The organism is Mesorhizobium qingshengii (genome assembly GCF_900103325.1).
Classification (GTDB): Bacteria; Pseudomonadota; Alphaproteobacteria; order Rhizobiales; family Rhizobiaceae; genus Mesorhizobium; species Mesorhizobium qingshengii.
Map to the genome: position 1 here is coordinate 1 of NZ_FMXM01000031.1, position 48,844 is coordinate 48,844.

Annotated in this window: 46 protein-coding genes and 1 pseudogene; 20 read left to right on the plus strand and 27 right to left on the minus strand. The window is 61.5% G+C overall.

The window, feature by feature from the left end:
- From BLS48_RS31125 to BLS48_RS31135, 3 genes and pseudogenes are all read right to left on the minus strand, one after another.
- Positions 1-307, minus strand: a pseudogene (locus BLS48_RS31125) (ISAzo13 family transposase); the annotation flags it as partial.
- A 59-nt stretch (positions 308-366) separates the two neighbouring features.
- Entirely contained in the window at positions 367-846 is a 480-nt protein-coding gene (locus tag BLS48_RS31130; RefSeq protein ID WP_051726964.1) for a thermonuclease family protein, read from the minus strand.
- Positions 843-1,445, minus strand: coding sequence for a hypothetical protein (locus BLS48_RS31135; protein WP_038654457.1), 603 nt, complete (start codon positions 1,443-1,445; stop codon positions 843-845). The genes BLS48_RS31130 and BLS48_RS31135 overlap by 4 nt, the downstream gene beginning before the upstream one ends.
- 193 nt (positions 1,446-1,638) lie before the next feature.
- Here BLS48_RS31135 and BLS48_RS31140 point away from each other — a divergent pair, with 193 nt between their 5' ends.
- The 5 genes from BLS48_RS31140 to BLS48_RS31165 are packed head-to-tail and all read left to right on the plus strand — an operon-like array spanning position 1,639 to position 7,096.
- The gene (locus BLS48_RS31140) at positions 1,639-2,187 is read left to right on the plus strand and encodes a lytic transglycosylase domain-containing protein (RefSeq protein WP_208604700.1); all 549 of its coding nucleotides are present in this window, start codon (positions 1,639-1,641) and stop codon (positions 2,185-2,187) included.
- Positions 2,188-2,221: 34 nt separating this feature from the next.
- Positions 2,222-2,515 (plus strand): TrbC/VirB2 family type IV secretion system protein, encoded by a 294-nt coding sequence (locus tag BLS48_RS31145; RefSeq protein WP_038654697.1) that lies wholly within the window; start codon positions 2,222-2,224, stop codon positions 2,513-2,515.
- Entirely contained in the window at positions 2,419-5,211 is a 2,793-nt protein-coding gene (locus BLS48_RS31155; RefSeq protein ID WP_244529981.1) for a VirB4 family type IV secretion/conjugal transfer ATPase, read from the plus strand. The genes BLS48_RS31145 and BLS48_RS31155 overlap by 97 nt, the downstream gene beginning before the upstream one ends.
- Positions 5,212-5,251: 40 nt before the next feature.
- The gene (locus BLS48_RS31160; RefSeq protein WP_051726961.1) at positions 5,252-6,352 is read left to right on the plus strand and encodes a transglycosylase SLT domain-containing protein; all 1,101 of its coding nucleotides are present in this window, start codon (positions 5,252-5,254) and stop codon (positions 6,350-6,352) included.
- Positions 6,353-6,388: 36 nt separating this feature from the next.
- Positions 6,389-7,096 carry a type IV secretion system protein gene (locus BLS48_RS31165; RefSeq protein ID WP_244529983.1) on the plus strand — a complete coding sequence of 236 codons (708 nt, stop codon included), beginning with the start codon at positions 6,389-6,391 and terminating at the stop codon, positions 7,094-7,096.
- On the opposite strand, the gene BLS48_RS35855 is transcribed toward BLS48_RS31165, so the two are convergent.
- The gene (locus BLS48_RS35855; protein WP_167365320.1) at positions 7,093-7,266 is read right to left on the minus strand and encodes a hypothetical protein; all 174 of its coding nucleotides are present in this window, start codon (positions 7,264-7,266) and stop codon (positions 7,093-7,095) included. The genes BLS48_RS31165 and BLS48_RS35855 overlap by 4 nt on opposite strands.
- A gap of 12 nt (positions 7,267-7,278) precedes the next feature.
- Here BLS48_RS35855 and BLS48_RS31170 point away from each other — a divergent pair, with 12 nt between their 5' ends.
- The 6 genes from BLS48_RS31170 to BLS48_RS31195 all read left to right on the plus strand — a co-directional run bounded on the left by BLS48_RS31170 (position 7,279) and on the right by BLS48_RS31195 (position 14,552).
- Positions 7,279-8,322 (plus strand): TrbL/VirB6 family protein, encoded by a 1,044-nt coding sequence (locus tag BLS48_RS31170; RefSeq protein ID WP_038654449.1) that lies wholly within the window; start codon positions 7,279-7,281, stop codon positions 8,320-8,322.
- A gap of 68 nt (positions 8,323-8,390) precedes the next feature.
- Complete coding sequence (locus tag BLS48_RS31175; RefSeq protein WP_038654446.1) at positions 8,391-9,110, plus strand: VirB8 family type IV secretion system protein; 720 nt, start codon at positions 8,391-8,393, stop codon at positions 9,108-9,110.
- The gene (locus tag BLS48_RS31180) at positions 9,107-9,904 is read left to right on the plus strand and encodes a TrbG/VirB9 family P-type conjugative transfer protein (RefSeq protein ID WP_051726959.1); all 798 of its coding nucleotides are present in this window, start codon (positions 9,107-9,109) and stop codon (positions 9,902-9,904) included. Before BLS48_RS31175 ends, BLS48_RS31180 begins: the two co-directional genes overlap by 4 nt.
- Positions 9,904-11,367: a type IV secretion system protein VirB10 gene (gene virB10 / locus BLS48_RS31185; RefSeq protein WP_051726958.1), complete on the plus strand. Its 1,464-nt coding sequence runs from the start codon at positions 9,904-9,906 to the stop codon at positions 11,365-11,367. Before BLS48_RS31180 ends, virB10 begins: the two co-directional genes overlap by 1 nt.
- On the plus strand, positions 11,364-12,389 hold the full coding sequence (virB11, locus tag BLS48_RS31190; RefSeq protein ID WP_038654443.1) for a P-type DNA transfer ATPase VirB11: 1,026 nt from the start codon (positions 11,364-11,366) through the stop codon (positions 12,387-12,389). The genes virB10 and virB11 overlap by 4 nt, the downstream gene beginning before the upstream one ends.
- Before the next feature lie 12 nt (positions 12,390-12,401).
- The gene (locus tag BLS48_RS31195; protein WP_038654440.1) at positions 12,402-14,552 is read left to right on the plus strand and encodes a type IV secretory system conjugative DNA transfer family protein; all 2,151 of its coding nucleotides are present in this window, start codon (positions 12,402-12,404) and stop codon (positions 14,550-14,552) included.
- 135 nt (positions 14,553-14,687) lie between these two features.
- Here BLS48_RS31195 and BLS48_RS31200 read toward each other — a convergent pair whose 3' ends face one another.
- The 4 genes from BLS48_RS31200 to BLS48_RS31215 all read right to left on the minus strand — a co-directional run bounded on the left by BLS48_RS31200 (position 14,688) and on the right by BLS48_RS31215 (position 20,985).
- Positions 14,688-17,024, minus strand: coding sequence for a S8 family peptidase (locus tag BLS48_RS31200; RefSeq protein ID WP_038654437.1), 2,337 nt, complete (start codon positions 17,022-17,024; stop codon positions 14,688-14,690).
- A gap of 12 nt (positions 17,025-17,036) precedes the next feature.
- On the minus strand, positions 17,037-18,032 hold the full coding sequence (locus BLS48_RS31205) for an AAA family ATPase (RefSeq protein ID WP_038654434.1): 996 nt from the start codon (positions 18,030-18,032) through the stop codon (positions 17,037-17,039).
- A 308-nt stretch (positions 18,033-18,340) separates the two neighbouring features.
- A complete protein-coding gene (locus tag BLS48_RS31210) occupies positions 18,341-20,581 on the minus strand; it encodes a relaxase/mobilization nuclease domain-containing protein (RefSeq protein WP_084791816.1) in 2,241 nt (746 codons plus the stop codon).
- Positions 20,578-20,985, minus strand: coding sequence for a MobC family plasmid mobilization relaxosome protein (locus BLS48_RS31215; RefSeq protein ID WP_143019561.1), 408 nt, complete (start codon positions 20,983-20,985; stop codon positions 20,578-20,580). Before BLS48_RS31215 ends, BLS48_RS31210 begins: the two co-directional genes overlap by 4 nt.
- Positions 20,986-21,551: 566 nt before the next feature.
- Between BLS48_RS31215 and BLS48_RS31220 the strand changes: the two genes are divergently transcribed.
- Together BLS48_RS31220 and BLS48_RS31225 are read left to right on the plus strand one after the other, a co-directional pair.
- Complete coding sequence (locus tag BLS48_RS31220) at positions 21,552-22,232, plus strand: ParA family protein (RefSeq protein ID WP_038654423.1); 681 nt, start codon at positions 21,552-21,554, stop codon at positions 22,230-22,232.
- Positions 22,229-22,636: a hypothetical protein gene (locus tag BLS48_RS31225; RefSeq protein WP_038654420.1), complete on the plus strand. Its 408-nt coding sequence runs from the start codon at positions 22,229-22,231 to the stop codon at positions 22,634-22,636. The genes BLS48_RS31220 and BLS48_RS31225 overlap by 4 nt, the downstream gene beginning before the upstream one ends.
- 116 nt (positions 22,637-22,752) lie before the next feature.
- Here the strand turns inward: BLS48_RS31225 and BLS48_RS31230 are convergent, their stop codons facing one another.
- The 9 genes from BLS48_RS31230 to BLS48_RS31270 all read right to left on the minus strand — a co-directional run bounded on the left by BLS48_RS31230 (position 22,753) and on the right by BLS48_RS31270 (position 32,585).
- Positions 22,753-23,094, minus strand: coding sequence for a hypothetical protein (locus BLS48_RS31230; RefSeq protein ID WP_038654417.1), 342 nt, complete (start codon positions 23,092-23,094; stop codon positions 22,753-22,755).
- Positions 23,095-23,152: 58 nt separating this feature from the next.
- The gene (locus tag BLS48_RS31235; protein WP_006205585.1) at positions 23,153-23,476 is read right to left on the minus strand and encodes a DUF736 domain-containing protein; all 324 of its coding nucleotides are present in this window, start codon (positions 23,474-23,476) and stop codon (positions 23,153-23,155) included.
- 347 nt (positions 23,477-23,823) lie between these two features.
- Complete coding sequence (locus BLS48_RS31240; protein WP_143019563.1) at positions 23,824-24,036, minus strand: hypothetical protein; 213 nt, start codon at positions 24,034-24,036, stop codon at positions 23,824-23,826.
- A gap of 146 nt (positions 24,037-24,182) precedes the next feature.
- Complete coding sequence (locus tag BLS48_RS31245) at positions 24,183-24,719, minus strand: hypothetical protein (protein WP_038654685.1); 537 nt, start codon at positions 24,717-24,719, stop codon at positions 24,183-24,185.
- A gap of 202 nt (positions 24,720-24,921) precedes the next feature.
- Positions 24,922-25,431 carry a GNAT family N-acetyltransferase gene (locus BLS48_RS31250; protein WP_091586053.1) on the minus strand — a complete coding sequence of 170 codons (510 nt, stop codon included), beginning with the start codon at positions 25,429-25,431 and terminating at the stop codon, positions 24,922-24,924.
- Complete coding sequence (locus BLS48_RS31255) at positions 25,432-25,716, minus strand: type II toxin-antitoxin system TacA family antitoxin (RefSeq protein ID WP_091586055.1); 285 nt, start codon at positions 25,714-25,716, stop codon at positions 25,432-25,434.
- Positions 25,717-25,880: 164 nt separating this feature from the next.
- Positions 25,881-26,822, minus strand: a complete 942-nt coding sequence (locus tag BLS48_RS31260) for a DUF2493 domain-containing protein (protein ID WP_091586057.1) — start codon at positions 26,820-26,822, stop codon at positions 25,881-25,883.
- Between the two features lie 246 nt (positions 26,823-27,068).
- Positions 27,069-28,118, minus strand: a complete 1,050-nt coding sequence (locus BLS48_RS31265; protein WP_038654409.1) for a DUF7146 domain-containing protein — start codon at positions 28,116-28,118, stop codon at positions 27,069-27,071.
- 12 nt (positions 28,119-28,130) lie between these two features.
- On the minus strand, positions 28,131-32,585 hold the full coding sequence (locus tag BLS48_RS31270; protein ID WP_038654406.1) for a strawberry notch family protein: 4,455 nt from the start codon (positions 32,583-32,585) through the stop codon (positions 28,131-28,133).
- A gap of 185 nt (positions 32,586-32,770) precedes the next feature.
- Between BLS48_RS31270 and BLS48_RS31275 the strand changes: the two genes are divergently transcribed.
- A complete protein-coding gene (locus tag BLS48_RS31275; RefSeq protein ID WP_038654404.1) occupies positions 32,771-33,964 on the plus strand; it encodes a DUF1173 domain-containing protein in 1,194 nt (397 codons plus the stop codon).
- Positions 33,965-33,999: 35 nt separating this feature from the next.
- Here the strand turns inward: BLS48_RS31275 and BLS48_RS31280 are convergent, their stop codons facing one another.
- A complete protein-coding gene (locus tag BLS48_RS31280; protein WP_322791224.1) occupies positions 34,000-34,683 on the minus strand; it encodes a transposase in 684 nt (227 codons plus the stop codon).
- Positions 34,684-34,974: 291 nt separating this feature from the next.
- Between BLS48_RS31280 and BLS48_RS31285 the strand changes: the two genes are divergently transcribed.
- Positions 34,975-35,370: a hypothetical protein gene (locus BLS48_RS31285; RefSeq protein WP_038654673.1), complete on the plus strand. Its 396-nt coding sequence runs from the start codon at positions 34,975-34,977 to the stop codon at positions 35,368-35,370.
- A gap of 288 nt (positions 35,371-35,658) precedes the next feature.
- Here the strand turns inward: BLS48_RS31285 and BLS48_RS36410 are convergent, their stop codons facing one another.
- The 4 genes from BLS48_RS36410 to BLS48_RS31305 form a co-directional block, all read right to left on the minus strand.
- On the minus strand, positions 35,659-35,817 hold the full coding sequence (locus BLS48_RS36410; RefSeq protein ID WP_240565203.1) for a DUF1419 domain-containing protein: 159 nt from the start codon (positions 35,815-35,817) through the stop codon (positions 35,659-35,661).
- A gap of 130 nt (positions 35,818-35,947) precedes the next feature.
- Positions 35,948-36,340, minus strand: coding sequence for a hypothetical protein (locus tag BLS48_RS31295; protein ID WP_167365321.1), 393 nt, complete (start codon positions 36,338-36,340; stop codon positions 35,948-35,950).
- 118 nt (positions 36,341-36,458) lie between these two features.
- Positions 36,459-38,603, minus strand: a complete 2,145-nt coding sequence (locus BLS48_RS31300; protein ID WP_091586065.1) for a ParB/RepB/Spo0J family partition protein — start codon at positions 38,601-38,603, stop codon at positions 36,459-36,461.
- Between the two features lie 278 nt (positions 38,604-38,881).
- Entirely contained in the window at positions 38,882-40,078 is a 1,197-nt protein-coding gene (locus BLS48_RS31305) for a DUF932 domain-containing protein (RefSeq protein ID WP_091586061.1), read from the minus strand.
- A gap of 336 nt (positions 40,079-40,414) precedes the next feature.
- On the opposite strand from BLS48_RS31305, the gene BLS48_RS31310 reads away from it, so the two are divergent.
- Both BLS48_RS31310 and BLS48_RS31315 read left to right on the plus strand, forming a co-directional pair.
- Entirely contained in the window at positions 40,415-40,657 is a 243-nt protein-coding gene (locus BLS48_RS31310) for a DUF982 domain-containing protein (protein WP_038654395.1), read from the plus strand.
- 198 nt (positions 40,658-40,855) lie between these two features.
- Positions 40,856-41,074 carry a hypothetical protein gene (locus tag BLS48_RS31315; protein ID WP_038654392.1) on the plus strand — a complete coding sequence of 73 codons (219 nt, stop codon included), beginning with the start codon at positions 40,856-40,858 and terminating at the stop codon, positions 41,072-41,074.
- Positions 41,075-41,331: 257 nt separating this feature from the next.
- Here the strand turns inward: BLS48_RS31315 and BLS48_RS31320 are convergent, their stop codons facing one another.
- The 5 genes from BLS48_RS31320 to BLS48_RS31340 form a co-directional block, all read right to left on the minus strand.
- A complete protein-coding gene (locus BLS48_RS31320; protein WP_057143290.1) occupies positions 41,332-41,544 on the minus strand; it encodes a cold-shock protein in 213 nt (70 codons plus the stop codon).
- Positions 41,545-41,891: 347 nt separating this feature from the next.
- On the minus strand, positions 41,892-43,097 hold the full coding sequence (repC, locus tag BLS48_RS31325; RefSeq protein WP_091586063.1) for a plasmid replication protein RepC: 1,206 nt from the start codon (positions 43,095-43,097) through the stop codon (positions 41,892-41,894).
- A gap of 153 nt (positions 43,098-43,250) precedes the next feature.
- Positions 43,251-44,237, minus strand: coding sequence for a plasmid partitioning protein RepB (gene repB, locus BLS48_RS31330; protein WP_038654384.1), 987 nt, complete (start codon positions 44,235-44,237; stop codon positions 43,251-43,253).
- 70 nt (positions 44,238-44,307) lie between these two features.
- A complete protein-coding gene (gene repA / locus BLS48_RS31335) occupies positions 44,308-45,516 on the minus strand; it encodes a plasmid partitioning protein RepA (RefSeq protein ID WP_038654379.1) in 1,209 nt (402 codons plus the stop codon).
- Between the two features lie 665 nt (positions 45,517-46,181).
- Positions 46,182-47,312: a site-specific integrase gene (locus BLS48_RS31340; RefSeq protein WP_051726982.1), complete on the minus strand. Its 1,131-nt coding sequence runs from the start codon at positions 47,310-47,312 to the stop codon at positions 46,182-46,184.
- A gap of 277 nt (positions 47,313-47,589) precedes the next feature.
- On the opposite strand from BLS48_RS31340, the gene BLS48_RS31345 reads away from it, so the two are divergent.
- The 3 genes from BLS48_RS31345 (at position 47,590) to BLS48_RS31360 (ending at position 48,809) form a co-directional block, all read left to right on the plus strand.
- Positions 47,590-47,886, plus strand: a complete 297-nt coding sequence (locus tag BLS48_RS31345; RefSeq protein ID WP_038654668.1) for a hypothetical protein — start codon at positions 47,590-47,592, stop codon at positions 47,884-47,886.
- Positions 47,887-48,136: 250 nt separating this feature from the next.
- Positions 48,137-48,496, plus strand: coding sequence for a type II toxin-antitoxin system RelE/ParE family toxin (locus tag BLS48_RS31355; RefSeq protein WP_038654666.1), 360 nt, complete (start codon positions 48,137-48,139; stop codon positions 48,494-48,496).
- Positions 48,486-48,809: a helix-turn-helix domain-containing protein gene (locus BLS48_RS31360; RefSeq protein ID WP_038654663.1), complete on the plus strand. Its 324-nt coding sequence runs from the start codon at positions 48,486-48,488 to the stop codon at positions 48,807-48,809. The genes BLS48_RS31355 and BLS48_RS31360 overlap by 11 nt, the downstream gene beginning before the upstream one ends.
- Positions 48,810-48,844 lie beyond the last annotated feature (35 nt).

Sequence of the window (48,844 nt, forward strand, 5' to 3'; positions counted from 1 at the left end):
CACGCGTGGCGGGGTCGACAAGCCTTTCCAGGTCGCTGAGAAGTGTCGGATCCGTCTGCGTCAAAGGTTTGCGTCCGGCACCCTTGCGCCGGATGCCGCCAAGAGCTGAATCCGGCGCCGCGCCGCGCAGTTCCCGCAATCCATATCCGATGGTGCTACGCGCGATCCCCGTTGCCGCGGACACCGCCGCGATCCCGCCCCAGCCCGCGGTGAGCGCTTCCGCCGCCGCAAAGCGGCGACGACCACGCTCGTCCAGCACGGGGCTAACCGCATCATAGCGGAGCTTTATAGCGGCGACATCGATCACCGCCCATGTCTACAAAGCAACGCAGGATTTCGGAATCCCCCAAAACGAGCTTTATCGATTCAGCAATTTATCGACGTGTCCTTAGCGTTGATTTCCGCGACGAGGTAGCTCTCATTGACGACTTTGCCCTTTGCTGTCGTTGCGGCAAACGCGTATCCGGTCGCTATGAGCGCGGTGCCAACGTCGATTGTTTCGCCATTCATCTGCGCGCCGCACACGACAAAGACCGCTTTATCGAGGGCGTAGCCGATTGGCTGGCATGTTACCGAGGCGCTATCGAATAGGGCAGCGAGGTGCGCCAGCGAGATGTTCCCGCAATCGAGTTTGTTCCCATTTGGCTGTTCAGCCCACGTGCCTCGAAGACATGACTGCATGCCATAGAGCCGGAAAATGTGATTTCCCTCGCGCCAGGTATCTCCGGTCAGCAGTTGAGCTGACTTCGATACCACGAAGGGAGCGGCGGAATCGGAAGCATCCTGCGCCTGTGCCGATACGCATACCGAGAATGCCGCCAGCGCTGCAAAGCTCGCCTGTTTCATTCCTGGAACTGTCCACCGAGCTCGGCGGAGTGCTCCAGATCGGGGCGCAGGGACTTGCCGTCCTTGTTGCGTCCGATGGCCGCCATTTGGAAGAAAACCATTTCGTCATCGTCGTAGGCGACGTTGTACGGGTCGTTTGTGTTGCCGGCACCCACGAGAGAGAAACACGACACGGCGTCGGGTTCGCCCCTCCTGCTCTGCAGCACAAGTGTTTTGCAAAGCACGACAGAAGCACGATCGTTGTAGATTCCTTCTTCATAGTCCTGCGCCGCCTTCGTGCAGTCCCACTCCTGCGTCTTGTAGGTAATCTTTGGTTTTGGGCAGGCCGCAAGGCCGCGCAGTCGATACGTCACACCGTTGATGACGCGCTCGGTCGCCGACGGCACCTTGACCGGCGCGATGAGGGTCGCCGCATCGCGCTGAAAGAGCGCGCCTTTGGCATCGTAGCGCTCATAGACGAACACCTTCTCGCCCGGCTTCGCAAACTGGAGCAGGTAGCGCTCCGACGGCTGCGCGAAGGCATTTGGGGCGTCGGCGCCGGCGGCATAAGCCACGGCACCCTGGAGCAGCAAAACCGTGCAAAGGGCAATCTGTTTCATTCGAAATTCGTCCCTGCGGTGCATATCGTGTTGACACTTTACTAGGGCTGCGTGTAGCCATAGTAAAGTGTTAAATTTTGGCGACAGTATGAACACTCGAACAGCTCTCCTGCTCACCCTGTGTGGCGCTGCAATGCCCTTCGTGGCGCACGGCCAAGACCGGGCATCAGACCGCGTAGCAGTCGCCTTTGCAATGCCGGCGCAAGTCCTTGCCGCCGTCGGGGCGCAAAGGCCGGGGGCGTGTAAGGCCGGAAATCGTGCAGAGGTCTCCCAACTTGTGCGTTCCATCGCGCAAGACGAAGGGTTCGACGCCGATCTGGCCGAGGCGATTGCATGGGCTGAAAGCGATCTCGGCGCCAGTCAGGGTCCGTCTAAGGCCGGAGCCCTGGGGATCATGCAGCTGATGCCGGCCACGGCGGCCGGTCTCGGCGTGCGGGACCGGTGCGATACGCAGGCAAATGTCCGGGCTGGCCTTCGCTATCTCAAGTCACTCTATGACGAGTTCCAGGATCCGCTGCTGATGCTTGCGGCTTACAACGCCGGGCCCAACAGCGTCTACAAGGCGCAAGGGATTCCGGTGAATCCGGAGACGGCTGAATACATCGTGAAAATCTTGAACCGCTGGAAGTTCGGCGGTGTCGTGAAGAAGTCCACCCTGCCCACCTCCGAAATGCTCGCGGCCACTCCGCCAGCAAACGGGGACGCTTGGCAGGATGGCCATGTCATGGATTTCGGCAACTGAAAGGAGCCAAAGGGTGGAATACAGGAAAGCGGGCATGTTTGCCCTGAAACTGGCCTTGGCCTCGGCGGTCGGAATAGCGCTCGCGCCAGCCACCGCGTACGCCCAGTCGGCGGCACCAGTCGAAAACGTGCTTGAGTGGTTCGTCGGAGTTCTGCAGGGCAACATAGCGCGCTCATTCGCCATCATCGCGGTCTGCTTTCTCGGCTTCCTCGCCATGACGGGCCGGCTGGCGTGGATGATGGCTTTTTCCATCATCATCGGCATCGCTCTGATCTTCGGCGCTGCCCAACTGGTGGATGCGGTTCGCGCGACCGCGGGAGGCAGCTGAGGCATGGACGACGAGGAAGTCTATGTCGAGCCGGTCAGCCTGCCCCTGACACGCCCCCCGATGAAATGGGGGGTGCGCTACGAGGTTTTCGCGCTGAACGGCATCCTGGCGGTGATCGCCTTTATCGCCACGAGCAGCTTCATCCTCGGTCTTGGCGTGTTCGGCGTGGTGCATCTGGTCAGCGCATATCTGTGCCAGCGCGACCCCTACATGTTTCATATTTTCGAGCGGCGCATCTCCAAACGCGGAGCGGTGGCGAACCTTACTTTTTGGGGCGCGAGGAGCTATTCGCCATGAGCCTCGACGCCGACCTGAAATTCGGCCGTGAGCGCCGCCGCGAAAAGCCCGCGGCGATGCACATCCCCTACCTTCGCCATGTCGATGACAATTTAATCGTGACGAAGAGCGGCTTTCTGGTCGGCGCCATCCAGCTCAGCGGCCTGCCGTTCCAAACGATGGACCAGGCCGAGTTGAACAGCCGAATGTTCAACCGCAACACCACGTTCCGCAATCTCTCGACCTCTCGCTTTGCGGTCTACACAACGATGATCCGCCGCCACGTGACGCCGGAGATCGAAGGCGACTTTGACAATCCTTTCGTGGCCGAGCTCGACGCCCGCTACATGGATGAGCTTGGGTCGAAAAACCTTTTCGTCAACGAGGCGTATCTGACGGTCATACGCCGTCCGATGGTCGGCCGGGTCGGCTGGGTGGACAAGGCGCTCAATGCATTCCGCGTCAGCACCGCCGGCGAAGAAACCCGCGAAGAGGCAATTGCCGAACTGCATGACACCCTTGACGGGATGGTCAAGGATTTCACCGCTTATGGGGGGCGTCTTCTCGGTGTCGTGAAGCGCCGCGACAGCTTCTTTTCCGAGCCTGCGGAATTTTTGGCGAAGATCCTCGCGGGCGGCATCGAGGTGGAAATGCCTTTGCCGCGCATGTCCCTCGGCGATGTTCTGGCGACGCGGCAGCTGTTTTTCGGCAAGTCGGCGCTGGAACTTCGGGGTCCGGACCAAGCCAAGCTCGGCGCCATCGTGTCAATCAAGGAATACCCACCGTTCACCGCACCGGGCTCTTTGGACGGTCTGTTGCGCTTGCCGCATGAGTTTATTCTGACGCAAAGTTTCGCGATCGAAGACCGTGTAACGGCGATGCGCAGGATCAACACCATCGCCAACCAGGTTGAGGGTTCCGACGAGGCGGGCACGACGGTCGAGGATTCCGTCCACGACGGCGCCGACAAGCTGGCCGGCGGCGAAGTCGTCTTCGGACAACATCACATGAGCGTCATGGCATTGGCGCAGGACATGACTGGGCTCAACCGTGCGCTATCCGACATCACGGCCGAGCTTTCGCGCATGTCGATCGTACCGGTCCGCGAGACTCTGAACACGGAATTGGCCTTCTGGGCGCAGCTGCCGGGAAATTTCAGCTACATCGCGCGACGTGCGTTGATCTCGTCGCTAAATTTCGCCGGTCTTTTTTCAGGACACAATTTCCCGTCCGGCCAACGCGAGCGGCTGCATTGGAAACGCCCTATCGCTTTGCTCGAGACGACCAGCCAGACGGCTTACTATTTCAATTTCCACGTTCACGATGTCGGGCACTTCACGGTGTTCGGCCCGACCGGCTCGGGCAAGACCGTGGTGCTGTCATTCCTGATGGCGCAGTCCATGCGCATCACGCCCCGGCCACGATGTGTCTATTTCGACTATATGCGCGGCGCTGAAATTTTCGTTCGGGCGCTCGGCGGTCGCTACGAGGTGATGGAACCTTCTCAGCCAACCGGGTTCGCGCCATTGCAGCTTGATGACACGGCAGAAAACCGTTCTTTCCTGGAAGATTTGCTCCTCTACATTCTGACGCCGGAAGGCGGCGCGCTGGACGTGGCGGAGATGCGCGTCATTAACGCCGCCGTCGACATGGTCTACAAGATTCCGCGCGAACAGCGGACCTTCGATTTGCTGCCGGAAGTGCTACGGGGCTCGCTCATGCCTGGCATGAACGATCTGGCCGCGCGGATAGAGCCCTGGCTCGACCCGAAGGACAAGGGCTGGCTTTTCAACAATCCCGTCGATCTAGTCGATTTCTCGAAGCCCGTTGTCGGGTTCGACATGACGAAGATCCTGGGCGATCGCAAGCTGCGCTCGGCGGCGTTGCTCTACATCTTCCATCGTCTGGAAGACGTCATCGACGGCTCGCCGATCATGCTCTTCCTCGATGAAGGTTGGAAGCTGCTGGACGACGAGGTTTTCGCCGCTTTCATCAACGAGACGCTGAAGACCATTCGTCGCCGCAACGGCGTGGTCGGCTTCGGCACGCAGACAGCCGAAGACGTCGTCAGTTCCTCCATCTCGTCGTCACTGATCGAGCAAACGAAGACCAACATTTTCTTCCCCAACCCGAAGGCGAGCAAGGAGTCCTACATGGAGCGCTTCTCGCTTACAGCGAAGGAATTCGAGTTCGTGCGCCGAACCGCGAAGGAAACACGCACCTTCCTCGTCAAGCACGACAGCGACTCGATCGTAGCTAGGCTCGATTTGTCGGCAATGCCCGATCTTATCAAGGTGTTGTCCTCGAACGAAGCCAACAGCAAGGAATGCGCACGGCTGCGGGAAACCTTCGGCGACGAGCCGGAGATGTGGTTGCCATACTTCTGCGGATGGGAGGACGAGCATGACGAAGCGGCTTAGCAGCGCCTGTCTGGCCGTGGCTCTCGGGACAGCGGGAAGCATGACCGCAGCTGTCGCTCAGATCGCGGTCATCGACGGACCGAACCTCGACAAGCGGCAAGAGGACGAGCAGCACAGTACGAAGTCGGATGAGGCCAAGAGGGACGAAACCGACAAGAAGAAAAGCGTCGTCTGCACCTACTCGAACAAATACCGCTCACAGATGTTTCGCAGGTCGCCTGCCGAAGCGTTGCAGCGCGACGCGGGCAACGTGAAGATGATCCGCTATTATGCGCAGAAATACGGCGTGCCCGAAGGCCTGGCGCTGTCCGTTGCCTATCAGGAATCGCGCTTCGACACGTGCGCCGGGAGCCACACCGGCGTCAAAGGCGTCATGCAGCTGACCAAGGGCACCGGTAAGTCCATGGGACTTGACCGTGACGTGAACGAGCAGAATGTCGAAGGCGGCGTCAAATATCTCGGAATGGGCGTGAAGCAATGCGGGGCGACGAACTATAGCTGTCTCGCCTCCTTCTACAACGGATCGAACGCAGGCGAGCAAAGCCAGTGGGCCGGCGGCGTCGGCCGTTGGAACAGCTACTTCAACGAATATGTATCGAGCGGCAAGGCTCCGGCCGCCGCGCCGCCACCATTCTCGATCGTAACGGCCGACGGCGCAGGCGGCACGGCCCAGGACGCGGCTATGGGCACGGTGAGGAAGGCGGCTGGCGGCCTCGATGCAAGCTCATCGCAGATGGGCGCCAACGACGCGGCAATCGACGCGCTGGCGGGCAATGTTGGCCAGGTGACCGAATACAAGGACGCTTGGGAGCTGAACTCGTCGGCTCGTGGGATCAACGCCGATGTCACCAACCAATACCTCGCCCAGGCCGGGGATTTTACGGCGTTGCTGGCCCAACTTCTATCGTTGCAGAATGTTCAGGCATCGCAGTCGTCCAAGCTGGTGCAACAGCCCAAGAGCGGCTCTCCAAACCCATTCTCTTGTGATCCCGCGGAACTGGAACGATTGAAGATCGATCGCGGCCGGTGGCTGCCATGCGCGGTTGAGAACGCGAGGGCAGGCTCGGCCGACAGCCGCTCGATGGTCATCACCAGTGATCCTGCCGGCGCTGCCAGCGTGATCGATTCTCTACAGCAATAGGAGGCTGACATGAAGAAATTCGCGATTGCTACCGGCATGGCGCTTTGGACGAGCGCGGGCTTTGCACAGATTGCCGTCATCGATGGCGCCAATCTCGATGTCGCCCGCAAGAATGCGGAGAACACCAACTCCATCATGGATTCGAACAAGGATATTCTGAGAAAGAGCCAAGAGATCCTGCAGGCTCTCAGCGGCAGTCGTGACGGTTCGCTCGGGATTGGACAAATGGGCCTCGGCGGCAATATGTCGATTGCCCAGGCTCCGTCATTCGGATCGATCCTGAACGGCGGCGCACTTTCGTTTGGTGGCCTGTCGCCCGAAATCCAGAAAATCGCTGGCGCCGTCATCAATGGGCTGCAGCTGGTAAAGCAGCTCCAGCAGATTGCCGGCAAGGAGACGAGCGCCGTCAACTCAGCCTACGGCGGCAGCGTCAACGTGGCCTCGCTGCTAAGCGCGCTGACGTCGCAGGCCTCGCAGGGCGTCACCCAGCGCCAACAGTCCCTGCAGTCCGCGAGCGGGCAGATTGGGCAGTCGCAGGACGTCAAGGGATCGGTGGACCAGAACACACGGATGCAGCTGGAAAACGCGCGCGCGGTCAACGAATTGATCGGCGTCCAGAATGGCGCGGTCGCGGCCCTGAATGAGAAGCTGAAGGGAGATCTTCTTCGCCAGAGCCAGGTGCAGAAGATGATGACGCCGCGCAACGTCAATCCGTTCGCGGAATTTGGCAAGAGCGGAGGCTAGCGCTTGTCGAGGCGGGCGTTGCGCATCTGCGCTGTGATTGGGCTCGGCGCAGTGCTTTTCGGATGCGCTAATCGCGAACTGAAAGCGCCGTGCGGGCCTTTGGCGTATGCCGACGTCGACGAATGCGGCCCGCTGAAGCCGGTCAATTCAACGCCGTTCGCCAGCATCATTGACGAGGATCCATGAACGGTCTTGCCGAAAGCATTCTCGGTGGCATTGACAACATCGGCGAGGACTTCGTCCGCACCGTCTATATGCAGTTGGGCAATGCGATGGGCAACGTCTTCACCCTCATGCTCACCCTCTATATCGTGTGGTGGGGCTATTCGATCCTGAGCGGGCGAGAGTCGATCTCGCCGCTCGAAGCGGCCTATCGCCTCGGCCGCGCCGTCATCATCTATATGCTGCTGACCGGATGGGGCACATTTTCCGCGACGATCTATCAGCTCGTGCAAAGCATTCCAGATGAGGTCGGCAAAGTGATCGTCGGCGCCGTGTCGCGAGCCACCGGCAATCAGCTCAGCGACCAGGCGGCAATTCCAGCGCTTATCGACAATCTCTACCAAGGGGCACAGGACGTCGCCAATCAGGTCTATAGCGGATCCTTCTACGACATTTTTGGCGCGCTGCTGTCGCTGCTCGTTCTGCTTTCAGCCATCATCTTCGCAGCGCTTGCCATTGCCGCAATCATCGCCGCCAAAGTGATGTTGTTCATCACACTGGCCTTGGCGCCGATATGGATCATTCTCTGGCTTTACCGCTGGTCCTCGCGCATGAGCGAAGGCTTCCTTTCGCTCACGACCTTCCTGATGATTCAGCAAGTCCTGATCTACGGCTTTCTCGGCTTCTACTTCTCGCTCGTAAACGCGGCGCTGAACACCGCCACGTCCGGTGGAGCGACCATGGACAGTAAGATGTCGCTGGTGCTGCCCTTGGTGCTGGTGACGATCATCGGGATCTACGTTCTCATGCAGATCCCATCGATTGCTTCGATCCTAAATGGCGGCGGGTATCTGAGCACCGTGGGCGCCCGCTACTCGTATGGGAGGTTCGGCAGAAACGCCGTGCGCTACTCCGGTGCTCGATGGGCCGCCGGCCGCGCCGCTCGGGGCGCCCGGCAGCTCGCGGCAAACAACTTCCGATCTCCGCGAGCAGCAAGGGCCGATGCCGCAACTCGGTCCGCCATCCAGCAAGGTGCGCGCGATAACGCCAGGCCTCTGGCCTAGAACACAAGAACGATCATCGATCGCGGCCCTAGATCAGGATTGCGTCGCGCAAACGAGGCAATAGTAAAGTGTCAACACCATCGGAAACGACTGCTAACAGCAGCAGCGAACTCGTCGACAAACGCTATTACAAGGCAGGCGCGACCTGGGAAGACGACACGCACAGGTCAATGCGGCGATCGCGTACATTGGCATGGATCGTCAGCGGCGTTTCCGGACTGGTGGCGGTGTTGTCGCTGCTGGCGCTCGTGCTGATCCTGCCGCTCCGGCAGTTCGAGCCGTATGTTGTGGAGGTCGACAAATCGACGGGCTACCTCGAGATCATGCGCGCGCTGAAGCCTGGAGATTTGTCCCAGAACGAAGCCGTCACGGCGGCCAATCTGGTGCGCTACATCAGGGCCCGCGAAACTTACGATTCCCGTGAACTGAAACAGAATTACGACCTGGCGCAGCTCTACTCCACCGATGCGGCGTCCAAGGATTTGACTTGGGCTTTCACGCCCGCAAATCCGCAATCGCTAGACAAGACCTATGGCAGCAATGTCACCATATCGGTCGAGATCAAGTCCGTTTCCCTGCTCAATCGCAACACAGCCTCGGTGCGCTTTGCCACGACGACGCGTCGGGACAATTCGTCCACGGCCGACAATTGGGTGGCGGTGATAAAATTCCGCTACACCTCGACGCCGCTCAAGAACGAATGGCGTTTCGACAACCCGCTGGGATTTCAGGTTACGGATTACCGCCGCGACCAGGAATCGGCGCCGGCCGCCGGGAGCCTGCAATGAGATGGCGCGCGGGCCTCACCCTGTCGGCCGCCCTTCTGCTCGGCACAATTCATGGCGCGGCCGCACGCGACGGCCGCATCCGATACGTCACCTTCAACAATGACGACGTGACGTCGGTGCGTGCAGCTCTCGGCATTTCGACGATGGTCGAGCTCAGCCCGACCGAAGTCATCGAAACCGTCTCCGCCGGCGACACGAAAGGCTGGTCGATCATCCCCAAACGCGGATCACGATTCCTCTTCATCAAGCCGCTGGAGCGCGATGCTTGGACCAATGTCAACGTTGTCACCAACCGGCGCGTCTATTCCCTGCTGCTGCAGGCTACTGACAATGACCGGGACCGGGCATCCTTCCAGGTCCGGTTCAAATACCCGGACGAGGATATCAACGCGCGGTTGCTCTCACAGGCCAAGGAGAGCGCTGCCGATCCGGATTTGAAGGATCTGAACTATGCCGATCTCAACTACGACTATGCCTACAAGGGCGACGACAGCTTGAAGCCGCGCACCGTATTCGACGACGGCACGAAGGTGTTTCTGGAGTTCAAGGGTGACATTCCGGCGATTTTTGTTGTCGACGACAAGCGCCATGAGTCGCTGGTCAACGTTCGCACGCAGGGCAAATACACCGTCATCGACAAGGTCGCACGGCAATTCACCTTGCGAGCCGATGGCAAGACGCTCTGCCTGTACAACCGCGCGCGACCCAACGCCATCGATCCCGTCGAGCAAGTCTACGGTCCAACGAAACTGACAAGCGGTTCCACCCTGTTCGGATCCAGCGGAGGGCGCTGATGACGCAGATCGATTATAACCAACTGGACGGCAGCCCAACGGTCGCGCGCCGTGGTGCGGGTGTGGCTACGAGAATCGCGCTGGTCAGCCTCGGCGTGGTGCTAGTAGGCGCGCTGATATGGCTGAACTGGCCTCGGGAGCCGGTATCGCGCGATCTTCGCAGCGAGGACGAGGAAAACTTCAACCCGCCGGAGTTTCGTCCACCGGCGTTGAACGAGCCGCCTCAACCTGCCGACGGCACGATCGACCAGATCGTGGTGCCGCCACCGGCCGCCGAGCAGAATGGCACGCAGCAGGCTGACAATGTCGATCAGACCGTGCAGGAGGGCGCCGACCTTGATGCGCAGCGGCGGGCACTGGAGGCGCAAATGGCGGCCGAGGAGGCTCGTCGCAAGGCCGAGGCGGAAGAAGCCCGCCGCAAGGCCGCGGCTGAGGACGAGGCTCGCCGCAAGGCCGAGGCCGCCGAGCACGAAAAGGCAGTGTGGGAACGCCTGCGGTCGAACCAGATGGTGACGAATGATGAAAACGGGTCGACGAATGCCGGCGCCCAGGCAGGACAGGTCGAAATCGCGCCCGACGGTCAGATCGTTCCGGTCCCCGGCGCCGACACTGACCCCAACAAGGCATTCCTAGCGCAGTCTGAGGCAAGTTCTTCCGGTATCGTCAAAGCCAGGGCCTTCCGACGCACCGATGCGTTGATCCCTGAAGGAACGATCCTTCGCGGCTATCTGGAAACCGCTGTTAACACCGACCTTCCCGGCGCCGTACGCGCTGTCGTGCGTGAAAATGTCTTCTCGCTCGACGGCAGGCGGATCCTCATTCCGAAAGGCTCGCGACTGACCGGGGAATATCGCTCGGGGCTTGCGCGCGGTCAGAAGCGGGTTTTCATCGTCTGGAACAGGGTCATCCGCTCGGACGGCATTTCCGTCGATATCAAGTCACCCGGTGCAGACGCGCTCGGCCGCGGCGGCATGGGCGGCCGTGTCGATACGCACTGGGTTGAACGGTACGGCAACGCCATCATGCTTTCCGTCGTTGGCGGCGTCTCTGAATATCTGTCCTCGCTTGGCGACAGCAGCCAGGATGGACAACAGCGCCAGGTGTCGACAATCGATCCCGTAACCGGTGAGACCACAACCGTAACTTATGGTGACAATGGCTCGCAGCGCGATGCCCGCAGCATCGCCTTTGACAAGTCATCGACCGCCCTGCAGCAACTTGCGCAAGAGGCGTTTCGCGACACGCAGAACATTGGCCCGACAGTCTACATCGACCAGGGCACATCAGTTGTCGTGCTGGTGCGGCGAGATCTCGATTTCTCGGATTTGTACGCCGATCCCGTTCAGGAAGAAGTTGCACGAATGAAGGCAGGTGGGCGGCCGAAGACCGCGATTGATCCGACGCCTCTTTACGCGACGCCAAAGGATCATTTTTATCCTGGCTATGGGAGCCCGGTGAAATGAACGCCGTGCATCCCCTCCCCGACCCTTGGGCAAGAGCCCCGGTCCTGCGTGCTCATCTGGAGCCAATATGGTCCTATTTGAACGAAGACTCAGTTTCCGAGATTGCGATCAACAGGCCGGGTGAATTGTTCATCGAACGCCTCGGCGCCAAGGAAATGGAGCACATCGTCAAGCGCGAGGTTACGCCCGGCTGGATTAGGCATATCTCGACGGGCGTCGCCTCGGCGACAAATCAGGTCATCAACGAAGAAAAGCCGGTCCTGTCTGCCGCGCTACCCTCGGGCGAGCGCATCCAATGCATCTTGCCGCCGGCGGCTCCCGAAGGCGGGGCGATCTCAATCCGCAAGCAGGTCATCATGGATATGAGCCTTGATGCCTACAAGGATCTTGGCGCATTCGAGAATACTGCGATCGGCAGCGGCCTGGCGCTTTCAACCGAAGAAAAGCGACTTGTCGAAATGGTGCACGACACGTCGCCGATGGACTTCCTGCAGTATGCGGTGCGCAACCGCGTCTCGATCGTCGTTTCAGGCGGTACATCGACCGGCAAGACGACGTTTTTGAATGCACTCTTGAAGGAGATCCCGGCTCATGAACGGATCATCACGATCGAAGACACTCGCGAACTGAGGCTGCCGGCTCCCAACAACGTCACCCTGATAGCCTCAAAGGGCGACCAGGGCCTCGCCAAAGTCTCTGCGCAACAGCTTCTCGAGGCCTCGCTTCGCATGCGACCTGACCGTCTGTTATTGGGCGAGTTGCGCGGCGCTGAAACCTTCGCGTTTCTCCAGGCGATCAACACCGGCCATCCTGGTTCGCTCACGACCGTTCATGCCAATTCCGCCCGGTCCGCCTACGAGCGGCTGGCGCTCATGGTCATGCAGGGCAGTACGGGGCTCTCACGCAGTGAAATCCTCGACTATTTGCGCGAGGTCATTCCGGTGGTCGTCCAGATGGTCCGCACCGAAGGCGGCCGGCGCGGCATCAGCGAGATCAAGTTCACCAAGGCGGAGACGATCTAGCGAGGCCCACCCATGCAGAAAATCGCAACAGCAATTTTCATGATGCTTATGGCGCTAGCCCTGGGCGCACTGCTCTTCACGGTCGCCTATGCCGCGACTGATTGGTATCGGACTGGCGCCCACGTCCTGTTCGACCAGCTGAACGCCAATCCCTGGCCGGTCGTTCGTCAGGCCTGGGCGGACACGATGGTGAGGAATTTTGACCGGGTACAATACGCCGTTGCAGCAGGCGCATTAGGGTTTCTGTTGCCACTGGTCAGCTTGTTTCTCATGCGCCCGAGAAAGCGCAATGACTCTCGCTTCATGACCATGAGCGACGTATCAAAAACCGGCCTGACGAAAGTGGGCGGCGTCTTCGTCGGTCGCGCCGGCGGCAAGCTCACCGAAATTCTGTCGCCCAGCCGCGATCACAGCTCCGGCAAAATCCGCTTGACGCAGCGCAAGCTGATTGGTGGCAAGAAATTGTGGATCGATGGCGATGATATCGGCGGCTTCGTCATCGGCCCGCCCCGCTCGGGCAAAGGCACGTCTCTCATCATCCCGAACGCCTTGACCTGGCCGCATTCGCTCGTGGTTCTCGACCTGCGCGGCGAGACCTATGCGGCGACTGCCGGTTACCGTTCGACCATGAGCCGCGTGGTGCGTTTCGCGCCAGCTGATCCGGACGGCAATACCGCATGCTACAATCCGATGGACTTCATCTCGCTGGACTCAGCACAGCGCGACATCGACCTTCGCAACATCGCTGCGGCGTTGTTTCCGCGCCCCCCGTCCAACGCGGATCCCTATTGGGTCAACGACGCCCGCCTGCTTTTTACCGGCATCGCGTCCTTCGTCATGGAATCGACTGCGATCCCGAACGAGAAGAAGACCTTTGCCACAATCCTCGAGATCATGAACGGCGCCGAGCAGCCGCTCCTGGAGTTCATCGGCTCGCTGCGCGAGGAACGCCGCCGCGAATGTTCGCATTTTACGCTGCAAACCCTGTTGCCGTATTTCGAAATGTCTGAGCGGCAGTTTTCCGGAATCTACGCGGGCGTCCGGACCGGCATGGCCCCCTTCCTCAACGAGCGCCTGATGCGAGCTACCTCGCGCAGCACGTTCGATATTCGCAAACTCAAGCGCGACCGGGTCTCTCTCTATCTCGACGTACGGCGCGAGCAGATCACGTCGCTTGGACCGTTGTTCAACGTCCTGATTACACAGATGATGAACTTCATGTCGGAAACCATGCCGCGTCCGGAAGAGCATCCGGTGCTTGTGCTGCTCGACGAGTTCCAGAACCTCGGCAAGCTCGAGAACGTGACCGAAATGGCGAGTGTGCTTGGCGGTAACGGCGTTTCGATGTGGTTTTTCGTGCAGTCGCTAAAGGCGGTAGACGAAATCTATCGCCAGGAAGGGCGCAAGACGCTCATCAACGCTGCTCGCGTGCAGATCTTTTTCGGTGCGCAGGACGCGGACGATCTGCGTTACGTTTCCGAGCAGCTCGGCGAAACGTCGGACGTGCAAAAGGACGTGACGCGCACCAAGGCGACGTTGTTCGACACCTATTACACGCGCTCGGAGCACCGTAAGGAAGTGCGGCGGCCCTTGATGAGGCCAGATGAAATCCGTACGCTCGACAAGAACAAGGTCATCATATTGCCGCGTGGGGAACTGCCGATCCTCGGCACCCGCAATTTCTATTTCGCCGACGGCCAGCTCGCCAAACGCGCGTTCATGCCCCTACCCGCCTCCACCGACGCTTCGCGCACGAAAAGCCCTGCATTGGACGCTTCCGCGGCGGTTCCATCTCCTGCGCTCCCGACGATTGTGCCGACAGCACCCACGTACCGCTCAGGCCTTGAGAAGACCCGGCTGCGGCGCGGCGCGACATTTGCAGCAAAGGCAGGCCGTATAGCTCCGCCTTCGGGCCGGCGCGCAATCGTGAAAGACCGGCTGAATGTAACAGTCGCCGCAGCCGTAGGAGGTCATGCCGTCATAGATTTTGCCGCTTTGGCAGCCAAAGCGGTGACAACACGCATAGCGCCCGACAAAGAAGCGGCGGTTTCGGCCATCCTGAACAAGGTGCGGTCTCTGCGCGCCAATGCATCCGACACCGAGACTTTCGATCGAAATCTGAGCATCGTCGAAGAAGCTTTGCCTGATCTAGTCGATGGGTAGGCTAGCATTCCGATGCGGCGGAGAAATCATTGTCTACCGTGACCTTGTTCGTCATGGCGGCGGAGGACATTGCCGCGCGTTTCGGGCGGTGCCGAGGTCTCAATCGAGCGCATATCGATGTCCGCCTTCACCGGCTCAACCGCGGAGCTGGATACGCTGGCGGATCTGCTGGTAGATTTGAATCTCGGCTTCGTGTGCGACCTGCACGACGATGGCAAACCGTTGGCGGTCGAGCTCCGTCGCCCACCCGGCTTCGCATCGAACGACGATGTAATAACGATCGCCGTAGTTCGAAATGTCGGTCTTGAATGTCGCAGTAGCCGACTGGAGCGTGCTCTTCTCCCTCGATTGCGGCCCGGGGACCATCTTGCACTGGAAACGATTTGCGATGTCGGGGACCGCCTCTTCGCGTGGCCGGCGGCGATAGTGTTCCGAAATCAGCGCCGGCTCGCATCCCCGCACAAGGCGGAAACTCATACCGACGCCGGCATAGTCGTTGCGACTGTGACGGACCGGCGGATCGTACGCGAGCGAAATACGAATCCTGCGCCGGCCATTGGTGCTCTGAAATAGTGCTGGGACCGGCAGCTCATAGATGGCGAAATGATCCATAGCCAGCTCGTCTTCCGCATAGAGCACGACGCGTGCGTCATCGGAGAATGCGGCGTGCTCAAGATTGATTTGCCCGTAACCACACACGTTCCGGATGGCGTCCTCTCCCAACGGCGACAAACGCTGGTGTGCAGCCTCAGGCACAGTCGCCGAGGTAGCAAGCAGTGCGCGCACGAGGTTGGCCGACGCCTCTGGAAACCGGGACAGCACCTGCGCTGCCTTGAAGGCGACGATCGGCGCTGCATAGGAGGTGCCCGAGCCGCTGGTGATCAATTGCTCAATCGGGCGATGATGAAGCGTCAGCAGACCGGCGCTCGCGACGTCGCGGCCGTCGCGCAGTCTCTGAACGAGAGGGTCGACAATCATCGTACCGCCGAGATCTATGAAATCCGGCTTGACCGACCCTTCCACTCCGGGCCCGACCCGGGTAAATGGGGACGGCTCGCCGTCCTGCGTGATGGGCCGCACCGCAACCTCTGCGCCGAGCCTCGCATCGAGCCCGTTGCCATGTGCGAGGGACCCGACCGTCACAACGTTGATGGCGCCGCCGGGCTCAAAAAGCCGATTGCCTTCTTCGGTTAGGTAGCGGGGATACTCCGTCACGGCCTGTTCGATCCTGTTGCCGGCACGCGGGGCACGGTTGCCGGCCGAGACGACGATCACAACATCGAGCTCGCGCGCGAGTTCATCCAGTGTCGCGGCCCAGGTTCCGACTTTCCCACCGTCATAGACGCGCTTGCGGTCGGCCAGCGCGATGACAAACAGCCGGCATCCAAATCGAGCGTGAAGCGCAATGACCGCTTCTCGCATCTGAGAGGGCACCAGTCGCCGCTCATCGAAATTGCCGCGTTCGTTGACGACCTTGGCGGAACAAAGACGCGCCGCGCGCGCGAGGGCACCGCCGGCAAGCTGAGCTCGAAGATCTCCGAATACAGCCACGCCGCCGACGCGCGTTCCATGCCCCCATTCGTCGGCAGTGCCCAGACGTTCGGGAACGCCGATCGCGCCCACGAGGATGTCCTCGATTAGGGGATGATCATTGACGCCGCTGTCGATCACGCCGATGAGCGGCGCGTCTTCACCGACCGGCCCACGCTCCGGCAGCTCGCCGAGTTCGAGGCGCATGGCTTCTGTAGTTGCCACGTCCGGGGACGGCGGAAGGTCGATGGACGCGACGTCCTCCAGCGACAGCAACGATCGAAAAACCTCTCCGCTGGCGCGGATCCGCGCCATGGTGATCGACGGCCCGATATACTCGTCGAGCCATTCGCCGCCGCGAGCGACCACATAGGCTTCGATGTCGCCAAGTTTACTCTGACGTAGGTCACGTCGGCCGAGATCCCAGAGCTCCAGATCGGCGACCAACTCACCGACGGCGTCGAAATCTTCGGGCCCGGTGTAGCCCTCTTCCCTCAGGCGCACCCCAATCCGGTCTCTCGGATCGACCGTCCCAACCGATGCAATCGAGGCGACGAAGTTCGCATATGGAGCGCCCGCCTGGCCAGCGGGAATAGGACCGCCATAGGCATCGATCCGCGCCCGGAAGTCACGCAACTCGTCGTTTGACGAAAAGAGGACAAGAGTTCGGTCGGCGTCGCTCGATAGCACCGTTAAGCCTAGAGCCTCCCAGTCGCTTTCGAGCAGCGAACCCGTCATTCGGACGCGAAGGATCAGGGATGGATTGACCGTCCCAGGAGGCCGCCGACGCTGCTGAACCGCGACCGCATCGTTGAGCTCCTCGGTGATCCGGCGGCTGTGATAAGGACGGTCGCGCTCCGGTGCTGCACCAAAGCCCGGGCGCTTGCGGCGTTCGAGTTGCTCCGGCAGCCTTGCGAGCTGCAAATGGTCGTACCGGGCCATTAATGCGGCCTCCTACGACTGGCTGGTGAGGCGCGACCGACCCGCTCTGCGACGCTGTTCGTCGAGGATGGCGGCGTTGAAATCCCGCTCCCTGACGTCCTTGCGCTTTTCGATGACCGCCGACTTTATCGCCTGGATGCAGACGCGCTCGATCTCCGCGTAGGATAACCCGATCAGTTCACCAGCCTTCGTTCCGACATCGAAGGCCGTCGACACATTTCGGAATTTTGTGCGTAGGTAGCGGCCGATCAGCTGCTCATCGGGCTTGTCGAACCAGATCACCTCGTCGAACCGCCGCCAGATCGCGCTGTCGAGAGCGTGGTCCAGGTTTGTCGCAGCGATCAGGAAGCCCTGGGGTCTGAGGCGGTCGATGAACAGGAGCAGGCTATTGACGACGCGCCGGAGCTCGTTGTGCTCGCTTGAATCATCGCGAGACCGCGCCAATGCGTCGAACTCGTCGAGAAAAAGAACACAAGGCTGCTTTCGAGCGAAGTCGAAGATCTTCCGAAGATTGCTCGCGGTTTCCCCAAGATAGGAGGAAATCAGCTGGTCGAGTTTGACGGCAAACATCGGCAGGCCGAGCTCAGCGGCGAAAACCTCCGCCGATACGGTCTTTCCGCAACCGGGCGGGCCGCAAAACAGGAGCTTTGACCGAACAGGCAGACCCTTGCGCCGGATTTCCTCAGCCCGTCGGAATTCCTTGAGGAGACCGATGAAGACACGGGTGTTGGAAGCGCTGAGCACGACGTCTTTGGTTGTATGCGTCGGCTCGACACGCTCGACAAAATCCTTGGCGGCATCCGGAAACGGGATGAGTGGCGCGAGCGATTTCATGGACCTGGGCCCGCTCGGCGAAGGACCGTTCTCGAGGGTCTTGCGAAGAGTGCGTGCGAGAACCTTGTTGTTCTTCTTCTCTTCCTCGACGATTATCTGCTCAGCAACCGCACGAAACTCATCGTCGCGGCCATAGCTCGCCAGCAATTTCTTCATCAATTCACCGCGAGCCATCAGAAATCCTATACTTTGCCCTTGTAAGGCACTTGATAATCGCTCCGTGCTGAGGAACTCCGTCAGAATCGGCCCCATAGTACCTTACTTGGGAATCACTCTGGTCGAAAGCGATTATAGGGCCGTTTCTAATGCGTTGACCGAGTTCGGCGAGCGGTCCTTCATGACCCGACGTCCGTTTTCGCCGTCGGATAAGAACTGCCGCAATGTCCGGAATGGGGGCGCATTACTGCCTTGCAGCCTGATTATTCTGTGACGAATTCGTCGATTTGCAGACCACCGCGCGAAGACGCTAGGTCGGCCCTTGCTCATCGCTCGTAATCGTTATCATTCGAGCGCTGGGTCTTGCGGTCCTGCTCTTCAGCCTGCCGAGTCTTCTGCTTGTTCGCGTCCTTCTGCTTGGCTTTCATCTCCTGCTCGGTGCCGTTGCGCGGCTGCTCCGGCTGGCGGGCATCGTCGCGGGTTGGAAGGTCTCGCCCTCGCGCCTCGCGCTCGGGGATCGGCTCGCCACTGCCACCACCACGGCGCTGCTGCTGCCGCTCGAATTGCAGCCGCGCGAGACGGTCGTGCATCTTGTCGTTGACCTCTTCACGATACTGTTCGAACTGTCCTTGATGCGCCGGCGGCAGCGTCTCGCGCATATTGTCGAGAGCTTGATTGACGCGGGCCATCTGACGCCGCATTTCCAAGGGGGTTTGCGCCATGTTCAAATCTCCTATCAGTGCATTCAATTCTCTCATATCGGGATGGGACAGGAAAGACTTCTGCCCCGTTTGATCAGCTCCGCGACCCGCGGCAGGACCTGGCTGCCCCTCCCCTGCTCGATCGCGTTGGAACTGCAGAAAATTGTTGCCAATCGACTCTGCTGCCGTGAGAGACTGACCGACTACGCCCGCGGTCCGCATCGTCGTCACAGTCTTTTGCCATGCGGCAGCAATTGCATCGCCGTTCACGACAAGGGATTGCCCATCGATACGGCGTTGCCGCTTGGCCTCCACTCGCTCGATCGTCTTGGCGCTGACCCGGTAGCGCGGATCGCTCTGGGCGCGGCTGTAGGCTCCGGCATGCTCCTTCGTGAATGGCCGCGTCATCGCATGATCCATCCGCCGCGTCGCCACCATCGCAATGCCGTTCTCGCGTGCTTTTTCCGCAAAGGTCTCGCGCCAGGCGGCGAGATCCGGCTTGTAGAATTTCAGGCGCTCACCGTCGGCTGACCGTGCTTGCACCATTGCATGGACATGGACGTGCTTGGTGTCCTTGTGATGCGCCAGGACGAACTTGTACCCTGGCGCGCGCTCCTCGAGCACCGCGCGAGCGGCAGCCATCACGGCGTTGGCATCGGTGCCGGCCCTTGCCGAGAAAAGCAGGTGATAGGCATTGCGGCGCTCACGCCCCGAAAACTGCGGGCGCCATTGTTCATAGACCGAAGCGGCCGCCTTGGTGGAATTCTTCACCCCAGGTACAGGCTCGCCATTTGCGTGGCGAACCTGGCTGTGGGTGCGGATGAACTTCTGCAGGAAATATTTCGCCTTGGGTTCACGGCTGACGGCAGCCGTCACCTCTGACTTGGCTGCCACCCCCGCCGCGCCCATAGCCTCAGACAAGCGCTCCTCGATCTTGTCGAGCGCCTTGCTGCGCGAATTCTCCCGACCACCGGCAAGCACCTTGGCGAGCGGTCCGGCCCGCTCATCGGTGTGCGCATATACCTCCACCGCCTGACCATCCTGTGCATAGATGAACGGCTTTGCGCCGAAGGCCTTGTTCAACGCCTCACTCAAGGCGTCGTCGGTGACCTCGCCGGCGAGCTGGAAACGAACCTCGATGAAATTGGTATTTTCCAGCGGCGGTTCGAACGTCTCGCAAAACGTTTCCAGGAACGCCTTTCGTGCACCGCCTGTCGCAAGGACCTGTCCATCCTCGTCAAAAATCTCGATGTCGTGCTTCTCGCCTTTTTCGTCGTCGCGCTTCCCGATGTAATTGAGCAGCCGAGCGGCGGCTTCCCTGGTCGATGGCGGATTGGGCATGACCTTGAACACCGCAGGCTGAGCACCCGCCGCATAGCCTGCCCGCGCCGCCACGGCCCGCGCCTGATAGGCGACCCGCGCCGCTCGCCCTATACCGCTCGCACGAGCCCCACGACGGCCGCCACCACCACCGCGCCGCTTCCAGTCTTCCTCCTCCTCTTCCGGCCGGAAACCGGCGAGCGTGGCGCCATAGACCATGATCGGCACGCTAGCCGCTTTGGGGGGGCTCGCAGCCGCAGTGGACGTCGGCGCCCTGCTAGGCATGGAGCTCCCCGCCACTCCTGTTACTGCCGGCGGCGAACGAGGAGGGTTCCTGCCGCCACTGACTATCGAGCCGGCGTGTCCTTGCACGAGCCGTCCGCCGCCACCGGTCCGCTCATAACTCTTTATCGCCTGAAATTCGCTGGCCTCGCGTCGGGCGCTCGTCGCGGACTTGTCATCGTCCAGCTCCTCACGCTTCCCGCCGGACCCGCCCCGCAGGTAGCGTTCGATTTCGGCCGCATAGCCAGCAAGACGACCGCTCATGGCCTGGCCTCCCTCGCCTTGCGGGACCCGCCAGTCATTGCCTTCAGTTCCTCGCGGAACTGCCGCACCAGGTTGCCCACCGCGATCAACGCCTGCGCAAGATCCTCGTCATGGGCAACCCGGCCGTCGTTCATGGCACGCACGGCCTGATTGAAATTGACGCCGACGCGCCGCAGCTGGTCGGTCATGTCCACGATCGCCGGCCGCAACCCCTCTGACGCGATTGGCAGATGCCCGGCCTCAGCCCGCACCAGACGCCGGACGACCTCGCTGACGGTGACGCCGTCCCGCTCCGCAATGGCTTTGAGGTTGGCCAGCTCGTCAGCCGAAAACCGGATGTGCGTCACCTCGCCGTAGCGTCGTGACGCGCTCTTCAACGCTGCTCTCTGGGCGTCTTCATCCATCTCTCAAGCCCGCTTGCGGGCGCTAAGGCCCGCCAGGGCCGCGCCGCCTATTTTGTGTGTATCACAAAATAGGCTATCCTGCCAAAGAGAAGGAAGAACACCTGCCAACACAAAGAGAAGGAAGAACACCTGCCAACACAAAGAGAAGGAAGAACACCCGCCAACACAAAGAGAAGGAAGAACACCCGTCCCTTTCCACCGAACCCAATTGTCACTGCAAGGGCCCGCAGTTGCCACTGCAGGGGCACGATGTGTCCATCGTGACTTGATGCAATGTGTCTATGGCGCGATGAGGACTTGTTTCCATGTTAACATGGAAACACCGGAGCAGTTCGCCGTCACGAACAACCCACCGGGTTCGATCCTCATTAAAGATAGCAGCCTCGTCATGATGGCACCCCTAGGCGAGCCTTTTTGATGAGCGCCTGGGTTGCCAAACCGGTCTGCCCCGTTGACTATGTCACCAAGTTGCGACCGTGACATTGTGTCCATGATGACTTGTGTCCATGATGACTTGTTTCCAAGTTGACATGGAAACAAGGAGCCAACGCCGGAAGGAGGCCCCCATGATCATCTCCGCTGCGATCCCAAAAGGCGGCACCGGCAAATCGACGATGCTGCGCACCCTCGCATCCGTCGCGCTGCATCGGGGCTATTCGGTCACACTTATTGACGGCGATCGGCGACAGAACATGAACCGCTGGTTCCAGATGCTGGGTGATGCTGGCAATCGCCCCGACAGGCTGCATCTGGTGAGCGCAATGACCCCGCAGGAAATCCTCGACGCGGCAGCCACTCACAACGGCGAGCGCTCCGTCGTCTTGATCGATACGGAAGGCACAACGAACGACAACCTCATGGCCGGGCTCTTCGCGGCCGATATTGTCGTCGTGCCGGTGTACTTTGCCCTCGACGACGTGACCGCCGCCATCCAGATCACCGACCACTACATTCCGCTTGCGGTCGAGAGCCGGGGTAGACCGCTGCCTGCGATATTCGTGCTGACCAAGCAGACCATCATCGATGGCAGGGCCCGAGCCCTGACCGAACTGCGCGCCATCATCCAGGCCAACGGCACGCCGATTGCAGAACACGTCCTGCATAATCGTGTTGCCTACCGCGACCTGCAAACCGGGCAGACCCTTTACAGCCCCGCGGTGCCCGATGCGAAGGCGGTTTCCGAGAGCGAAGGAGTCTTCGACGACCTTCTGCAAACCTTCATCGAGGCCACAAGGAATGCGGCATGAGTGAAGAAACCGTACCGAAGCCCGGTGACGACAAGAAAGCCCGCATGATGAAGGCGATCTCCACGCAGCCCCCGGCGCTGCCGAGCATGTTCATCCCACCGAAGGTCGAAACGTCGGGGACCAAGGAGCAAGCTACGCCACAGATGCTGGAACCGGCAAAGCCGTCCCCGGCAGTTGGGCCCGATTTCCGCAAGCTGCTGCGGCAGGGCCAAAAAAAGGATCCCGTCGCCGGCAAGAAGATTCGCGAGGAGGAGATGATCCGCTGCGGGTACTATCTGACGGCCGTTGAGCAGCGCCAGTTCAAGTTGTTGGCAATCAGCAACGGACACAGCATGACCGAGCTGCTGCGAAAGGCTGTGCAGGATTATATCCGCATTCATAAGCACAAACTGCCGAAGGAATAATCGGCGGTCGGCGTCGCTGTCGTATGCTGTGAAGGCTGATGGTCCTGGCTCTTGGCGACGCGCAAAAAAAGGGCCCGCGACGGAGCACTCCGTCGCGGGCCCTTTGACGTGTTTGCCTAGTTGGTTTGGTTGAGGTGTTTCAGCAGGTCCCCGAGGATGCCGTCCTGGTCCGGACGACCGCTGGCGGCCGCTTTGTCGTCGACCAGCCTTGCGGCCAATTCGGGCGATAGCGGCATGAGATGGTAGCCGTGTGAGATGGCTGCGTGGCGAAGATCCTCGAGCGTTTCGAACGCTCGATCGCGGGTGCCAAGCCAGAGCGCGGGCTCGTCGGTTTCTTCGTGCGGGAACGCTTGCAGGAAGTAGGTCCGAAGCGGTGGATCGTAGCCGATGACCGCGTCTGGATCCGAGCGGACTTTTCCGGTGACGGTGCCAGTAACGGTGATGGTATAGCGGCTCATTGCAACCTCCTTTTGCCGGTGGGGAAGCCGGCCCCTCGAGGGGCCGGCCACCGATGCCTCACTGGGGGTTGTTCCAGAGGATGACCTTCTTGTTTTCCTCGCCGCCGGGGGCGGGAGCGAGATTGCCGAAGATCACGCCGATCTCGGGGGCTTCCAGCTTGACCGAGAGGTATTCCTCGCCCGAACGCTGGGAGATGCGGTGCCAGCCGGCTCCGATTTCGAAGCCCGTGCGCTTGTTAACGATCCGGTAGTCGGGGGCGTCCTCGCGCGACTTGTTGGTGTTCGGGATGAGGGTGATCGGGGCGTTGACCCGGAGCGTGGCAAAGACGCCTTCCATCGAGCCGTCGGCCTTGGTGGTGAGGTTTGCGATCGTGGTGGCCATGGTAGTTCTCCTTCGGTTGCATCGGGACCATTCCCGATGGCGCCAAAGGAGAGGGCCGTCCTGCTGCGGTCATCTCGGCGAAAATTCTGGAAAATTCTATTTGCCGAAAAAGTGCGGGCAGGCCCTTCGCCTGTCCGCAGGCAAAAAACAGAAATCGAATTTTCCTGAATATTCGCCGAGTGTACCCCCAACGGGGGTTGACCGCACAAAGCAGGCGGTCGTCTACAAAGGCGACATGAAACGGGAATGGCCCCGGATGCGGCAGATGGACAAGAACCCAGGCCGCCATCGCTTGACCGCCAAGGCAACGCTGCCGGATCGCCGGATGCTTGCCGTCACCTCCGGGGTCATGTCGCCTGCGTCGTCAACACCTCGAACAGCATCATGGCGCGTGAACCGCCTTGCGTGTTCTGGATGGCGGCACAGCGTTTTCGAGATCGGAGCCGGCTGGCAGCGAACTTCACGCCCCTCGGTAGCAATGCCTCGAAGCCACGATGGATGACCGCGCAAGCCAGGATGTTCGGCACGCTCGCGCCCGCTTCAGATGCGAGACGGGTCAAGATGATCGTCCTGCACAACGCCCCGCGGCTCTGCACGTGGGCCGGTTCGAAAGGGGCTGGCCTCGGCGTTCACATAAGTGGAGTTGGGGGGCGGATCAAGCCTATCGGATCGGACCCGCCGGGCTGTCGGCGGGTCGGCGCGCACATCATCCTGGCAGCGCCAGACGCTCGTCCGGCGTCAGGCGGGCCTCGGCTTGCCGGCGAATGTCCGAACCGGCATGGCGCAGCATCGCACACCAGTCCTCCACGTTGTACGTGGTCGCCACGCTGCCCCTGGCCAGATCGTAAATGACGCACGGCTTGTTCGCGATGGCGAGCCGAAGCATGTTGACGGCTGTGCCGGGTGATGCGCCGTCCCAGACCATCATGCCAAAGTCGGCGCGCCGCGCCATCTCCCGGTCTTTGGCGGCGTGGACAAAGTCCCCTGTGGCGCCCTCGTCAGGAGAAGGGACATGGTAGGCGGCCCAGTCGCCCAGATTGTTGCGGGGTTCCTTGCCGGCATGGAAGACACCGACGTGCTCGTAACCGTAGCCCGCGAGCAGGCCCTGCACCTCGGCATCGGCTCCCGACGCGTCGCTAATCAGCACGCCGTGCTCGGCAGCCACGATTGCGCCTATGCGCGTGATGGCAGGTTCCGGCAGCTCGTATATCTCGCGTGATCCACCTATGAATATCATCGACATCGTGACTTTCCCTTCTCTCCAGCGTCCCCCGCCCCCGCGCCGGCCGCCCTCTCGCTGTGGCCCCGCGCGAGGGATCGTCACCCGAAGGCCGAGACGGCGAAGCCGGCGCGGGGAGCGGCGGGACGCCGCGACTAGAGCCCGGCCGGCCGCGGGCCGGCGCGCCCAGACCCTGCCGCTGCTGGAGGCGCTAGCGCGCGTGGAGCTAGTGGCCGTTGTCGGCCAGCCAGAGGCTCACGTCCTGGATCGAGCGCATCAGGATAGACGGGTTGTCCCGCGACGGGACAAAACCCCAGCTCTGCCAGTAGCGCTCGGCCTCGGCGTCGATCGCCCGCACCACCACCGCGCGGCCGCCGACGATGTCGGCGCCGGCGACGCAGCGATGCAGCGCGTCCTTGACCAGGCCGCTGCCGATGCCTTGTCCGGCATAGCGGTGGTCGACGGCGAGTTGTCCAATCAGCAGGCAGGGGATCGGATCGGGGGGCCGTCCGGTGCGGATGGCGCGCGGTGCGCTGTTTGGCTGGATCACGCCCGGCGCGAGGCCGTAATAGCCGACGACTGTTCCCTCGTCGTGAACGACCAGGACGCGGGTAAACCCGCGGGCCTGGTTCGTTCGCGCGAAGCCGGCCAGCCAAGCGTTGAGCGCCGGCTTGCCGCAATCGAAGCTGTCGAGGCGGTGCGCGTCGTCGAGAAGTTCGATGCCTGAAAGCGCCACCTAGCGGTTCCAGGGCGGGGACCGACGCAGCCGCTCGGCCGCCTTCGGCGGGGGCGCAGCGGCGGGGGCTGAGATCGCCTGCATGAAGGCGTCATAGGCTTCCGGGGACACGCGGATGACGGTTTCGTTGAGGATGGCCGCCTGCGCCTCGTGGATTGCCGCGCGCCGCACGAACTCGGTGCGCGACAGGCCAAGCAGCTCCGCGCCGCGGTCGATGATGGTGAGATCATCGTCGCGAAACCGCATCGAGACGGGTGTTTCCTTCCTGGTGGCTGTGGTGGCCATGGCGCGCTCCTGTGATGCGGACGTATATACGTCTATGTAACGCGGAACGCAATACAGGTTGCGGAGGGTGCAGTGCTTCGCGCGCGGATTTGGTGAGCTTCGCGCGGGCCGAACCCGACTGCGCCCGGTCGGGTTCGATGGACGGTTGCGAGGAAAGCGGCGCTTCACGCGCCGCCCTCCGCGAACCGCCAGACGGGGATGCCGAGCCGACGGGCCTTGTCGGCTAGGTTGTCGGTGATGCCGGAACCGGGAAAGACGATCAGGCCGTAGGGCACCACCGAGAGAAGCTGGTCGTTGCGGCGGAAAGGAGCGGCCTTGGCGTGACGGTTCCAGTCCGGCTTGAAGGCGATCTGGGTGACCTTGCGGTTCTCGGCCCAGCAGGCGGCGATACGTTCGGCGCCGCGCGGGCTGCCGCCGTGGAGCAGGACCATGTCGGGATGCTTCTCGCGGGCCTTGTCGAGCGCGTCCCAGATCCGGTCGTGATCGTTGCAGTCGAGGCCGCCGGCGAAGGCGATCTTGGTGCCGGCCGGGACCAGCACCTCGGTTTCGGCGTGGCGGCGGGCTGCGAGGAAGTCTCTGGAGTCGATGACCGCCGCGGTCATCGCCTGGTGACTGACCTTGGAGCCGGTGCGTGGCCGCCATGCCGATCCGGTCTGTGCCTCGTAGAGGTCGGCGGCCTCATCGCGCATGATTTCGAGGACATTGCGGCGCTCGATATAGGTGATGCCCTCGGCCGTGAGCCGTTCCAGCTCGACCGACTTCACCTCGGAACCGTCCTGCTCCTGCTGGCTCGAACGCTGCGCCTCCTCGTTGCGGTCGAGGCTGCGGGCGACGCGCTCGGCGGCACGGTGGAAGACGTTTGCGAAGGACCAGAGCAGGTCATCGAGATCGGGTTCGAGCCTGGTGTCGCCGAGCATGCCGGCGAAGGTCTCGACGATCCCGGCAAGCCCGGCCCGGATCACCTCGTCGTCGGGAAGTGGCCGAGCATCAGGGTCGTCCTGATGCGGACGATGGCCGTACATCTGCAGTTCGAGGATGACGCGATCGGTCGGCGAGGAGGCGTGGTAGGGCTCGTGGGCGTCGTCGAAAGGAAGTTCGTAGGTCATGGCGTGTCTCCGTCGGTTGTTGCCGCGCCCATCGCGGCCTGACAGCGAAACCCGGCCGCGCACCGGGCGCGGCCGCACCGAAGGCCGTAGCAAAGCGGAGGACGGCGCAGCCGTTGCGGCCGTGACCGGTGGGTGGCAGGGGTCGCCTCTCGGACAGGCCGCGGGCGCGGCCTCTCCGGTGGACTGCCGCCATGCAAGGAGGCCTTCGGGTGACGCCACCCCCGCCCGCCTGCCGGCTCGGGCCGTTCATCCCGGAGGCAGGAAGAGAGGGACATCCTCCCGGACGAGCTGATCGCTGAGCCATGCGGCGAGATGGGCGGGGCCGAGATGACGCAGATCGTCGTTGAAGTCGCCGAGCTGCGGCCGCAACACCAGGGCGAGGATCCCGACCTGGCCTGCGCGCTGGCTGAGACGCTCGATGCCGTGCCGGCCGGCGGCGTCGGCATCGGCTGCGATATAGAGGCGACGGCAGCCGGGCGGCAAGATCAGGCCGGCGAGGTGATTGGCCGAGGTGGCGGCGGCCGCCGGCATTGCCGGCATCACCGTACGCAGCGAGGCCATCGTCTCGAACCCTTCGCCGGCGGCCATGACCGGGACGGGCGCACCGGGCTGGTGGCCTAGCCAGATGCCGTTGCCAAGGAGGTCGCCCAGTGAGCGGCGTGGATCAGTGAATTGCGCCTTGCCCTGACCCGAAGGATCAAGCCAGGTGCGTTGCAGGCCGGTGACCTGCCCATCGAGGCTGGTGACAGCTGCGATCAGCGCAGGCAGGACCTGCGTCTCGCCGGTCACGAGGTCCCTGTAGTAGCAGCCTGGGTGGAAGCGCAGGGCGCGCTCATGCGTGGAAAGCAGGATGCCGCGGTCGGCAAGATAACGTTCGGCCAGCGTACCGGCAATCGGCTGCGACAGGGCGAACAGGCGACGCGCGGCGTCAGGGGAGCCGCGCGCCGCGGCAGGTTGGCGCTGCGGGCCAAGGGGCTGGGGCTGGGGCGGTGGCAGCGGCATGGAGAGGAAGCGACGTGCTTCATCCGCGACCTCGCGGAAGTCGACCAGACCACAGCTCTGCTTGATGACGTCGAGCAGGTCGCCATATTCCCCCGACGACTCGTCGACCCATTTTCCGGCTGCCTTGCCGCCAACCGCCTTGAGCCGCACATGCATTGAACGGCCGCGCGTGTTGCGGACATCGCCGACCATCCAGTAATTGCCGCAGCGATGGCCGTTGGAGAGATATTCGCGGCACACCTCCTCGGCATGTTCGCCAAGGCGGCGCGCCAGATCGGAAGCCGAGCCGGTCACGATCGCCTCCCCTCAAGCCGCTGCCGCACGGTCGGTGACCCCAACCAGTGTATGGCGCTCGAGAAGGGAGGCGAGGATGGCGGACCCCAGCGCGGACGTCGGGATGAACAGCCGGAGCTTCCAGGAGATGATTTCGGAGATCAGGCCGAGCGCCTTCAGCCGCGGCACCATCGCATCGGTGAAGCCGATCAGCTCGACACGGTAGTCGTTCATAACGCGGCTGCGGCGCAGGACCAGGCCGTCGGCAAGCTGCAGCCCGATGCGCCCGTCGATCACGCCGGCCCACGCATCATCGGCGGATAGCGAAGGAACATGGTCGACACCAAGATTGCGCAGCATGGTCGCGACCTGCGTCGGTGCGATGTGACGGCCGATGATGCGTTCGCCGGCATCGGTCTGGATCCGGTAAACCTGACAATCATGATCCGGCAAGCGCCGCCAGATCGGCAACAGCAGACCCGTCACGATATGAAAGGTGCTGGTGGTGAACTCCGGGACGGCGGCGACTTCTGTCTGCCACAGGTCGCAGAACAGTTTTCTGTCGGCCGGCTGCCAGTGGGTTTCGGCAAGGGCGTCGAGACCGAAGCGCAGCTCGTCCGTCGGCCGCAGCAGGCGCACGCGGTGCTCTATCGTGCCGTCGTCGAGCATCAGGCTCGCCGTCGGCAGCTGGATCGCCGCTCGGTTCGACCGCGTGTTGACCAGCAGGACCGATTGCAGCTCCGCGCGGGCGATCGCCAGCGCATCGACCAGACCGAGCGGTCGGATACGGTCCGTGCGCGCGACGGTCAGCACATGCGACTGCGCGCCCGAGACCGGATGCGTGTAGACGGTGCGACGATCGGTGACGACGATGCTCTCCGCCGCAATCGTCTCCAGACCTCTGTCATAGGAGCCGGCAGCGATCGCGCCCTCGACCTTCGCCGTCATCAGTTGCTCGAACACTTCGAACAGCAGGTTCTGGGTCTCGATCCGCAGCGCCAGCAGGCGGTTGAGCCAGGTCGTGATCGGCGGCAGCTCGTCGCGTAACCCGCCCTCGTCGGTGGTCAGCGACAGACCCGTGACGGTCTCGAAGGTCGTCAGCGAACACCCTTCGATCTTGCCCTGATGCAGCAGCAAGTAGAATTGGCGAAGCGCGGCCCGCGCGTAGGGGCTTTCGAGATTGTCTTCGGCACGGAACAGCCCTGCTCCACCCGTCTGGCGCTGGCCGCGTGTGATGGCGCCCAGCGTGTCCAGCCGTCGTGCTATCGTCGATAGGAAGCGCTTGCCTGCCTTCACATTGGCGGCCATCGGCCGGAACAAGGGCGGTCGCTTCTGATTGGTGCGGTGGGTCCGTCCGAGACCCTGGATGGCGTTGTCGGCGCGCCAGCCGGCTTCGAGCAGATAGTGCTTGCGCAGCCTCTGGTTTCGCGCCCCGAGATCAGCGTGGTAGGAGCGACCGGTGCCGCCGGCGTCCGAAAAAATCAGGACGCGCTTATCGTCATCCATAAAACTCTGGGTCTCAGCGAGATTGGCCGAGCCAGGGCGGTTCTCGACGGTCAGCCGGTCGATACCATCGCGGCCGGTCTTCTTGACGATGCGGCGCGAGCGGCCCGTCACCTCGGCGACGACATCCGTTCCGAAATGGTGGAGGATCTGGTCGAGCGCGCTGCCAACCGGCGGCAGCGAGGCGAGTTTTTCCATCATCTCGTCGCGCCGGCGAACGGCCTCCCGGCACTGGACGGGATTGCCATCCTCGTCGTGGACAGGTCGAGAATAGAGATTGCCTTCCGCATCCGAATATTCCGCGAACAACTGCGTGGGGAAGGAGTGCATCAAGTACCCGCCGACGTACTCGCGCGGGGTCACGTCGCAATGGAGATCCGACCATTCCTCGGTCGGGATCTCGGCAAGGCGTCGTTCCATCAGCGCTTCGCCGGTCGAGACGAGCTGCATGACCGCCGAATGACCGTCGGCAAGGTCCTGCTCGATCGCGCCGATCAGGGTCGGCGTCATCATCGAGGTGATGAGATGGCTGAAGAAGCGCTGCTTCGTGCTTTCGAAAGCCGACCTCGCTGCCGACTTGGCGCTGCGGTTCAGCGTGCCGGCCTCGCTGGTGATGTTGGCCGCGTCGAGTGCGGCGGTCAGGTTGTTGTGGATGACCTGGAATGCGTCCGCATAGGCATTGTAGATGCGGATCTGCTCCTCGGTCAGCGCGTGCTCGAGCAGGTCGTATTCGACACCGTCATAGGAAAGCGAACGCGCTGTATAGAGACCGAGCGATTTGAGATCGCGGGCGAGCACTTCCATGGCCGCGACACCGCCATCCTCGATCGCGGCGACGAATTCGGCGCGGTTGGCGAATGGAAAGTCCTCGCTGCCCCAGATGCCGAGACGCTGCGCATAGGCCAGGTTCTCGACCGCGGTCGCACCGGTCGCGGAGACGTAGACGACGCGCCCGTCGGGAAGGGCGTGCTGCAGCCGCAAGCCTGCCCTGCCCTGCTGCGACGGGGCGACGTCGCCGCGCTCGCCTTTGCCGCCGGCGGCATTCGCCATGGCGTGCGCCTCATCGAAGACGATGACGCCGTCAAAGTCCTTCCCGACCCAGTCGAGGATCTGGGCGATCCGGGATTTCTTGCCGTCGCGCTCCTGTGAGCGCAGGGTGGCGTAGGTCGTGAACAGGATGCCTTCGGCAAGGCGGATCGGCGTGCCCTGCCGATAGCGCGACAGCGGCTGGACGAGAAGTTTTTCCTGACCAAGTGCCGCCCAATCGCGCTGAGCGTCTTCCAAGAGCTTGTCCGACTTGGAAATCCAGATCGCGCGGCGCCGCCCCTGCAGCCAATTGTCGAGGATGATGCCGGCGACTTGCCGTCCCTTGCCGCATCCGGTTCCGTCACCCAAAAACCAACCACGACGGAAGCGGACGGCGTTCGCGGCACCTTCTGGCGCGACCGAGACGACATCGCAAGTCTCGTCAACCGTCCAGGCGCCGGTGAGATAACCGGAATGGGCTTCGCCCGAATAGATAACGCTTTCAAGCTGGGCATCCGACAGCAGGCCCTCGTCGATGATCGCATCAGGAAGAAGCGGCCGATAGGAAGGTTTTGGCGGCGCGACCGCTGCCATGGCGGCCGATTGTACCAGCGGCGTCGGATGCGGTTTTGCGCGGGGAATGTCGATCGACTGGAGCGCGTAGGGTTCGTAGATCGTGTCGGTGAGCCGGCCGCCCTCTTCCGGCATCCAGTCGCGCAGCTCATAGGCAAGCGCGACGCCAGACGTGCCGCTTGCCGTGACGGGGCGGGCGGGCTTTGCCCGGGCAACCGGCCGGGTTGGCCGGACAGTCTGAGGAGTCGGTGTGGTTGCGGCGGGTGTAGCTCTCGCTGCCGATCGAGTGGCGGCCATTTGCATCGCGGCATTGCGCAGGATGCCGTTCGACAGTCCGCCGATCGAGTCCGGAAAGCCGCCCGGTCTGCGAGGCGGCAGATCGGATATCCAGGCGAGGAGCGTCCTGACATCCATAGCCTTGCCGCGCGACGGGACGAAGCCGGTGGGGTCGGTAGCAGGAGCTTTGTCGATGATGGTCAAGCGGGTCTCGGCCGTTGTCCCATGGCGGGCGTAGACACGGCCGTCGATTGCTGCGGTGAAGATGATGGTGCCCTTCTGCTGCAGCCGTTCGAAGGAGGGGCGCCATTTGGTGTTTTCGGGAGACAGCCCGGTGCCTGTGATGGCGACCAGGCGCCCGCCGGCGCGCAGGCGTGCGAATGCGGAAGAGAGATGCCGCCATGCCGCATCGGCGACATGGCCGTCGACATAAGCGCCGACGCTGAAGGGTGGATTCATCAGCACGACAGACGGCTTCATAGCCGCGTCGAGATGATCGTCGACATGGGCGGCGTCGTGCCGTGAGACGCAATACCGTGGAAACAGCAGGCCGAGGAGATCGGCTCGCGTCGCGGCAAGCTCGTTGAGGGCGATCGAGGCGCGCGCCATCTCGGCATGGACGGCGAGCAGGCCAGTGCCGGCGGAGGGTTCGAGTACGAGGTCGCAAGATGCGATCGCCGCGGCGTTCGCCGTGACGAAAGCCAGCGGCAAGGGCGTGGAGAGCTGCTGCATGGCCTGGCTCTCGTCGGAGCGCCGTGTGTGGGTGGGAAGAAGATCCGCGATGCGCGTCATCATGGCCAACGCTGATTGCGGCGTGGTGGACCGCGACAGGATCGCAGGGCCGAACCGGCGCAAGAACAGCACCTGGGCGACTTCGAGCGCCTCATAGGCGTCCTTCCAGACCCAGAACCCCTGAGCATCGCTGCCGCCAAAACTCGTCGTCATGGCGGTGCGCAGTGCGGCGGCGGTGACAGGCTCGCCCCGCTTGAGAAAAGGCAAAAGCAGTATTCCCGCCTGATGGATCGGCTGGGCGTTGTTGACGGCGTCGTGTGCCGGCGCGGCGAGGGATGCCGCCGTCCGGGCGATCGATGTGGTCGAAACGATGTTCATGGAGATGTCCTTCGCGAGAGGGGGAGCGGAACCCGCGCCGGCACTCTCTCCGCGCCAGCCGGGCCACACTTTTCCCGGCTCTCCTCTGCCTCTGGCGCCGATGCACCAAAGGGGTTGCGCTCTGCGGAAAGCCAGACTTGAATGCGCGCACACGGATGCGGCGGCGACCTGGAGCTGTGGAGGGGATGCGACGTTTCAAAATTGGCAGTGCGGTCTACGAGGAGGGAGCGCCTGACCTGCAGGCGGCGCTGGCGGACGCCTATGCCCGCAGCGAGCGTCCGCTATGCCTGTGCCGCGAGCCGGGCTGCCCAATGTACATCGCCCGCATCGGCGACCTTCATCTGATCAAGCGCATGCCGCTGAGCGGCGGCGGCCATGATCCATCCTGTGATTCCTATGAAGCACCTTACGAACTGTCCGGCCTGGGCGCACTCGTGGGTGGCGCGATACAGCTCGATCCGCAAAGCGGCATGGCGGCCCTCAAGTTGGACTTCAGCCTGTCGAAGACGGGGAGCCGGGCAGCCTCGGTGCCTGCGGGCCAGAGCTCCGCCAGTGTAACCACCGACCCCCGGAGGATGTCGCTGCGTGGCCTGCTTCATTATCTCTGGCACGAAGCCGAATTGACGGTCTGGACATCCCGGTGGGCCGGCAAGCGACATTGGTGGAATGTCCGCTGGCATCTGCTCGAGGCTGCCGGGCAAATGACGGTGAGAGGCGGATCGCTCGCGGATATCCTGTTCGTGCCCGAGCCATTTCGCGCCGAGAACAAGCAAGCCATCGAGCAGCGTCGCAACGCAGTTCTCGGCACGGCGCTCCCGCCGAAATCCGGTCCACGAAAGTTGCTCGTCCTGGTCGGCGAGGTGAAGGAGATCGTGCCGGCCCGCTCCGGTCAGAAGCTCGTCATCAGACATTTGCCCGGCTTTCCCTTCATGATCGACGATGCACTGCATCGCCGCTTGCAGGCGCGTTTCGAGAAAGAATTGTCGCTGTGGGCAGCGGATTCCAGCTCGCATCTCATGACGATCGCGACGTTCGGACTGAACCCGGCCGGCCTCGCCATTGTCGAGGAGGTCGCGTTGATGGTGGTCTCCGAGAACTGGATTCCCTACGAGACGGTCCCGGAGAAAAGGCTCGTCGATGGGCTCGCCCGCCTTCTCGAGAAGAGCGTGAAGGGGTTGCGCTTTGACCTGCAACCCGACCAGCCGATCGCCAATGCGTTGCTTCACAACAGGGACGAGCCGATCGCGCTCTTTGTCGTTCCGGCCGGAGCGGACCAGAACTACGAAGCGTCGCTCGACGAAATGATCGCCGCGCGACCGGGGATCGGCTCCTGGGTGTGGCGGGTCGGCGAAGGCGATATGCCGCCGCTACCGCTCTGAGTGTCGGCGGAATTTCCAGCGATGCTCACGATGCCTTAGGCTAGGCCCAGCTTCTTCTTGAGCTCGGCATTTTCCTTGCGCAGACGGTCGGCAAGCAGGTTCTTAAGGCGCTTGTTTTCTTCTTCGAGCGCGACAAGATCACGGAGATCGCCGCTGTCTGAAGAAGGTGCGGCAGCCCTCTTCCAATAATAGTAGGTCTGCTCGGATATGCCGGCCTGGCCGACCGCAATCTTGCTGGTCGCGCCGGCAGCGATCGATTTCTCGATCTGGGCAAGCTTCTGGGCGCGTTCATTCTCGGAATATGTCTTGCGGGCGGTCTTCGCTGCCACGGGAGCCTTTGCGGCTGGGGGCGCAGGTTTCGCTCCGTTCTTGCGGGCCGGCTTTACGAGCTCTGTCTTCGCTTTCTTTGCTCGCGGGCCTTTCTTCTTCGATTCAGGCACTTCCACTTTGGCTGGGGCTACTGTCGTCTGAACAGTCTGAGCGTCCTGAAAATCGGCCATCATATACTCCGCTAGTGGTTTATCCCCTTCTTCAGCATCAAGGGGTCTTATACTGAAGTCAATGACCTGGGAATTTGGGAACTGAGCAGCATGAGCCGGCTGTGACATCTCCGTGGCAATTTTGGACAGGTCAAGATCGCCCCAGATCGAATGGCTTGGCTTCTGCTTACCGCGCCTCTGTTTCAGTTCCACGATGAATGGCCGGATCTGGCGCTTCATAGTCTGTTCCTTGATGTGAGCATGACTTGCTAGCCAAGTCGCAGTTTGGGTTAGCGAGTACCCGACCTATCATATCGCTTTCGCCGTGCTTTATCGGAGAAGCCCCGCAACGAGCAAGCGGTGTGTCATAGGCCCAGGGGCATTCGGCTCAATCAACGGGGGCAAACATGCCTACCGAGAGAGAGCTGCCTCATACACGCGATGCTCAGGCGTCTAGCCGGCGGAGGGCGATGACTGTGCACAATCCGGCTGGAGCGATTGCAATCCTTATATTCTTGGGAACATCTTCTCATGGCGGCGGATGAGCTGGACGCGCTTGTTTTCGGGATGGCGGTCGACAGCGTTCGTGCGCTTTCTGTTCCTTTCGCGGAAAAAGTCGCGGAAGTCGCCCACAGAAGCCTGGGCGTTGTGCTTTTTAATTTGCGCATCGATGGCGACATGGAACTTCAGCGCGTCGCCGCCATCCGGTATCCAAGCAATCAGACAGGGGTTCTGGTGCTGGATAAGCAGGGCTTGTTGACCAGCCATTGCATGGTCAATGGCACTTTCTCCAGCTTTATCGCTCCGTTGGAGGACTGGAACACGCTGCCGCTCGCAGCGCAGGCCAGGACGAGTATCGCCGGCCCGGCCAGCCTGTTCATCGGCGCTTTACGCAATGCCGGATACCTCCCGCGTGGCAGGCACTGACCCCAAGTTTTGCGGAGGACCGGATGCTTGTATCCTCGGGGCAGTTGGCCATACGGTCTCGCATGTCCCTACAGCTTGAGGAAGGGCCGTACGCGGGTGCATCCACTGAGCGAAAGTCGGTCACCGTGATGGAGAGACGCTTCGCCGCCGAAGCGCGGTTCTTATAGATGCCCATCGTCGCCTTCCTTCGTCAGCTCCGACGCAATCGCACTTTGGACAGGAATTCGTCGATCTCGAGATCCGACAGATCATCGAGCAGCCTGAAGGCAGCATCATGCCTTCCGTCGTTCACGAGAATCGTGCGTTTGCCGCGATGTTCGGCCCACCCGGTCTCGGGGTCTGCGTTGCGATGCCGGGAGTGTCTTTGTGACGGCTGAACAGTTGAAACATCTGCTCGCGGGTGGCAACGCCGTCGAGCACCTTCCTGAAGGGTGGATGTGCGGCCATGGTGTCTCCTGAACGCAGCTCGGCCACGCGCGGCATTACCGCGCCATGGCAACTGCTTGCTGTGTTGTGGCTGTCGACTGGCCGAGCCCGCGGTCGGCGCGTGCACCGGCGATGATGGGGTTTGCAGGGTTCAGGCGGCGCGTCGTTCGGAGGACCGCGAAGCGTCTCGACCAACCCCGGTGATGGCACGGACGGCGGCGGCGAGCGCCGGGATCTCGTCGAGCATGCCGAGTGCAACGAAGTGGTTGGCCCCGCCGGTATAGTCCTTGCGGCCCTTGCAGGTGCGGATCAGGATGCCGTGACCTGAGGACAGACCGAACTGACCGACCTGAATGTAGGCGTGGTCATGGTGCAGGGTAATTTCACCGGAAACGGCGATGCCCGCCCTGTTGGAGCGCAGGTCGAAGCTCCCCTGCGGCAGGGCAAGTTCGGCGGCCAGTTTCTTCAGCCGTGAACGGGCTGTCTTGTGGAAACGTCTCTTCTGCTGCTCGTCATAGGAGCAGCTTCTTTTCCAATCGAACATGTGAATCTCCATGAAACGAAAGCGCCCGGGATTGCTGTGGCGATCCCGGGCTTGAAAGTGAGTTGGAACTGAAATGGGTCCGGCCGCGATGCCGGACCCGTGCGGAGCGGGAGGCCGACTATTCGACGGCCTGGAGGTGGTCCGCCTCGTCGCTGTCGATGGTCACCGGCTTATCGGAGGGCGGATCCAAATCGTCGGCGAGGAAGGCCGGCAGTTCGGCGGCGTCGCCGTCGAGAGCCGTCTCGTCCGACCTGTCGTCGGCGACCGCATCACCAGCATCCACTTCATCGACCTCAAGGCGCAGTGGCTCAGGCAGCCAGTTCGATCCTTCGAGAAGACGGGCAGCTTCACGAGCCATGATATCCTTCTTCATGTGGTCGATCAGCTGCGCGGAGTCTGCGCCACGGGCTTCACGGACAGCCTGCAGGATCCGCGCCTTGGTGAGCCGCCCGAGGAACTCGACCGTGGGCGTCCATCCGGCGTCGACCATATCGAACTGGAGCGAGCGGCCAAGCACGTCTGCATGCACGAGCGCCTTCGCTCGCCTGTTCCAGGGTTCGACAACCGCATTGAGGGTCAGCGAGACACAGTGCGCGAACAGGGCCCTGCGGCTTGCTTCGTCGAGGCCGAAAAGGAAATCCCACAGGCCTTCCGCTTCATCGGGCAATTCGCGGTTCCAGGCTTCGTGCCGCTCGGAGATCTCCTTGGCCCAGGATGTCTCGGCAAGACCGTCGACCTGGCTGAAGCTGCTGCTCTTCAGGCTGATCTCCAGGCACGTGTCGGGCGCGAAGCGATAGAAAACCTGCAGGACGAAGGCATGGAGCGCGGCGACGAAGGCGATGTCGACGTCACCGGCGAGCGCGTTGCGCAGCGCCAGCGTCCGCTGCGCGGTCAGGTCGAAGACGAGCCTATCGGGCAGTGGCTTGATGCCATCGTCCTCGCCGTCATCGCCAGGGGCCTCGTTCACCGGCTTGCCGTTGACGATAACATCATCGCCATCACCGTTGCCATTGGATCGGGTTCCGCCGTCGGCAACCCCTTCCTCGACCTCATCGACTTCGCCGGTTTCGGTCCGCGGCTCGTCCTCGGACCGCACGAAACCCGTGTCGACCTGGAGCTTGCCATTCGCGGCAAGCGTAACGAACACACCGGCGATGGTCTTCTGGGTGGGATCGTAGCTTTGAGGACGATCATCGATCGCATCGAGCTCGGCTCCCAGCTGGTCGAGCTTCGCCTCGATTGCTTCGTCGGCATCCTCGGCCTTGGCATAATCCGCATCCAGCTTGTCATATTCGGCCTTCAGCGCGTCGTAGCGTTCGATCTCCTCGCCGCTGAGTTCCTGCGCCTCTGCGTAGATGCGCCGCATTCCAGCGGTGTGGCCGTAAGGAAAACTGATCGCCGCCTCGACCCATTTCCAGCCTTCGGCGCGTATCGCCTCGGCATCCACCTTCAGCCTGTCGAAGACAAGCTGCTCGAGAAGTGCGGCATCCTGGAACCAGCCGCCGGAATCCTGTTCGAACAGGTCGCGAAGGATGATGCCGCCAGCTGCTTCATAGGCCTCGGCGCCGACATAGACGGCCCGGCGATCATCGGCCCGCACCGTCGTCTCCGTCAGCAGGCGTCTGATGTAGTATGGTTCCTGCGTGTGCGAGCTGGAAATCCGCTCCCAGACCTGTTCCTGGCGCGCGTGATCGTCCGAGATCGAAAACGCCATTAGCTGTTCGAGCCGGATTTCGTCCTTCTCGTAGAGATCGAGAAGCTTCGGTGACACCGAGGCCAGCCGCAGGCGCTGCCTCACCGTCGCCGGCGATACGAAGAAGCGGGCGCCGATCTCGTCTGGATCGAGGCCCTGATCGCTGAGCGTCTTGAAGGCCCGAAACTGGTCGAGCGGATGAAGGTCGGCGCGCCGCAGGTTTTCGGCAAGCGAATCCTCCTCGGCCGAGGTCTCCTGCCCGCGGTTGACGATGCAGGGGATCGGCTCGTTCTTCGCCAGGCGCTTCTGCTTGATGAGGATGCCGAGCGCGAGATAACGCCGGCCGCCTGCGGGCACCTCGAACGTGCCGGTCTCCTCGCCCTCGCCGTCGAGCACGGGACGGACGTTAAGGCTCTGGATCAGCTTTCGCCGTCCGATGTCTTCGGCCAGCTGCTCGATCGACACCCCGTCCTTGATGCGCCGAACATTCTTCTGCGACAGCATTAGCCTGTCATAGGGAATATTCTCCGCGGCGTTCATCGCGATCTTCTGAATGGCGTTCTTTGCCATGGTCAGGTTCTCCATGACGGGCGGCCCGGGGCCTCTCCCCGAACCTCCAAGCCCGTCAGAACCCTCCCCTCCCCCCTCTGCCTCCAAGTCTCACGCCGACCCGGCCCCGGCTCGCGGATCTCGACGCGACCGAGCCGCCCGAGAGGGCCCCAGCATGTTGGCGTCACCGGGACGAAAAAAGCGCGGTCCTCTTGCTTCGGAGGACCGCGCTGGGATTGATGGAGATGGACTGGAGGCGAGGCCGGCGATGAGCGTTTTCGCTGCCGGCCTCCGCAGGATCAGGCGGCGAAATCGAGAAGCTTCTTGGCCTTGCCCTCCATTTCCAGGCGAACATCCTGATGCGGCTTGTCGCGCGCGACCCGCGTGATGCCCTGCACGAAATCAAAGATCGATTCCGGTGGTCTGCCTTCCTCCATGAGAACAGTATCGATGATCTTCGTGGTCTCGGACTTGGAGAAGCCGCGCTTGCGCAGGAAGCTCTGGCGATCGTCGTCGTCCCGAGCGACGATCCGTTGCCGCGCTGTCTTGATGCCGTTGACGAACGGCATGGGCGAGGAATCGGCAAACTGGATCAGGGCCGGCTCGGCCTCCAGGGCGAAACGGGAGGCTGCGTATTTTGAATGGCGGATGGTGATTTCCTCGAAATCTTCCACGCCCCACAGATTTCGATTCTGGCACACTGCGCGCAGATAGAAGCTGGCGATCCCAAGGGTGCGGGCTCCGACCTCGGAGTTCCAGCAATAGAAGCCGCGGAAGTAGAGATCCGGCTCCCCATTCGGTAGCCGCCCGGCCTCGATCGGGTTCAGATCGTCGACCAGAAACACGAAGATATCGCGATCAGACGCGTAGAGCGTCGTGGTGTCCCTGGAGATGTCGACGAGCGGATTGTAGATTCCCGTTGACCAGTCGAGCACACCGGGCACTTTCCAGCGCGTGTCGCCGGTACCGTTGCCGGCGATGTTTTGGACGGCGTCCACCAGTTCTGAATCGAATATTCTGCCGTAGTCAGGGCCCGTTACCGCTCGCAGCTCAATGCGTCCGTTCTCGATTTCAAGCGTCTTCACCTGCTCGGCACGGTGGTTGAGGAGACCATGCTGAAGGTTGATCGCCGCGAGCGGAGCAGGAAGCTGGCGAAGATAGGTGGCCGGCGCGCCGACCAGGCTGGCTAGTTGGCCAAAACTCCAATGGGTGGGGGCAACTGGGGCCGGCGCATCGGGTATCATTAGCCTCAGGCGCTCCGGGTCATCGCAGCTGGCCTCGACGCGGATCAGCTCACTTTCGACGACGCGGGTCTTGCTGCACTCCGATCGGCTCTTCACCGAATTCCGAAGGTCGGTGAGCGATAGGTATCGCTCGTCCACTGGCCGGTTGAACCATTCTGACGACACGCGGCCGATGCGTTGGCCGCGGCTGACGTCGACCTTGTAACCGGCACGCTCGTTGCGCTTGGGCGTGTGAATTTCCATCTGGGTCATGGGTGTCGCTCCTCGGCGGGCGCCGGAAGACTCTCTCCCGGACCTCTACCCGCCACCGCAACCCGCCCGCCCTCTTCCTCTCCCGGCATCCGCGCTCCGCTACAAGCGTCGCCGTCGCGGCAGCGGCCTCTTCAAGGCCTGCAACCAGGAAGGAATGCTCGACCTTCAGGAAAGCCAGAGCCTGGACCCGGTAGCAGTTCGCGGAAATTGGAGGCAACTGGTCTTGAGATTGGGCAATTGCCAGTTCTGTTCTGGCCCTAGCCAGAAATGTATGAATTGACCCAACGTCATGATACGCGAAGACCGCGTCATGGTCGGAATTGAAAGTCTAATGGCATGTCGAGCAGGTTCGTCCGGCCCGTGGTGGTGCAAGTTGGCCGGCAGGAGCGTGAGCGCATCATTTTCGACGTGAATGATGCAGCCGCGATCCTGCTGCGGAGTTTTCCTCATCAAACGACGAAGCGAAAACTGGCTATGGATGCATGCCTTCAGGTTCTGCGTGGTCAAGCTCAGACGCCCGTTGCGAGACGGGCCTTCGTTGCAGCGGCGTTGGAAGCCAAAATCCTACGCAGCGACTGAGGTCCAAATTGATAGTGGCCTCGATGGCTTCCAATGCGACTGGGAAAAATAGAGCTTCACAACAGCGCGGCGACCGGATTTCTAGAGCCCGCAGTAGAGGATCGAGTCCTGCTGTCGTGGGAAACAACCCGACATCCATCCGCTTGACTCGACAACGGTCAGGATGGCGGCAACATTTACCTCGATCGGAGATGGGATATGCGAGATTTGCCGAGCGGCATCGATGCTGACGTTGTGATTGAAGTCGGTCGGCTTCTCGATGATGCCGAGGATTTCCCGCCGTTGCCGGTGCACGAACTGGTCAAGCGGATTCGTACGACACTGCGGACCCGCCTTTCCGATCAGGACATCGAAAAACTGGTCGTCGAGATGGCTTCTAATCGTGGATTGCCCATTGTCTTCGACAAGCCTGCATGACCGGAGAGGACGGCCGGTCGTCGTCGCCCCAGTTTACCTGGCGCAAGAAAAAGGCCGGACTCGGGGCCCGGCCAGGTGTGAAGGTCAAAACCTCCAGAGGGGAACGCGCCAGACGAATGGGAGGAAACATTTGGCGCACCCGCCACATGGGTCAGCAAAGGCGACACTTCAACGACATGCCGTAGGCCACCAGACCTGTTCTCTTGGTGCACCGAAGCTTGCATGCCTAATGCGATTGCTGAAACGATATGGCTGGTTCAGCCAGCCTTGCTCAGGTTGCCGGCCGACGATTTGCCGGTCCGCCGATCCTGTTCTATCTCATAGTTGACCTTCTGGCCGTCAGCGAGCGTCGACAGGCCAGCGCGCTCGACAGCAGAAATATGGACAAACACGTCCTGTCCACCACCGTCGGGCTGGATGAAGCCAAAGCCCTTGGTCGCGTTGAACCACTTTACCGTTCCAGTCGCCATATAGGTATTTCCTTGCCGTAGGTGTCTACATATCTGCCAGGCCGACCGCACCGGCCGCCGCCGTTCTAGATAGATGCAGCAAATGGGCGTCATGGCAAGTCTGTAGCCTGTTTAAGGTACGTTGGCACCAAGCAGCGGTCCGCTGACCGCCGACGCCAGATCGAGAGTTGGCCAATGCCAGCATCGTATGATTGGGAACAGGACGCACGGAACACCTGCCCTGCGCTTGCGCCTTGTCGACCCAGATAGCCACCAAGTCCCCTTACCGGTCGGCGAAACCCAAGATCCATAAGGCCACATTGGCTTCGAGCTAGTCGCAAAGCGACAAGCTGCGGGATTGGCGATCGTCATCCGGTCATCCTCGCCGTCGCGCCGTTCGCCTTGAGCGCCGCCATCAGCATCGGCCCGACAGAGAACTGCCCCGCCGTCGCCTTTTCGGTCAGTACCCGCAAATAGCCGCCGGCCGAGTTGATGTGCTGCGCCCTTTGCAGGATGCAGGCAATCACGATCGCCGCGATCTCCGGGCCCATTACATGGCAAGCCTCCTCATACGCGGACGGCGAAACGCCTAGATATCCCCGCACCTGGGCGGCCGTTATCATGAGGTCGCGCCAATTGCCGATCCCGTCGACGGCGTAGTCGGTAATTTCGGGGCAAGCCTTCAGCACCATCCCCAGCGGGTATGTTTTCGGCGCCTCCGCGGTCCTCGTTCTGGGCTCGGCCGTCGCCCCGCTTTTCTCTAAAGCAGGTTCAAATTCAAAAATAGAGTCGGTATTTGAATCAGATTGCTGCCGCTCGTTTTGAGAGTCATTGCCGCTCGGATTCGTAGATTTCATATGAATTTCCAGCAGCTTATCCACTTCGTCATGCAGCGCGGCAAGCTCAGCTACGATCGGTTCGAGCTCGACAATGCAAGCTCGGCGCGGAATTGCCTCTACAACGCCGCGGAAACGCTTCCACAGGCCTCCCCAGTCGCCCGGGACATCTTCGTCAACGGCCGCTTCGATCAGCTTGTGGATGTCACGGCGGTGCAAGGTGATCCGCTCGCGCATAAGCCTGAGCGCCCGGTTACCGGCACGAACACATTCAGCCGCGGCCTCGAACTCGCAAGCACGGGCCAGCAGCGGAGCCAGGGAGAAGCCAAATGCTTCCTCGATCTCCCCTCCCCGGCCCTTGCGGGCGTAACGCTTGCCGTTCGGGCTATCCCGGCGGACGATCAGCCCACAATCAACAAGAGCCGCCAGGTGCCGCCTGACCGTGGGCTCCGGCATTCCGTGCGCCCTAAGCGACAGCTGTGCGTTTGAGGGAAAGACGATGAGGTCGTTTTCCTCACTCAATTCGCTGTCAGGATAGAATGATAGCAACGCGTTCAGGACGGCCAGCGCACGATCGCCAATGCCGACGATGCTCTTGCCCTCGCAGAGATTGCGGTAGATCTGCCATTTGTCGACCACCCTGCCCTTGGGAATTTCACGTGAATCGTTTTGCGCTGCCAGCATGGCAAGCGACATCGGCCGCCGCCCGAAGGGCGTCGTTGCAATACCCGTCTCCATTTTCTTTCACCCTCTATCAGGCAAAAGAAATCTGCTCGCCGAAACGACGCCACGACTCTTGACAGTGATTCGGGGAAATGCGATTCTCAGCTTGCGACAGACGAGAAGGGCTTCCGCGACGGTGACGTTCGGGGGCCTTTTTCTTTTGCGGTTTTAGTCTCCTGTTGATGCCTTCTCCGACTTCCTGAACGCCTCATAAAGCTTGCCCAGATTATCGGAAATCCACGTCCCAAAGCGGCTGCCATCCATCTCCTTCACGGCGATCGTGATGGCCTTGCCTGCCTTCTTGACGCTAACGCTAACTGATCTGTCCTCGGGGACCCAGGATTGTGCTTGGGCCTTCACCCCTGCCTTGCGAACCGGCTTCCCCTTCTCATTCAGTGTTGCTAGCAACCTTTCGAAGCGTTCGTTGCTTTCCAGCTGACCGAATTCTGGGTCGGATAAGATTGCATTAACCATTTCGGATTTCTTGCCGGCAAGCAGGGACAGCTCAACCCACCGCTCGCGGCCTACAGACGTAGCTGATCCAATCTTGCCGATCACAGATGCGGGAATTCTTGTGGCAACTGAAACCATCTTCGAGACTGCAGCGGCGTTCGAGGCCAATGCTGACGACATCACATCTCTGTCGTACCCCAAATCCTCGAGGCGTTTTGCGAACATCGCCTTCTCGATGAAACTGAGATTTGCTCGGGCGGAATTCTCCTGACCCTGGGCAATTACATGGGTCTTGTCGTCGATCTCCTTGACGACCGCCCTCACCTTTCGTCCCAGTTCGCGGGCAACTCGGACCCTGCGATGGCCAAAGACGATCATGTAGCGGCCGTCTGAGCTCGGATGCGGACGGACAAGTATAGGAGAATCCTGCCCTCTCTCCCGAATCGCTTCCAGCAGCTCTTGATATTGTTCAGCATCGTCGCCTATGCGGTCGGAAACGAACGAGCCGTCGACTGCGCTTGGGTCGAGTTCGACGACATGCTCCCCCTCAAGATACGCATCCGCTTGCTTTGCCAACTCGTTGACCGAGCGGATCATGGATTTTGATGCGCCGCGGATCGGATATGCCGCAGCGGAGGCTAATGAGGCCCCCTCGTCTGTCTCCGCTTCTACGAGGCCTGCAAGAAGATTCTTACGTGCCATATTCTACCTCCGATAGCGCGTAGTCCATTGAATACATTTGGCAAATATCCACTTTTGTCAGCAGACAAAGTCAGCGCCCCCATGCTTCATGAATCAAAGCTACGATTTCGCCGTTTACGACGTCCAAGGCTTCCATTGCCCGCTCGTATGTGGAACGGGTCATCGCATTCTTTTCAACTTCGTAGAGGGTCTGCTTGGTAATCCCCGCATCGGAAATCGCCGTTGATTTCAGCATCTGGTTCTTGAGAATGAATTCGCCGAACAGCGTATGCAGGAACGCCACCATCTGCGCTTGGGGCTGATCCGTGGGTTCGAATCGAGTCACAAGATAGCGATACCACTCCAGATTCACCTCCGCACCGGCCGCCCTGATCGGCTCCAGGATGTTCCCGAGCATCAGCAGAAACTGGCCCATGCTCATAACATCGAGCATCTGCGGATGGATCGTGATCAACACTGACGTCGCCGCGGTCAGTGCGGTGATCGTCAGGTAGCCAAGCTGCGGCGGACAATCGATAACTATGACATCGTAGCGATCGTCGACCTCCATCAATGCCTTCGAGATGCGCGTGAAAAACGCCCTGCCCACATTCGAAGACTTGTCCGTCATTGCCAGAGGTGTGTCGTATTCGAATTCCTGCAGCTCTAGGTTTGCTGGAACGATGTCCAAGCCCGGGAAATTCGTCGGCTTGATGATTTCCGAGAGAGGCACCCTCTCATCGTCGTAACGAATCGCGTCGTAAAGCGATTTCGTCTGGTCGAGTTCAGGTTGGAACCCGTGCAACGAAGACAGCGACGCCTGCGGATCGAGATCGACTGCTAGGACACGGTGCCCGGTAAGCGCAAGATATTGGGCGAGGTGCGCCGCGGTAGTGGTCTTTCCGCTGCCCCCCTTGAAATTAACAACAGCCAAGATCTGAAGCTTCTCGCTCGGCCGCCGATGGGGAACATACATGCGGGCGTCGGATCGACCGTACTGGTCGAGATACTGGCGCAGCTCAAGCATCTGTTCAGCGGTGTACGAGCGCCTGCCCGACGTCGAGGTCTCAGGCACCGGTCCCTTCCCTTCCAGATGCAGTTTCTTCAGATGGCTCTGGGAAACTCCCAGATACGTGGCAACCTCGGCCAGGGAGAACGACCGAAGATTCTTCTTTGCATGGGGAGGGAAGCGCTGCATCGAAAGCAGGTGCAACTTCTTCGATATCTGGTCGCCCTGATCGAGAATGCTTTTCTCAAACAGCAGCGGGATTTTCGTGGGCAAGGGCGAACTCACGTTCATTCGATCGAGACTCTCTAAAAACGATTTTTGACGCGAAAGCGCCAAGCAACCGTCATTATGTCCGATTCGTTCGCTCGGGCAAGAAATTTAAAGTTAACAAAAGCTTAATGATGTCGGCCCAGTATCACATCATCCGATTCATGGAACTGAATATGCTACACAATTTGTCAATTTTGTCTGCGGACAAATCCGGTTTATCCAAGCGTCAAGGCACCAATCCCTGACTTCCTTTGAGCGACCCGCACCGGTGCCAGAGCCTGATAGGTGAACAAGGACATTCAGCTTCTGCTCAAACTCGACCGCCCTTCGACCGACGCTGCTAAGCCGCCATGTTCTCCTTCTTCGAAGCTAGCAAGGCTCAGCTGATGGCTCGTCCAAGGAGAAGGTGCAGCTCTCATCAGCCCGTCGCCATCGCGGCTCTGCAGATAGCCGTCGATTGTCAGGACGGAATGATGATGTCGGACTTGCGCACTCCGGACAAAAATGTGAACAGCGCTCATCGCCCAAACCCGTTGAAGCGGGGATCGAGAGACCCGAACAAATGCCAACTCGCGTCTTGGGGAGACCGCTTCGACGAAAGGCCTACTCAAGCGATGCCGCCGTAGCTTTTGCTTCCAACCGAAACGCTAGCTAGCAGCGCGTAGCCGCCTCGGGGATAGGGCTTTTCAGAGACCCGACGCCTTGGTGAGGTTGACGCGGAACCGATCGCGTCGGCGCTGATATTTGCGGGTCATTTCGACCGAGGCGTGGCCGAGTTGCTTTTGTACATAGCGCTCGTCGACCTCGGCTGAGGAAGCGAGGCCAGCGCGCAACGAATGCCCAGAAAACTTTTGGCCGCGCTCGCCCTCGGAAAGATCCCCGCGCACGCCGGCGGCCAAGGCCGCCCGTTTGACCAGCCGCGCCACCTCCTGATCGTTGAGCCGCTCGGCTCCCACCGCTTTGCCCTGACCGGTGACGCGGCGAAAGAGGGGGCCATGCGCGATACGGGCCAGCTTCAGCCAGGTCTGCAGGGCGACGACCGGGCAGGTGGCGTCGGACGAGCCGCGACCAACTTCGACCTCGCGCCAGCCGGTCTTGCCCCGCAACGTCACCAGCACGCCCTTGTCCGGGAAAAACTCAATCCAGCCGCGGCCGTCCTCGGTCTGATCGCGCGCAACATCAAGGCCGACGATTTCGGAGCGGCGCAAGCCGCCGGTGAAGCCCAAAAGCAGCATGGCGCGGTCGCGCAGACCGCGCAGCGTGCCACGGTCGAGCGTTTCCAGCATGGCGACAAGATCGTCGCGCAGGATGGCTTCCTTTTGACGGGGAGGGGAGGCGTGTTTGTTGCGGATGCCGGCGAGCACGGTGGCGATATGCCGGTCCTTCCGGTCGAGCGGTTGACCGCGTTGCGCATAGTTCCAGGTCAGCGACGAGAGGCGGCGCTCGATGGTCGCCACCGACTTCTTGTCCCTTGCCGATCCCGAGGCTTGGGCCGTGATGTAGAGGCCGACGATCTGTGGGTCTGGCGGCAGCGGATCAAACGACTGGCGCCGGCACCAGGCGCAAAAATGCTTCCAGTCGGCGGCATAGGCGCGACGGGTGTTTGTCGAGCTCGCCGCCTCGACATAATCACGTGCCCGGTCGGCAAGCTTTTCGAGATGCGCAGGCAGTGAGGCTTGTCGCGAATCCAGGACCTGCGGGGGAGGGGAGGGGGCCTCATCCGGGCGCCCCATCTCCATGACGACGTCGACAATGTCAGGCAGGTCGTCGGTGTCGATCGCCTCGAGCGGCGTCATGAAATTACGGGCACTGCCCATTGGGGGGTCTCGTTCATTGGAATGTCGCAACGTGCGATTCTGAGAGCACAACGTGCGACCAAAGCGCCGGATTGTCCACCGCGAGACGCTTGAGGAATAGCCCCGAGATTTGCATCCGGTCGCGTACGATGACCGGCTGGGTCCGGCTATCGCATCACTGGGCGACGAGCCATGTCCGATCCCAGAGATGACACTCTCAGGGCCCTCTCTCTCCGTGCCGATCTTTGCTTGCATGGTCAACATTCTTTATCTTTCGTTCAACACAGGAGACTCCGGGATGAGCAATCGTGGCGCGACGGCAGCCGAAAGCGAGGAGCGGATCGCCCACACCCGCAACCTACTGGTGCTTGAGCAGGCGAGGGCGGTCGGCCTTCTTGGCGCGGCCAAGACCACACGGCTTTCCGGCAGGGTGCCGTTGGAATTGATCGAGGCGGCTAAGAAGCGCGCGCATGTGACTTCCGACACCGAACTGCTTGAGCTCGCCTTGTCGCGGCTGGCCTTCGAGGACGATTTTGGCGCCCGGCTCGTGGGCCGCACGGGCAGCGTCCCCGCGGACATCGATCTTGGCATTTGATCTCATGACCGCACTGCGTTCCCTAAAACCACAGCGGCGTATCGCCGGGTGGGAACGGCGACCAGATCACGTCCCGTCCTGGGCAGGGGAGGGCCCCTCACCTTATTGGTCGGCGCCGGATCAGGGCCTTCCCTGCCCATCGCGAGAAGATCTCAACGATGACGGGCAATTCATCGTCGGCTTCGTCCGCCATAAGTCAGTACGGTTGCGACACCATTGAATTCCATAGCACCAAGTGCTATCTTTCGTCATGCCCGATCGCATATTTAAGACAGCATGGTTCGCCAAGGCGGCGCGCAAGGCACGGCTTTCGGATGCAGCGCTTACGCGGGCAGCCAGGGAGGCCGCTCAGGGCAAGGCGGACGATCTCGGCGGAGGCGTTTTCAAGAAACGGCTCGGTGACAATCGCTTTCGATCGATCCTGCTCGCCAGGAGCGGTGAGTTTTGGGTTTACGTCTATCTGTTCGCCAAACAGGACAGGGCGAACATCGATGATGACGAATTGCGTGCGTTTCGCGAGCTTGCGGCGCTCTACCGGCGCAAATCCACCGCGGATCTGGCCGCGGAATTGAATGCTGGAGCTTTGATGGAGATTGGCGATGGCGATTAGACGAAAATTCAAAAGCGACGCCTTCGAGGCGATCCACAGCGCGGTGGAAGGCATGGTGCGCGCCGGCACGGTCGACAAGCAGACCCTGCGCTCCTTCGACGAAGCCTGCCTGTCCCGGCCGACGATATTCGACGCAAAGAAGATAAAGGCGCTGCGCGAGCGCAATCACGTCAGCCAGCCGGTGTTCGCGCGCTATCTCAACACGTCGGAATCGACGGTGCAGAAGTGGGAGACGGGTGCCAAGCGGCCGAGCGGGCTGGCGCTGAAGCTTCTGTCGGTGGTTGAAAAGCACGGTTTGCAGGTGCTGCAGTAGGCATTTTAAAAAACGAATGATAATGCAATCTTATC

Coding starts and splice junctions, on each gene's coding strand:
- BLS48_RS31130 (WP_051726964.1), bottom strand. CDS start 846: ATGAAACAGGCGAGCTTTGCAGCGCTGGCGGCATTCTCGGTATGCGTA.
- BLS48_RS31135 (WP_038654457.1), bottom strand. CDS start 1,445: ATGAAACAGATTGCCCTTTGCACGGTTTTGCTGCTCCAGGGTGCCGTG.
- BLS48_RS31140 (WP_208604700.1), top strand. CDS start 1,639: ATGCCGGCGCAAGTCCTTGCCGCCGTCGGGGCGCAAAGGCCGGGGGCG.
- BLS48_RS31145 (WP_038654697.1), top strand. CDS start 2,222: ATGTTTGCCCTGAAACTGGCCTTGGCCTCGGCGGTCGGAATAGCGCTC.
- BLS48_RS31160 (WP_051726961.1), top strand. CDS start 5,252: ATGACCGCAGCTGTCGCTCAGATCGCGGTCATCGACGGACCGAACCTC.
- BLS48_RS31165 (WP_244529983.1), top strand. CDS start 6,389: ATGGCGCTTTGGACGAGCGCGGGCTTTGCACAGATTGCCGTCATCGAT.
- BLS48_RS35855 (WP_167365320.1), bottom strand. CDS start 7,266: ATGATGCTGGCGAACGGCGTTGAATTGACCGGCTTCAGCGGGCCGCAT.
- BLS48_RS31170 (WP_038654449.1), top strand. CDS start 7,279: ATGAACGGTCTTGCCGAAAGCATTCTCGGTGGCATTGACAACATCGGC.
- BLS48_RS31180 (WP_051726959.1), top strand. CDS start 9,107: ATGAGATGGCGCGCGGGCCTCACCCTGTCGGCCGCCCTTCTGCTCGGC.
- virB10 (WP_051726958.1), top strand. CDS start 9,904: ATGACGCAGATCGATTATAACCAACTGGACGGCAGCCCAACGGTCGCG.
- virB11 (WP_038654443.1), top strand. CDS start 11,364: ATGAACGCCGTGCATCCCCTCCCCGACCCTTGGGCAAGAGCCCCGGTC.
- BLS48_RS31195 (WP_038654440.1), top strand. CDS start 12,402: ATGCAGAAAATCGCAACAGCAATTTTCATGATGCTTATGGCGCTAGCC.
- BLS48_RS31200 (WP_038654437.1), bottom strand. CDS start 17,024: ATGGCCCGGTACGACCATTTGCAGCTCGCAAGGCTGCCGGAGCAACTC.
- BLS48_RS31205 (WP_038654434.1), bottom strand. CDS start 18,032: ATGGCTCGCGGTGAATTGATGAAGAAATTGCTGGCGAGCTATGGCCGC.
- BLS48_RS31210 (WP_084791816.1), bottom strand. CDS start 20,581: ATGAGCGGTCGTCTTGCTGGCTATGCGGCCGAAATCGAACGCTACCTG.
- BLS48_RS31215 (WP_143019561.1), bottom strand. CDS start 20,985: ATGGATGAAGACGCCCAGAGAGCAGCGTTGAAGAGCGCGTCACGACGC.
- BLS48_RS31220 (WP_038654423.1), top strand. CDS start 21,552: ATGATCATCTCCGCTGCGATCCCAAAAGGCGGCACCGGCAAATCGACG.
- BLS48_RS31225 (WP_038654420.1), top strand. CDS start 22,229: ATGAGTGAAGAAACCGTACCGAAGCCCGGTGACGACAAGAAAGCCCGC.
- BLS48_RS31230 (WP_038654417.1), bottom strand. CDS start 23,094: ATGAGCCGCTATACCATCACCGTTACTGGCACCGTCACCGGAAAAGTC.
- BLS48_RS31235 (WP_006205585.1), bottom strand. CDS start 23,476: ATGGCCACCACGATCGCAAACCTCACCACCAAGGCCGACGGCTCGATG.
- BLS48_RS31245 (WP_038654685.1), bottom strand. CDS start 24,719: ATGTCGATGATATTCATAGGTGGATCACGCGAGATATACGAGCTGCCG.
- BLS48_RS31255 (WP_091586055.1), bottom strand. CDS start 25,716: ATGGCCACCACAGCCACCAGGAAGGAAACACCCGTCTCGATGCGGTTT.
- BLS48_RS31260 (WP_091586057.1), bottom strand. CDS start 26,822: ATGACCTACGAACTTCCTTTCGACGACGCCCACGAGCCCTACCACGCC.
- BLS48_RS31270 (WP_038654406.1), bottom strand. CDS start 32,585: ATGAACATCGTTTCGACCACATCGATCGCCCGGACGGCGGCATCCCTC.
- BLS48_RS31275 (WP_038654404.1), top strand. CDS start 32,771: ATGCGACGTTTCAAAATTGGCAGTGCGGTCTACGAGGAGGGAGCGCCT.
- BLS48_RS31280 (WP_322791224.1), bottom strand. CDS start 34,683: ATGAAGCGCCAGATCCGGCCATTCATCGTGGAACTGAAACAGAGGCGC.
- BLS48_RS31285 (WP_038654673.1), top strand. CDS start 34,975: ATGGCGGCGGATGAGCTGGACGCGCTTGTTTTCGGGATGGCGGTCGAC.
- BLS48_RS36410 (WP_240565203.1), bottom strand. CDS start 35,817: ATGGCCGCACATCCACCCTTCAGGAAGGTGCTCGACGGCGTTGCCACC.
- BLS48_RS31295 (WP_167365321.1), bottom strand. CDS start 36,340: ATGTTCGATTGGAAAAGAAGCTGCTCCTATGACGAGCAGCAGAAGAGA.
- BLS48_RS31300 (WP_091586065.1), bottom strand. CDS start 38,603: ATGGCAAAGAACGCCATTCAGAAGATCGCGATGAACGCCGCGGAGAAT.
- BLS48_RS31305 (WP_091586061.1), bottom strand. CDS start 40,078: ATGACCCAGATGGAAATTCACACGCCCAAGCGCAACGAGCGTGCCGGT.
- BLS48_RS31310 (WP_038654395.1), top strand. CDS start 40,415: ATGTCGAGCAGGTTCGTCCGGCCCGTGGTGGTGCAAGTTGGCCGGCAG.
- BLS48_RS31315 (WP_038654392.1), top strand. CDS start 40,856: ATGCGAGATTTGCCGAGCGGCATCGATGCTGACGTTGTGATTGAAGTC.
- BLS48_RS31320 (WP_057143290.1), bottom strand. CDS start 41,544: ATGGCGACTGGAACGGTAAAGTGGTTCAACGCGACCAAGGGCTTTGGC.
- repC (WP_091586063.1), bottom strand. CDS start 43,097: ATGGAGACGGGTATTGCAACGACGCCCTTCGGGCGGCGGCCGATGTCG.
- repB (WP_038654384.1), bottom strand. CDS start 44,237: ATGGCACGTAAGAATCTTCTTGCAGGCCTCGTAGAAGCGGAGACAGAC.
- repA (WP_038654379.1), bottom strand. CDS start 45,516: ATGAACGTGAGTTCGCCCTTGCCCACGAAAATCCCGCTGCTGTTTGAG.
- BLS48_RS31340 (WP_051726982.1), bottom strand. CDS start 47,312: ATGGGCAGTGCCCGTAATTTCATGACGCCGCTCGAGGCGATCGACACC.
- BLS48_RS31345 (WP_038654668.1), top strand. CDS start 47,590: ATGAGCAATCGTGGCGCGACGGCAGCCGAAAGCGAGGAGCGGATCGCC.
- BLS48_RS31355 (WP_038654666.1), top strand. CDS start 48,137: ATGCCCGATCGCATATTTAAGACAGCATGGTTCGCCAAGGCGGCGCGC.
- BLS48_RS31360 (WP_038654663.1), top strand. CDS start 48,486: ATGGCGATTAGACGAAAATTCAAAAGCGACGCCTTCGAGGCGATCCAC.